Here is a 57,416-nt window from a genome sequence, read left to right on the forward strand (position 1 = left end):
AACACCGAACGCACCGCAGCCCTGACAGACTTCCTGCACACCTACAACCACCACCGCTGCCACACCGCACTCGGCGGCAAGCCACCCATCAGCCGTGTGAACAACGCTGCGGGTCAATACACCTAGGGCGTCTGGCCGGGTTCTTGTTGTGGACGACAACAAGGTCATCCGGCAGCTGATCAGGGTCAATCTCGAGCTGGAGGGCTTCGAGGTCGTGACCGCGGCCGATGGTGCCGAGTGTCTGGAAGTCGTCCATCAGGTGCGGCCCGACGTCGTCACGCTGGACGTGGTCATGCCCCGGCTGGACGGGGTGAAGACCGCCGCCCGGCTGCGTTCCGATCCGCGTACGCGGGATCTGCCCATCGCCATGGTCAGCGCCTGTACGCAGTTCGAGGTCGACGCCGGCTTCGACGCGGGGGTCGACGCCTTTCTGTCCAAGCCCTTCGAGCCCGCCGAGCTGGTCGCGCTCGTACGGCAGTTGGTCGAGCGGAAGGCTCTTGGGGGCGGGGAGCCGTTCCGTGAGGTGTTCGGTGTGGCGAGGGAGCGGGAGTCGCCCGCGCAGGCCGGGCCGCCGGGGGACAGGGTCACCGGCTGACCGGGGGACCGGGTGCGCGGGCGCGGTACTCCACGGGACTTTCCGTCCACATCCCGGGATCAGCCTCAAACTTGTTCGCGTACCCACCCCCCTCCTCCCCTACGCTTGACCCGTGACCCCCGTAGAGCTCTCCCGCACCGTGCTGCACGCGGTGCGTCGCGCCGTCGACGCGGGTGAGCTCGGTGTGACCGTCCCGGCGCGGGCCGTGGTCACTCCGCCGGGGCCCGGAGGGTGCGGCGACTACGCCACCACCATCGCCCTCCAGCTCGCCCGGCCGGCCGGGCAGCCACCCCGCCGCGTCGCCGAGGTGCTGCGGCCCTACCTCGTCGAGGCCGACGGCATCTCCGACGTCGTCCTCACCGGGCCGGGATTCCTCAACATCAGCCTCCACGGCACCGCGCCCGCCGCCCTCCTCGAGGAGATCCTCCGGCGCGGCTCCCGGTACGGGTACGCGGAGGAGTCGGACGGACGGATCGTGCAGCTGCACTGTCCGCATGACCTGCGTGCGGTCGTCGTCGCGGAAGCCGCCGCGCGCATCCTGCGCTCCCAGGGCGCTCTCGTGCGCACCACCGCCGAGGCCTTCGACCCGGAGTGGACCGCCGCCCTCGGCGTGCGCGTCGACGCGATCGGGCCGCCGGCGCCCGTGGAGCCACGCGTCACCCTCCGCCCCGTCCCCGCCCCCGGCGATCCGGACCCCCTCCGCCTCGGTCGCGACGCCGCCCGCTGGGCCCTGCTCCACCCCGCCCCCCACGACCGGCCCCGGACCGGCGACGAGCACCTCGTCCAGCGTGAGAGCAACCCCCTCTTCCGGGTGCGGTACGCCCACGCCCGCACCCGCGCCCTCTCCCGCAACGCCGCCGACCTGCGCTTCGCGGCCGCCCCCGGCCCCGTCACCGGCGTCCAGGAGCTGCTCGCCGCCCTCGCCGACCAGCCCCGCGTCCTCGCCGCCGCCGCGGCGCACCGCGCCCCCGACCGACTCGCCCGGCACCTCGTCACCGTCGCCGATGCCGCGCTGCCCTTCCTGCCCACCGTGCTGCCGCGCGGCGCGGAGAAACCCTCGGCCGCCCACCGCGCCCGGCTGGCCCTCGCCGAAGCCGTCGGGGCGGTGCTGGCCGGCGGCCTGACCCTCCTCGGCATCGACGCACCCGACCATCTCTGAGAGAGCACAAGACGCCATGAGCCGTTCCGCCCACCCCGCCGGGCCCCGTCACGCCGACGTCCTCCCCGAGGGGCACTACTCCGCGCCGCCCGCCGACCTCAACGCCCTCGACCCCAAGGTCTGGGCCCAGACCGTCGACCGGAACGCGGACGGCGTCGTCACCGTCGGCGGGATCGCCGTCACGCAGCTCGCCGAGGAGTACGGCACCCCCGCCTACGTCCTCGACGAGGCCGACTTCCGGGCCCGGGCGCGGGCCTGGCGTACCGCCTTCGGCGCCGACGCCGACGTCTTCTACGCGGGCAAGGCCTTCCTGTCGCGCGCCGTCGTGCGGTGGCTGGACGAGGAAGGGCTGAACCTGGACGTGTGCTCGGGGGGCGAGCTCGCCACCGCCCTCTCCGCCGGGATGCCCGCCGACCGCATCGCCTTCCACGGCAACAACAAGTCGCCCCAGGAGATCGAGCGCGCCGTCCGCGCCGGGGTCGGGCGGATCGTGCTCGACTCCTTCCAGGAGATCGTCCGCGTCGCCCACATCGCCGAGTCCCTCGGCAGGCGGCAGCGCGTGCAGATCCGTATCACCGTCGGGGTCGAGGCCCACACGCACGAGTTCATCGCCACCGCCCACGAGGACCAGAAGTTCGGGATTCCGCTCGCCGGCGGGCAGGCGGCGGAAGCCGTGCGGCGTGCGCTGCGGCTCGACGGCCTCGAGCTGATCGGCATCCACTCCCACATCGGGTCGCAGATCTTCGACATGTCGGGCTTCGAGGTCGCCGCCCACCGGGTCGTCGGGCTGCTGAAGGACATCCGCGACGAGCACGGCGTCGAGCTGCCCGAGATCGACCTGGGCGGCGGGCTCGGGATCGCCTACACCAGCGACGACGACCCCCGTGAGCCGCACGAGATCGCCAAGGCGCTGACCGAGATCGTCACGCGGGAGTGCGAGTCCGCGCGGCTGCGCACGCCTCGCATCTCCGTGGAGCCGGGACGTGCCATCGTCGGGCCCACCGCCTTCACACTCTACGAGGTCGGCACCGTCAAGCCGCTGGAAGGGCTGCGTACGTACGTCTCCGTCGACGGCGGCATGTCGGACAACATCCGCACCGCGCTGTACGACGCCGAGTACAGCGTCGCTCTCGTCTCGCGTGCCTCCGACGCCGAGTCCATGCTCGTGCGCGTCGTCGGCAAGCACTGCGAGAGCGGCGACATCGTGGTGCGGGACGCCTTCCTGCCGGGCGACCTGGCACCCGGCGACCTGATCGCCGTACCCGCGACCGGGGCGTACTGCCGGTCCATGGCCAGCAACTACAACCACGTCCTGCGTCCGCCCGTCGTCGCCGTACGGGACGGTCAGGCGCGGGTCATCGTCCGGCGGGAGACCGAGGAGGACCTGCTGCGCCTCGACGTCGGCTGAGGTCGAGGTCGAGGTGAGGTCGAGGTCGAGGTGAGGTCGAGGGGCGCGAGGATGAGGACGAGGCCCGGTGGCGGCCCGCTGCGGGGGCGCAAGATCTTTCGTCTTCCGCCCCTGCGAAAATGAAATAAACGTCTCACGATCCGGACGAAAGGCAGAAAATCCCGTCCGGTGCGTGAGACTGGACCAACCGTAGACGGTATGAGGAAACGAGGTCGGATGATGCGTACGCGTCCGCTGAAGGTGGCGCTGCTGGGCTGTGGAGTGGTCGGCTCAGAGGTGGCGCGCATCATGACGACGCACGCCGACGACCTCGCCGCCCGGATCGGGGCCCCCGTGGAGCTCGCGGGCGTCGCCGTACGGCGGCCCGACAAGGTGCGCGAGGGCATCGACCCCGCCCTCGTCACCACCGACGCCACCGCCCTGGTCAAACGCGGGGACATCGACGTCGTGGTCGAGGTCATCGGCGGCATCGAGCCCGCCCGGACCCTCATCACCACCGCCTTCGAGCACGGCGCCTCCGTCGTCTCCGCCAACAAGGCCCTCCTCGCCCAGGACGGCGCCGCGCTGCACGCCGCGGCGGACGCGAACGGGAAGGACCTCTACTACGAGGCCGCCGTCGCCGGTGCCATCCCGCTGATCCGGCCGCTGCGCGAGTCCCTCGCCGGCGACAAGGTCAACCGGGTGCTCGGCATCGTCAACGGGACGACGAACTTCATCCTCGACGCCATGGACACGACCGGTGCCGGGTATCAGGAGGCGCTCGACGAGGCCACCGCCCTCGGGTACGCGGAAGCCGACCCGACCGCGGACGTCGAGGGCTTCGACGCCGCCGCCAAGGCCGCCATCCTCGCCGGCATCGCCTTCCACACGCGCGTGCGCCTCGACGACGTGCACCGCGAGGGCATGACCGAGGTCACCGCCGCCGACTTCGCCTCCGCCAAGGAGATGGGCTGCACCATCAAGCTGCTCGCCATCTGCGAGCGGGCCGCGGACGGGGCGTCGGTCACCGCGCGCGTGCACCCGGCGATGATTCCGCTCAGCCACCCGCTGGCCAATGTGCGCGGCGCCTACAACGCCGTCTTCGTCGAGTCGGACGCGGCCGGACAGCTCATGTTCTACGGGCCCGGCGCCGGCGGTTCGCCGACCGCGTCCGCCGTGCTCGGCGACCTCGTCGCCGTCTGCCGCAACCGGATCGGCGGCGCGACGGGACCCGGCGAGTCCGCGTACGCCGCACTGCCCGTCTCACCGATGGGCGACGTCGTCACGCGCTACCACATCAGTCTCGACGTCGCCGACAAACCGGGCGTGCTCGCCCAGGTCGCGACCGTGTTCGCCGAGCACGGTGTCTCCATCGACACCGTCCGGCAGTCCGGCAAGGACGGCGAGGCCTCTCTCGTCGTCGTCACCCACCGTGCGTCCGACGCCGCCCTCGGCGGTACGGTCGAGGCGCTGCGCAAGCTCGACACCGTGCGGGGTGTCGCCAGCATCATGCGGGTTGAAGGAGAGTAACGAGCAATGACCCACCAGTGGCGCGGAATCATCGAGGAGTACCGGGACAGGTTGCCGGTCTCCGACAGCACGCCCGTCGTGACGCTCCGTGAGGGCGGCACGCCGCTCGTGCCCGCGCAGGTGCTCTCCGAGCGCACGGGCTGCGAGGTCCACCTCAAGGTGGAGGGTGCGAACCCGACCGGGTCCTTCAAGGACCGCGGCATGACCATGGCCATCAGCAAGGCCAAGGAGGAGGGCGCGCAGGCCGTCATCTGCGCGTCCACCGGCAACACGTCGGCCTCCGCCGCCGCGTACGGCGTGCGGGCCGGGATGGTCTCCGCCGTCCTCGTGCCGCAGGGCAAGATCGCGCTCGGCAAGATGGGCCAGGCCCTCGTGCACGGCGCGAAGATCCTGCAGGTCGACGGCAACTTCGACGACTGCCTCACGCTCGCCCGCGCGCTGAGCGACAACTACCCGGTGGCGCTGGTCAATTCGGTCAATCCGGTGCGTATAGAGGGGCAGAAGACGGCCGCCTTCGAGATCGTGGACATGCTCGGCGACGCCCCCGACATCCACGTCCTGCCGGTCGGCAACGCGGGCAACATCACCGCGTACTGGAAGGGGTACAAGGAGTACGCCGCCGACGGGGTCAGCACGAAGACGCCCCGCATGTGGGGGTTCCAGGCCTCCGGCAGTGCTCCGATCGTGCGCGGCGAGGTCGTCAAGGACCCGTCGACCATCGCCACCGCCATCCGCATCGGCAACCCCGCCTCGTGGGACTTCGCGCTCGCCGCGCGGGACGAGTCCGGCGGTGCCATCGACGAGGTGACGGACCGTGAGATCCTGCGCGCCTACCGGCTGTTGGCCTCTCAGGAGGGTGTCTTCGTCGAGCCCGCCTCCGCCGCGTCGGTGGCCGGTCTGCTGAAGGCGGCCGAGCAGGGCAAGGTCGACCCGGGGCAGAAGATCGTGTGCACCGTCACCGGCAACGGGCTGAAGGACCCGGACTGGGCCGTCGCCGGAGCCCCGCAGCCGGTCACCGTGCCGGTCGACGCGGCGACGGCGGCCGAGCGCCTCGGCCTGGTCTGAGGACCTGGTCCGAGCACCCGGTCCGAGCGCCCGATCCGGCGCCCGGTCTCAGCGCCTCGTCCGGAACGCGCCCAGCGTAAGAGGGCGTAAGCGACGCCCGGCCGGGAAAGTCACTGAACGGGGGGTGCACAGGGGGCTTACGACACGCATCGTGCGCCTCCTGTGCGCCCTATGTCGCCACAGAACCTTCCTTCGATAGGCTGTACCGAACCCGCCCGCCGCATATGCCGCGGTGCCGCGCCGTCTCCGCGGTCGGGAACGCGGCCGGCAGCGGTCGGCCGTTGGGCAGGCAGCGGCGAGCCCAAGGGTTCCGTACGTCATCGGATGTCATTCGACAGTCAAGTCACGCAGCTCAAGGAGAGTCATCAAGCGATGGCCGGTCCAGCGTTCCGCGCCGCCGCCGTCAGGGTGCGCGTCCCCGCCACCAGCGCCAACCTCGGCCCGGGCTTCGACGCCCTCGGCCTCGCGCTGGGGTTGTACGACGACGTGGTCGTCCGGGTGGCCGACTCCGGGCTGCACATCGACATCGCGGGGGAGGGCAGCGAGACGCTGCCCCGCGACGAGAAGCACCTGCTCGTACGCTCCCTGCGCACCGCCTTCGACCTCCTCGGCGGACAGCCGCGCGGCCTGGAGATCGTCTGCGCCAACCGCATCCCGCACGGCCGCGGGCTCGGCTCCTCCTCCGCCGCCATCTGCGCCGGCATCCTCGCCGCGCGCGCGGTGACCATAGGCGGCGAGGCCCGCCTCGACGAGGCCGCGCTGCTCGACCTCGCCACCGAGATCGAGGGCCACCCCGACAACGTGGCGGCCTGTCTGCTGGGCGGCTTCACCCTGTCCTGGATGGAGGCCGGTGCCGCCCGGGCGATCAGGATGGAGCCCGCCGATTCCATCGTTCCGGTGGTTTTCGTGCCCGGAAAGCCGGTACTGACCCAGACCGCGCGCGGCCTCCTCCCGCGCACCGTCCCGCACGTCGACGCCGCCGCCAACGCCGGCCGGGCCGCGCTGCTCGTCGAGGCCCTGACCAGGCGCCCCGAGCTGCTGCTGCCGGCCACCGAGGACCGTCTGCACCAGGAGTACCGCGCGCCGGCCATGCCGGAGAGCGCGACGCTGGTGGAGCGGCTGCGCGCCGACGGGGTCCCCGCGGTGATCTCCGGCGCGGGGCCCACGGTGATGGCACTGGCCGACGCCGACACGGCCGACAAGGTCGAGGCGCTGGCCGGCACGGACTGGGCGGCCAACCGGCTGAGCCTGGACCAGCACGGTGCGAGCGTGCTGCCTCTGGCGACCGCCAGTGACATTTAGACGCGGGCGGTTGCCGGATTTCGAGAGGGGGAATGTTTGTTGGATCCGGTAGTGTTAATCTCAAGTCTGCACCCGACCCCACCATGGCGAGGTGCCTCGTGTCCCCGTCCGGGACAGACATTCTTCCGGGAGCTCCCCAAGCCGCATTGTGTGCTGGATGCCGTACGTGATCAGTACGGCCTACACGGACACTGAGCGGTCCACCGGGCACGCTCCGGAACCGGTGCGACCAGGCCGCGTGACACAGACACTGGGTGCCGCGGTCAGGGGAAGCGCCATCACCAGATATCTCTTCCGCCGTTCAGGCGGACCACCGCCCCGGCACGGTTCGCACAGCAAGGACCGAAGCCGGACAGCACAACCGGTCGCCGAGCCAGACAGGCCGACGTCCGCTCCAGGGAAGGACCCTTCGTGAGCGACACCACCGATCTGATGGGCGCACGTGTCGAGGAGACCGCTGCCGCGCCCGCCACGGACGCCTCCGCGCCTGCCACCGGTGCCGGCTCCCGGCGGCGCCGTGGTACCGGCCTCGAGGGCATGGTGCTGGCCGAGCTGCAGCAGGTCGCATCCGGCCTCGGCATCAGGGGCACCGCGCGTATGCGCAAGAGCCAGCTGATCGAGGTCATCAAGGAGGCGCAGGCCGCGGGGGGCGCCCCCGCCAAGGCCGCGCCCGCCGCCGCGGACGCCGCCGGTGAGACCAAGCCCAAGCGCCGCAGCACCTCCCGGGCCCGTACGGGCGACGAGGCCCCCGCCGAGAAGGCGGAGAAGGCCGCGAAGGCCGACAAGAAGGCCGACAAGGCCACCGCCCAGCAGCAGATCGAGATCCCCGGCCAGCCGTCCGCCAAGGTCTCCCCCTCGGCCGACCAGGCCGGTGCTCCCGGTGAGGACGCCCCCTCCGAGCGCCGTCGTCGCCGGGCCACCGCCGACGCGGGCAGCCCGTCCGGCGCCACGGAGACGGTGGCCGTCGAGACCCGCGGCGAGCCGAAGACCGAGTCGTCGGCGGCGTCGGCGCAGCAGGGCCAGGGCGACGCCCGCTCCGACGGCGAGGGTGGCGAGGGCCGCCGTCGCGACCGCCGTGACCGCGGCGACCGCGACCGTGACCGCGGTGACCGTGACCGCGGCGACCGCGGACGTGACCGCGACCGCCGGGGCAAGGGCGACGACCAGGGCCAGGGCGGCGGTCAGCAGCGCCAGCAGCAGGGCGGCGGACGCCAGGACCGTCAGCAGCAGGACGACGGCTACGACGACGAGGCCGGTGGCCGCCGGGGCCGCCGCGGTCGCTACCGTGACCGCCGGGGCCGTCGCGGGCGCGACGAGATCCAGGAGCCGCAGATCAACGAGGACGACGTCCTCATCCCGGTCGCCGGCATCCTCGACATCCTCGACAACTACGCGTTCATCCGGACCTCCGGCTACCTGCCCGGCCCCAACGACGTGTACGTCTCCCTCGCCCAGGTCCGCAAGAACGGCCTGCGCAAGGGCGACCACGTCACCGGTGCCGTGCGCCAGCCCAAGGAGGGCGAGCGCCGCGAGAAGTTCAACGCCCTGGTGCGTCTGGACTCCGTCAACGGCATGGCGCCCGAACACGGCCGCGGACGGCCGGAGTTCAACAAGCTGACGCCGCTGTACCCGCAGGACCGCCTCCGTCTGGAGACGGACCCCGGCGTCCTCACCACCCGCATCATCGACCTCGTCGCGCCCATCGGTAAGGGTCAGCGCGGTCTGATCGTGGCCCCGCCGAAGACCGGCAAGACCATGATCATGCAGGCGATCGCCAACGCGATCACGCACAACAACCCCGAGTGCCACCTGATGGTCGTCCTGGTCGACGAGCGTCCGGAAGAGGTCACCGACATGCAGCGGTCGGTGAAGGGCGAGGTCATCTCCTCGACCTTCGACCGCCCGGCCGAGGACCACACCACGGTCGCCGAGCTGGCCATCGAGCGCGCCAAGCGCCTGGTGGAGCTGGGTCACGACGTGGTCGTCCTGCTCGACTCGATCACGCGTCTGGGCCGTGCGTACAACCTCGCCGCCCCGGCCTCCGGCCGCATCCTGTCCGGTGGTGTCGACTCGACCGCCCTGTACCCGCCGAAGCGCTTCTTCGGTGCGGCCCGCAACATCGAGGACGGCGGCTCGCTGACCATCCTCGCCACCGCCCTGGTGGACACCGGGTCCCGCATGGACGAGGTCATCTTCGAGGAGTTCAAGGGCACCGGCAACGCGGAGCTCAAGCTTGACCGGAAGCTCGCCGACAAGCGCATCTTCCCGGCGGTGGACGTCGACGCGTCCGGCACCCGCAAGGAGGAGATCCTGCTCGGCAGCGAGGAGCTCGCCGTGACCTGGAAGCTGCGCCGGGTGCTGCACGCCCTCGACCAGCAGCAGGCGATCGAGCTGCTCCTCGACAAGATGAAGCAGACCAAGTCGAACGTCGAGTTCCTGATGCAGATCCAGAAGACGACCCCGACGCCCGGCAACGGCGACTGAGCCGCTGCCGGCCCGCGCCGGCGCCGTCAGAAGGCAGAAGTCCCGCTTCGTCACGCAGGTGACGGGGCGGGACTTCTGCCTTGTAAGATCAGCGCACCGCAGTGGGGGGGAACGTATTTTCGGATACGCCCACGGGGCGATCAGCGCTGCCTTCACGGCCCGTGTCCGCCGGCTCTTCTCTCCTGCCTGCCTCTACAGCGACAGGAGACCTGAGTGACATCTACTCCGCGAAGAGCCCACCTGGCGCTTCCCGCGGCTGCCGCCGCACTCGCCCTGTCGGGCGCGGTCCTCGCGGCCGCCCCCGCCCAGGCGTCCGGCGAAACCCCCGTCCCGCCCCGGCCGGCCGTCACCGAGCCGCCCGCGGCCTCCCAGGCCGAGCTGCTGCAGCGGATCCAGCGTGCGGAGGCCGCGCTCGAGGGCGACACCGCCGCCGCTCCCGGGGCACAGCCCGAGGCCACCCCGAGCGCCGCGGCCCCGTCCCGCACCGTCGACCCGAAGATCATCGGCGGTAGGGACGCGAGCCTCGCCGAGGCGCCCTGGATGGTGCAGCTGCACTACTCCGACGACAAGGGCACCAAGGACACCTCCGACGACGAGGGTTACTTCTGCGGCGGCACCCTGGTGGCCCCCGCGAAGGTCCTGACCGCCGCGCACTGCGTGTACGGCCTGGACTGGAAGGCGAACGGCGTCGTCCTCGCCGGCACGGCCCAGCTGCCGGACGGCGGCGACCTGCACGGTGGCCGGGTCGCCGGAGTGTGGCGCCAGTGGGTCAACCCCACGTACAAGCCGAGGGCGATCGCGGGCGGCGACCTCGCGGTGCTGACGCTGACCGAGGCACTGCCGTACAAAACGCTGCAGCCGGCGACGAGCAGCGACACCGCCTCGTACGCGAACGGCACCCCGGCGACGGTGTACGGCTGGGGGCGCACCAGCTCCACCAGCCAGGACATCTCGCCGACGCTGAGGAAGGCGACCGTGCCGATGCGGTCGGACTCCGCCTGCACCGCGTACTGGGGCTCCGACTTCGTGGCCGGTCAGATGGCCTGCGCCGGCAACCCGGCCTCCGGCCAGGACGCCGGCACGGTCTCCCCGTGCAACGGCGACTCCGGCGGCCCGCTCGTGGTCAACGGCCGGATCGCCGGCGTGGTGTCCTGGGGCGTCACGGACTGCGTCGCCTCCGGCGCCCTGGGCGTCTACGCCAAGACCCGCTCCTACGCCGGCGAGGTCAACGCGCGCATCGACGATGCCGACCTCGACTTCGACGGCCAGGCGGACCTCTTCGTCCGCACGCTCCGCGGCGAGGCCTTCGAGTACCACTCCCTCGGGAACCGGTGGCCCCACCTGGCCGACCGCCTTGCGCGCGGCGACTGGAGCGGGCGGAGCCTGGTGCGTCAGGCCGACCTGAACCGCGACTTCGACCAGGACTACCTGTACCGCACCCCGGACGGTGTTCTGCACTTCGCTGTCAACGGGGACGACCGCGAGCCGATCCGCGTCGGCGACGGCTGGAACGTGATGAAGGACATCCGCGTTCCCGGCGACCTCTCCGGTGACGCCCTGCCCGACCTGGTCGCCCAGGACAAGGACGGCGTCCTGTGGCTCTACCCCGGCCAGGGCAACGGGCTGTTCGACACCCCTGTCCGGATCGGCGGCGGCTGGGCCGCGTACACGATCACCGGCAAGGGCGACTACGACCGCGACGGCAAGCCCGACCTGCTGGCGCGGGACGGCTCCGGCGTCCTGTGGCTGTACCCCGGCACGGGGAAGGCCTCCCCGGCGTTCGGCGCCCGGATCAGGGTCGGCGGCGGCTGGGAGGTGTACAACGCCTTCGCCACCGCCGGTGACATCACCGGCGACGGCAGGTCCGACCTGCTGGCCAGGGACATCTCCGGCGTGCTGTGGCTGTACAAGGGCACCGGCACGGGCTCGGCGCCGTTCGCCGCCCGGGTCAGGATCGGCAGCGGCTGGAGGGCCTTCGACATCCTCGGCTGACCCCGGCGGCCCCGCCGCGGGCCGTGATCAGGGCCGCCCCCGTCCGGGGGCGGCCCTTCTCGCGTTCTTCACGTTGCGACCTTCGCCACACGGGCCGGTCCCGCGGCCGGCCCCGAGCGCCGGGGAGGGTGATCGCGGATCCCCAGGTCAGCGACGCGGTTCGGCACCCGCCCAGCACGCTCCGTGACCGTCGGCCCACCCGGTCGGCACAGACCGTTGTGCAACCCTGTCCCGAGTTCCGCCGTCTCACCCACGGAGGGACGATGGTGAGGTACCGGCGGAAACCCGTCGGAGCCGACCACCCCGACCCTGAGCGCAGGGGGTAACCGACCGGACGAACACCGAGGAGCACATGTCCGCCGAGAGCACGCCGGATCCCGTCATACCCGGCCCCGGGGAGCCCCGTCCGCCCGGCCCCCGTCACCGGGGCAGGGGGCGTCGACGCAAGCCCCGCGCCAAGGGGCGCAGGGCGCTGCTGGTGACGGCCTGGACCGCCGCGGGCGTCGTGGTCCTCGGCGGCACCGGCGCCGGGGTCCTGTACCTCAAGCTCAACGGCAACCTCGAGAGCGTCGACATCGACCAGGCCCTCGGCACCGACCGGCCCGAGAAGGCCGACAACGGCTCCCAGAACATCCTGGTCCTCGGCTCGGACAGCCGCTCCGGCGGCAACGGGAAGCTCGGCGGCGGCACCGACGACGGCACCGCACGCTCCGACACGGCGATGATCGTGCACGTCCACGAGGGCCACAAGAAGGCCGACGTGGTCTCCGTCCCCCGCGACACCCTCATCGACCGCCCCGAGTGCACCGACACCGACGGCGCCGAGCACCCCGCCGCCGACGGCGTGATGTTCAACTCCGCCTACTCCACCGGCGGCGCCGCCTGCGCGGTGAAGACCGTCGAGTCGATCAGCGGGCTGCGCATGGACCACTACCTGGAGGTCGACTTCAGCGGCTTCCAGAACCTCATCGACGACCTCGGCGGTGTCGCGGTCACCACCACCGAGGACATCAAGGACCCCGACAGCCACCTCGACCTCCCCGCCGGCACCCACCGGCTCGACGGCGAGCAGGCCCTCGGCCTGGTCCGCACCCGGCACGGCGTCGGCGACGGCTCCGACCTCGGCCGCATCCAGCTCCAGCAGGCGTTCGTCAAGGCCCTGGTCGACCAGGTCAAGGACATCGGCCTGCTCGGCAACCCCAAGAAGCTCTACGACATCGCCGACACCGCCACCAGGACGGTGACCACCGACTCCGACCTGGGCTCGGTGAACTCCCTGATGTCCTTCGCGACCGGTCTGAAGGGCATCGGCCCGGGCAACATGCACATGGTCACCATGCCGGTCGTCTACGACCCCGCGAACGCCAACCGGGTCCTGCTGGAGAAGGCCAAGGCCGATCAGGTGTGGACGGCCCTGAAGAACGACGGGCCCATCCCGGAGAGTGCCACCGAGGGAACGGCCACCGGTGAGGCCAAGGACGTCGTGAACGCCGCTCAGGGCCTGCCCGACTGACCCTGGGGGCGCGGGGCTGTGACAGGTGCGGCTCCGCCGCGCGGGCGCGGGCGGCCCCCACCGGCCCGCGGGGAATAGACGGCCCTCGCCCCCGGTTTTGGGGGATGGCGCCAGTCCTGGCAGACTGGACCGTCGGCCCCGGTTCACGCCCCCGCATCCCGCGGCGGCGACCCGGCGCCCTCCCGAACCTAGGAGACACCTTGAAGCGCGACATCCACCCCGAGTACGTCGAGACCCAGGTCAGCTGCACCTGTGGCGCGTCGTTCACGACCCGCAGCACCATCGACAGCGGCACCATCCGCGCCGAGGTCTGCTCCGAGTGCCACCCGTTCTACACGGGCAAGCAGAAGATCCTCGACACCGGTGGCCGCGTGGCCCGCTTCGAGGCCCGCTTCGGCAAGGCTGCCGCCGGCTCCAAGAAGTAGCGAGCCACCGATCGCCGGTCCACGGCCGCGCCCCCAGCCGGGGGAGCGCCGGGACCGGCGTTTTTGGTCGCCCGCCTTCCCCTTCCCCAGCAGTAGCAGGAGCCCAAGATGTTCGAGGCCGTCGAGGAACTCGTCGCCGAGCACGCCGACCTGGAGACCAGGCTCGCCGACCCGTCGGTCCACTCCGACCAGGCCAACGCGCGCAAGCTGAACAAGCGGTACGCCGAGCTGACCCCGATCGTCGCCACGTACCGCTCCTGGAAGCAGACGGGCGACGACATCGAGACCGCGCGCGAGCTGGCCGCGGACGACCCGGACTTCGCCGCCGAGGTCAAGGTGCTGGACAAGCAGCGCGACGAGCTCACCGAGAAGCTCCGCCTGCTGCTCGTCCCGCGCGACCCCAGCGACGACAAGGACGTCATCCTGGAGATCAAGGCGGGCGCGGGCGGCGACGAGTCGGCGCTCTTCGCCGGCGACCTGCTGCGCATGTACCTGCGCTACGCCGAGCGGGTCGGCTGGAAGACCGAGATCATCGACTCCACCGAGTCCGAGCTCGGCGGCTACAAGGACGTCCAGGTCGCCGTGAAGACCAAGGGCGGCCAGGGCGCCACCGAGCCGGGACAGGGCGTCTGGGCGCGGCTGAAGTACGAGGGCGGGGTGCACCGCGTGCAGCGGGTGCCCGCGACCGAGTCCCAGGGCCGCATCCACACCTCCGCGGCCGGCGTGCTCGTCACGCCCGAGGCCGAGGAGATCGACGTCGAGATCAACCCCAACGACCTGCGCATCGACGTCTACCGGTCCTCCGGCCCCGGCGGCCAGTCCGTCAACACGACCGACTCCGCCGTGCGCATCACGCACCTCCCCACCGGAGTCGTCGCCTCCTGCCAGAACGAGAAGAGCCAGCTGCAGAACAAGGAGCAGGCGATGCGTATCCTGCGCTCCAGGCTGCTCGCGGCGGCGCAGGAGGAGGCGGAGAAGGAGGCCGCGGACGCCCGGCGCAGCCAGGTCCGCACCGTGGACCGCTCCGAGAAGATCCGTACGTACAACTTCCCGGAGAACCGCATCTCGGACCACCGCGTCGGCTTCAAGGCGTACAACCTGGACCAGGTCCTGGACGGTGACCTCGACTCGGTGATCCAGGCCTGCGTCGACGCGGACTCGGCGGCCAAGCTGGCCGCCGCGTAAGCACCGCCGCACCACCCGCACCGGACCCCAGCTCAGCCCCGGAGGACCAGCGTGAACCTGCTGCTCGCGGAGGTGGCCCAGGCCACCCAGCGGCTGGCCGACGCCGGCGTGCCCTCGCCGCGCACCGACGCGGAGGAGCTCGCCGCGTACCTGCACGGCGTCAAGCGGGGCGAGCTGCACACCGTGCCCGACGCGGACTTCGACGCCCGGTACTGGGAGGTCGTCGCCCGCCGGGAGGCGCGCGAGCCGCTCCAGCACATCACCGGCCGCGCCTACTTCCGCTACCTGGAGCTCCAGGTCGGCCCCGGCGTGTTCGTGCCCCGCCCCGAGACCGAGTCCGTCGTCGGCTGGGCCATAGACGCCGTGCGCGCCATGGACGTCGTCGAGCCGTGCATCGTGGACCTGTGCACCGGCTCGGGCGCCATCGCGCTCGCGCTCGCCCAGGAGGTGCCGCGCTCGCGCGTGTACGCCGTGGAGCTGTCCGAGGACGCCCTGGTGTGGACGCGGAAGAACATGGAGGGATCCAGGGTCGAACTGCGTCAGGGCGACGCCCTGACGGCCTTCCCGGACCTCGACGGACAGGTCGACCTGGTGGTCTCCAACCCGCCGTACATCCCGCTCACCGAGTGGGAGTACGTCGCCCCCGAGGCCCGCGACCACGATCCCCAGATGGCCCTGTTCTCCGGTGAGGACGGCCTCGACCTCATCCGCGGCCTGGAACGCACCGCGCACCGGCTGCTGCGCCCCGGCGGGGTCGTCGTCATCGAGCACGCCGACACCCAGGGCGGCCAGGTGCCGTGGATCTTCACCGAGGAGCGGGGCTGGGCCGACGCGGCCGACCACCCCGACCTCAACAACCGCCCCCGGTTCGCGACCGCCCGCAAGGCGCTGCCGTGAGCACCGCCCCGACTTCAACCCCGCAGTACGTGTACGAGGAGGCCCGCTAAATGGCTCGGCGATACGACACCAACGACGCGACCGACCGTGTGACCGGTCTGCGCGAGGCCGCCTCCGCCGTGCGCCGTGGCGAGCTCGTGGTGCTGCCGACGGACACCGTGTACGGCATCGGCGCCGACGCCTTCACCGGGGAGGCCGTCGCCGACCTGCTGGACGCCAAGGGCCGTGGCCGCAACATGCCCACGCCCGTCCTCATCGGCTCCCCGAACACCCTGCACGGCCTGGTCACCGACTTCTCCGAGCAGGCCTGGGAGCTGGTCGACGCCTTCTGGCCGGGCGCGCTGACGCTGGTCGCCAAGCACCAGCCGTCCCTGCAGTGGGACCTCGGCGACACCCGCGGCACGGTCGCCGTCCGCATGCCGCTGCACCCCGTCGCCATCGAGCTGCTCACCGAGGTCGGCCCCATGGCCGTCTCCTCCGCCAACCTGACCGGCCACCCGGCGCCGGAGGACTGCGACGCCGCCCAGCAGATGCTCGGCGACTCCGTCTCCGTCTACCTCGACGGCGGCCCCACCCCCGGCAACGTCCCGTCGTCCATCGTCGACGTCACGCGCGAGGTGCCCGTGCTGCTGCGCGCGGGCGCGTTGTCGGCCGAGGAACTGCGCAAGGTGGTACCCGACCTCGAGGTGGCGAATTGACGGCCCCTGAGACGGGGCGTGGCATAGGCAGCGAGGAACGCGCCGCGGAGATCACGACGACGTTCGGCTTTCCGCGCGACAGCTTCCGCATCCTCCACGTCAGCACCGGCAACGTCTGCCGCTCGCCCATCACCGAGCGGCTGACCCGGCATTTCGTGACGGAGCGGCTCGGCGTCCTGGGCGGCGGCCTCATCGTGGAGAGCGCCGGCACCTGGGGTCACGAGGGCGCGCCGATGGAGGCGAACGCCGAGACGGTCCTCGCGGAGTTCGGCGCGGACACGGCCGGCTTCACCGGGCGCGAGCTCCTCGACGAGCACGTCATCCGCGCCGACCTGGTCCTGACGGCGACCCGGGACCACCGCGCCCAGGTCATCTCCATGGGCCACTCGGCGGGCCTGCGCACCTTCACCCTCAAGGAGTTCACCCGCCTGGTGAACGCGATCGACCCCGCGACGCTGCCGTCCCTGGACGAGGGCGTGGTCGCGCGGGCGCGTGCGCTGGTGCGTGCGGCGGCGGCTCTACGCGGGTGGCTGCTGGCGCCCACGGCGGAGGCGGACGAGGTGTACGACCCGTACGGCGCGCCGCTGACGTTCTTCCGGTCGATCGGGGACGAGATACACCAGGCGCTGGATCCGGTGGTGACCGCGCTCACGGGGGTCGCGGCGCGGACGTAGGCGCGCCGCCGCGGGCACCCGTCCCGCCGGCCCGCGGTGCCGGGCGCCCTCCGGGCGGGCGTCGGCCGGACGCAGCAACGCCGGGCGCCCCGCGGCCCCCGGGCCTACATTGGTCGTACGTCACCGTCGACGCACGCCCGGAGCGCACCATGTCGGTCACCCACGCCCTCGCGGCCGATGACAGGGGTCTCGATGTACTGCTGCGGCAGGACCCCGAGCTGGCCGAGATCCTGCTCGCCGAGCGCCGACGGCAGTCGACGACGCTCCAGCTGATCGCCGCCGAGAACTTCACGTCGCCGGCCGTGCTGGCCGCGCTCGGCTCCCCGCTCGCCAACAAGTACGCCGAGGGCTACCCGGGCGCCCGGCACCACGGCGGGTGCGAGATCGTCGACGTCGCCGAGCGGCTCGCCGTGGAGCGGGCCCGGGCGCTGTTCGGCGCCGAGCACGCGAACGTCCAGTCGCACTCCGGCTCCTCCGCCGTGCTGGCCGCCTACGCCGCGCTGCTGTGGCCCGGCGACACCGTCCTCGCGCTCGGCCTGCCCCACGGCGGTCACCTCACCCACGGCTCACCCGCCAACTTCTCCGGCCGCTGGTTCCACTTCGTCGGCTACGGCGTGGACGCGGAGACCGGGCTCGTCGACTACGACCAGGTGCGCACCCTGGCCCGTACGCACCGGCCCAAGGCGATCGTCTGCGGCTCGATCGCCTACCCCCGCCACCTCGACTACGCCTACTTCCGCGAGGTCGCCGACGAGGTCGGCGCCTACCTCATCGCGGACGCCGCCCACCCGATGGGGCTGGTCGCGGGGGGAGCGGCGCCCAGCCCGGTGCCGTACGCGGACATCGTCTGCGCCACCACGCACAAGGTGCTGCGCGGCCCCCGCGGCGGCATGATCCTGTGCGGGAGCGAACTGGCCGAGCGGGTCGACCGGGCCGTCTTCCCGTTCACACAGGGCGGCGCCCAGATGCACACCATCGCCGCCAAGGCGGTCGCCTTCGGCGAGGCGGCGGCCCCGGCCTTCTCCGCGTACGCCCACCAGGTCGTCGCCAACGCCCGGACGCTGGCCGCCCAGTTGGCCGCCGAGGGCATGGCCGTCACCACCGGTGGCACCGACACCCACCTGCTCACCGTCGACCCCGCCCCGCTGGGCGTCGACGGCAGGACCGCACGGGGCCGGCTCACGGCGGCCGGGATCGTCCTGGACTGCTGCGCGCTGCCGCACGGCGACTCCCGCGGACTGCGCCTGGGCACGGCGGCCCTCACCACCCAGGGCATGGGGGAGCGGGAGATGCGGGCGGTGGGCACGCTGCTCGCGGCGGTGCTCAGGGGGGAGGCGGACACCGCCGCGGCGCGGGCCGACGTACGGGATCTGGTGAGGGAATTCCCACCGTATCCGGGCTGAGGCGGGGGAGGGGCACACGCGTGCACAGCCACACGTGCAACCATCGTCGCTACCCGGAAGTCCCCAACCATATGCGCGCATCGCTAGGCTGTGGGGCTGGGAATGGCCAGCGAGACCTGTGGGGAAGCCCGTGCGTGAATACCTGCTGACGCTCTGCATCACGGCCGCGGTGACGTATCTGCTGACAGGGCCGGTACGGAAGTTCGCGATCGTGGCGGGGGCGATGCCGGAGATCCGGGCACGTGACGTGCACCGGGAGCCCACTCCGCGGCTCGGCGGGATCGCGATGTTCTTCGGGCTGTGCGCGGGTCTGCTGGTCGCCGACCACCTCACCAACCTCAGTGAGGTCTTCGAGAAGTCCAACGAACCGCGGGCCCTGCTCTCCGGGGCCGCCCTGATCTGGCTGATCGGCGTCCTGGACGACAAGTTCGAGATCGACGCCCTGATCAAGCTCGGCGGACAGATGATCGCCGCCGGCGTGATGGTGGTGCAGGGCCTGACCATCCTGTGGATCCCCGTCCCGGGCGTTGGCAACGTGGCGCTGACCCAGTGGCAGGGCACCCTGCTGACGGTGGCGCTGGTCGTCATCACCATCAACGCGGTCAACTTCGTGGACGGCCTCGACGGGCTAGCGGCCGGCACGGTGTGCATCGCGGCGGCGGCGTTCTTCATGTACGCCTACCGGATCTGGTACTCGTACGGCATCGAGGCCGCCGCGCCCGCCTCGCTGTTCGCCGCCATCCTCATGGGCATGTGCCTGGGCTTCCTCCCGCACAACATGCACCCCGCCCGCATCTTCATGGGCGACTCCGGCTCGATGCTGATCGGCCTGGTGCTGGCGGCCGGCGCGATCTCCGTGACCGGGCAGGTCGACCCGGACGCGATGCGGCTGTTCTCCGGTTCGGAGCGCAACACCGTGCACCAGATGGTGCCCGTCTACATCCCGCTGCTGATGCCGCTGACCATCATCGCCATCCCGGCCGCCGACCTGATCCTGGCCATCGTGCGGCGCACCTGGCGCGGGCAGTCGCCGTTCGCCGCGGACCGGGGGCACCTGCACCACCGGCTGCTGGAGATCGGGCACTCGCACAGCCGCGCGGTGCTGATCATGTACTTCTTCTCGGCGCTGATCGCCTTCGGCGCGCTCGCCTTCTCGGTGAACGCCGCCTCCATGTGGATCGTCCTGGGCGTCGTCTTCCTCAGCGCGATCGGCCTGGTCCTGCTCCTGCTGCCGCGCTTCAAGCCGCGCGCCCCGCGCTGGGCGGAGCGGTTCGTGCCGCCCCGCTACCGGCGTCGCCGGGCCGCGTCCGCGGCAGCCGCCGCCGCGGAGGAGGGCGGGTCCGGGCCCGCGGAGGTCACGACCGAGCCCGACGACCGCGTTCCGGTCGCCGTGGGCGTCTCGGGCGTCAACGGAGCCACCGCCATCGGCCCCCGTTCGCGCGCAAGGTAAGAATCTGACGAGAGCATTGCCAACTCGTGGGGGAATAAAGTGCCCCATTACCAGACAAATGGGTGCGGTAATTGCACAGACGCGCACTGTCACACTCATGTGTGACAGCAAGCACACCCACAGGTAAAGACCTCATCAAATAGTTTGTGATACGGTTCACGAGAACCCCCGGGTAGAGCCTGAAGGCCGCAGTGCGACGGTCTCTTGGGCGTGAGGACTCCGTTCGGCCCGGGACTACGCTCGTCCATGACGACACCCTGCCCCCTGTGAAAAGCGGAGTTGCCGCCATGCCGTCCAATGACGTCCGGATCCTGCTTCAGGCTGCCGTGCCCACGGCTGCCGTCGGCGCTGTTGCCGCCGTCGTCAGCGCCGTGGTCGTCGGCGGCAAGGGGGCGGTCGGAGCCGTCGTCGCGACCGTGGTGGCGATGCTCTTCATGGGGATCGGTCTCTACGTCCTGCAGCGCATCGCCAAATCGCTTCCGCACCTCTTCCAGGCGATGGGCCTGATGCTCTACGTGGCACAGATCCTGCTGCTGTTCGTCTTCCTCACCGCGTTCAAGAACACGACGTTGTTCAACCCCCGGTCCTTCGCGATCACCTTGGTCGTCGTCACGCTCACGTGGATCGCCGCGCAGACGCGGGCGCACATGAAGGCCAAGATTCTCTACGTCGAGCCCGAGTCGTCGAGCGAGAAGCCCAAGAAGACGGGCCGCTCGTTGTGAGGGGTAGGGCCGGGATAAAGAGGCATGTGAAGTCCTGCTATCGTCCGGTGCCAACTGCGGCATCGCGGGCGCGGGCATCCGAGCTGACGCCTGCTCCATCGCGAGGCGAGATGCCCCACAGCCGCCCCCACATCCGTAACACCAGTCCCGTGCCGAACAGCGGCCCCGCGCCGCGCCGACACAACGAGGTTGCCGTACCTATGCGTCACGCCGAAGGAGCCCGCGGTGAGTGCTGACCAGACCCAGCTCGCCTTTGACTGGAGCTGTCGGATCATGTCCGACAACGGGTGTGGCTTTCCGGCTCCGGGCCTGCACTCGTTCCTCTTCAAGCCGATCGCCACTGTGGGTGGGTTCGAGTTCAACAAGGTGATGCTGCTCGCGCTCATCACCACTGCCCTCGTCATCACCTTCTTCTACGCGGCCTTCGGCAAGGCGAAGGTGGTGCCGGGCAAGCTGCAGATGGTCGGGGAGGCGGGTTACGACTTCGTCCGCCGCGGCATCGTGTACGAGACCCTCGGGAAGAAGGAGGGCGAGAAGTACGTCCCCTTCATGGTTTCGCTGTTCTTCTTCATCTGGATCATGAACATCTGGTCCGTGATCCCGCTGGCCCAGTTCCCGGTCTCGTCGATCATCGCGTACCCCATGGTGCTCGCGGTGATCGTCTGGCTGATCTGGGTGTCGCTGACCTTCAAGCGGCACGGTTTCGTCGGCTTCTTCAAGAACGTCACCGGCTACGACAAGTCGCTGGGTGCGGTACTGCCGCTGGTCATGATCATCGAGTTCTTCTCGAACCTGCTGGTCCGGCCCTTCACTCACGCCGTGCGGCTCTTCGCCAACATGTTCGCCGGTCACCTGATGCTGGTGATGTTCACCGTCGCCTCCTGGTACCTGATGAACAGCTGGATGATTCCGGCGGCCGGTGTCTCCTTCGTCATGACCATGGTCATGATCCTGTTCGAACTTTTCGTGCAGGCCGTCCAGGCATACGTCTTCGTGCTGCTGGCCTGCTCGTACATCCAGGGCGCGCTCGCCGAGCACCACTGAGCGACACTCAGCCCCGCACCCCCATGAACGTCCGGTGGCCAACCCCCGCCGGTCCTTGAAAGAGAAGGAAGATTCAGCATGGCTGCCCTTGAGACCCTCGCCGCCGTCGAAGGCAACATCGGTTCCATCGGCTACGGCCTCGCCGCCATCGGTCCCGGCGTCGGCGTCGGCATCATCTTCGGTAACGGCACCCAGGCGCTCGCCCGCCAGCCCGAGGCCGCCGGCCTGATCCGTGCCAACCAGATCCTCGGCTTCGCCTTCTGTGAGGCGCTTGCCCTCATCGGCATCGTCATGCCGTTCGTCTACGGATGATCGGACCTTGACGAGCCAACCTTTCAACGAAAGGCACTGATGTGATCGCCAACCTGGTACAGCTGGCGGCCGAGGAGGAGCAGAACCCGCTCATTCCTCCGGGTCCCGAGCTGCTCGTCGGCACCATCGCCTTCGCCATCGTCTTCTTCGTCTTCTGGAAGAAGCTGCTTCCGAACATCAACAAGGTTCTGGAAGAGCGTCGCGAAGCCATCGAGGGCGGTATCGAGAAGGCCGAGGCCGCGCAGACCGAGGCCCAGAGCGTCCTTGAGCAGTACAAGGCTCAGCTCGCCGAGGCCCGGCACGAGGCCGCGCGCCTGCGCCAGGAGGCGCAGGAGCAGGGCGCCACGCTCATCGCCGAGATGCGCGCGGAAGGCCAGCGGCAGCGTGAGGAGATCATCGCCGCCGGTCACGCCCAGATCCAGGCCGACCGCAAGGCCGCCGCGTCCGCGCTGCGCCAGGACGTCGGCAAGCTGGCCACCGACCTGGCCGGCAAGCTCGTCGGCGAGTCCCTCGAGGACCACGCCCGCCAGAGCCGCGTCATCGACCGCTTCCTGGACGAGCTGGACGACAAGGCGACGAAGGCAGAGGCGACCCGATGAACGGAGCGAGCCGCGAGGCCCTGGCCGCCGCACGCGAGCGTCTCGACGCGCTGACGGACTCCACGTCCGTGGACGCCGGCTCGCTCGCCGACGAGCTGGCCGCCGTCACCGCGCTGCTCCACCGCGAGGTGTCGCTGCGTCGGGTCCTGACCGACCCGGCGCAGGCCGGCGAGGCCAAGGCCGAGCTCGCCCAGCGTCTCCTCGGCACCCAGATCAGCGGCCCCGCCGCCGACCTGGTGTCCGGCATGGTGCGTTCCCGCTGGTCGCAGTCCCGCGACCTGGTGGACGCGCTGGAGGAGCTGGCGAGCACCGCCGACCTCACCGCCGCGCAGAAGCAGGGCCGGCTCGACAACGTCGAGGACGAGCTGTTCCGGTTCGGCCGGATCGTCTCCTCGAACACCGAGCTGCGCGCCGCGCTGACCAACCGTTCGGCCACCACCGCGGCCAAGGGCGAGCTGCTGCGCAGCCTGCTCGGCGGCCGGGCGGAGCGGACCACCGAGCGTCTGGTGACGCGCCTTGTCACCGCGCCGCGGGGACGTAGCCTGGAGTCGGGACTCGAATCCCTGTCCAAGCTCGCCGCCGACCGGCGGGACCGGATGGTCGCCGTCGTCACCTCGGCGGTGCCGCTGAGCGACACGCAGAAGCAGCGCCTCGGCGCGGCCCTCGCGAAGGTCTACGGCCGTCCGATGCACCTCAACCTCGATGTGGACCCCGAGGTCCTCGGCGGGATCCGGGTGCAGATCGGCGACGAGGTCATCAACGGCTCCATCGCGGACCGCCTGGAGGACGCCGGCCGCCGACTGGCGAGCTGACGCTCCCGCGCGACAACAGCACCACAAGCAGTAGCAGTACGTACTTACGACGGCCCTGGTTGGGCCGTGCAGAGGATTCACCTCTTATTGGGGGGAGTCCCGACTCGTGGAATACCCCCCAAGTGAAACTTCGGGCCCAACAAGGAGAGCAGGGAACTCAGATGGCGGAGCTCACGATCCGGCCGGAGGAGATCCGGGACGCGCTGGAGAACTTCGTCCAGTCGTACAAGCCGGACGCGGCCTCGCGCGAGGAGGTCGGTACGGTCACCCTTGCCGGCGACGGCATCGCGAAGGTCGAGGGTCTTCCCTCGGCCATGGCCAACGAACTGCTGAAGTTCGAGGACGGCACCCTCGGCCTCGCCCTCAACCTCGAGGAGCGCGAGATCGGTTGCGTCGTCCTCGGTGAGTTCAGCGGCATCGAGGAGGGCCAGCCGGTCACCCGCACCGGCGAGGTCCTGTCGGTCGCCGTGGGCGAGGGCTACCTCGGCCGCGTCGTCGACCCCCTCGGCAACCCGATCGACGGCCTCGGCGAGATCGAGACCAGCGGTCGCCGCGCCCTCGAGCTGCAGGCCCCCACGGTCATGCAGCGCAAGTCGGTGCACGAGCCGATGGAGACGGGCTACAAGGCCGTCGACGCCATGACCCCGATCGGCCGCGGTCAGCGCCAGCTGATCATCGGCGACCGCCAGACCGGCAAGACCGCCCTGGCCGTCGACACGATCATCAACCAGCGCGACAACTGGCGCACCGGCGACCCGAACAAGCAGGTCCGCTGCATCTACGTCGCCATCGGCCAGAAGGGCTCCACCATCGCGTCGGTCCGCCGCGCGCTGGAGGAGAACGGCGCGCTGGAGTACACGACCATCGTGGCCGCCCCGGCGTCCGACCCGGCCGGCTACAAGTACCTGGCGCCGTACACCGGCTCGGCCATCGGCCAGCAGTGGATGTACGAGGGCAAGCACGTCCTGATCATCTTCGACGACCTGTCGAAGCAGGCCGACGCCTACCGCGCCGTGTCGCTGCTGCTGCGCCGCCCGCCGGGCCGCGAGGCCTACCCGGGTGACGTCTTCTACCTGCACTCCCGTCTGCTGGAGCGCTGCGCGAAGCTCTCCGACGCCGAGGGTGCCGGTTCGATGACGGGTCTGCCGATCGTCGAGACCAAGGCCAACGACGTCTCGGCGTTCATCCCGACCAACGTCATCTCCATCACCGACGGCCAGTGCTTCCTGGAGTCCGACCTGTTCAACGCCGGCCAGCGTCCGGCCCTGAACGTCGGTATCTCGGTCTCCCGCGTCGGTGGCTCCGCCCAGCACAAGGCCATGAAGCAGGTCTCCGGCCGACTGCGCGTGGACCTCGCCCAGTTCCGTGAGCTGGAGGCGTTCGCCGCCTTCGGTTCCGACCTGGACGCCGCGTCGAAGGCGCAGCTGGAGCGCGGTCAGCGCATGGTCGAGCTGCTGAAGCAGGACCAGTACCAGCCGATGTCCACCGAGGACCAGGTCGTCTCCGTCTGGGCCGGCACCACCGGCAAGATGGACGAGGTGCCGGTCGCCGACATCCGCCGCTTCGAGAAGGAGCTGCTGGAGTACCTGCACCGCCAGGAGCAGGGCCTCATGACCTCCATCCGCGAGGGCGGCAAGATGTCCGACGACACTCTGCAGGCGGTCGCCGAGGCCATCACGGCGTTCAAGAAGCAGTTCGAGACCTCGGACGGCAAGCTGCTCGGCGAGGACGCCCCGTCCACCGCCAAGTGACGTAAGGAAGGGACCTGACTCATGGGAGCCCAGCTCCGGGTCTACAAGCGTCGCATCCGATCCGTCACCGCGACCAAGAAGATCACCAAGGCGATGGAGATGATCGCCGCCTCGCGTGTCGTCAAGGCGCAGCGCAAGGTGGCGGCCTCCACGCCGTACGCGCAGGAACTGACCCGCGCGGTCACGGCGGTCGGCACCGGGTCGAACACGAAGCACCCGCTGACCACGGAGGCGGACAACCCGACCCGTGCCGCGGTCCTGCTCCTCACGAGCGACCGCGGCCTGGCCGGCGCCTTCAACTCCAACGCCATCAAGGCGGCGGAGCAGCTGACCGAGCGCCTCGAGCGCGACGGCAAGCAGGTCGACACGTACATCGTCGGCCGGCGCGGTCTCGCCCACTACAACTTCCGCGAGCGCAAGGTCGCGGAGTCGTTCACGGGCTTCACCGACGAGCCGACGTACGCGGACGCCAAGAAGGTCGCGGCGCCGCTGATCGAGGCCATCGAGCAGGCGACGGCGGAGGGCGGCGTGGACGAGCTCCACATCGTCTACACCGAGTTCGTCTCGATGATGACGCAGACGGCGATCGACTCCCGGCTGCTTCCGCTGCGCCTCGAAGAGGTCGCGCAGGAGTCGGGCGCGAAGGACGAGATCCTTCCGCTGTACGACTTCGAGCCGTCGGCGGAGGACGTCCTCGACGCCCTGCTGCCGCGCTACGTCGAGAGCCGCATCTACAACGCGCTGCTGCAGTCGGCCGCTTCCAAGCACGCCGCCACGCGGCGCGCGATGAAGTCGGCCACCGACAACGCGGGCGAGCTGATCAACACGCTCTCCCGTCTTGCCAACGCGGCCCGCCAGGCCGAAATCACCCAGGAAATCAGCGAGATCGTCGGTGGCGCGAGCGCACTGGCCGACGCGACCGCGGGGAGTGACAACTAATGACCACCACTGTTGAGCCGACCGCTGCGTCGGGCGTGGCCACCGGCCGCGTCGCGCGGGTCATCGGCCCGGTCGTCGACGTGGAGTTCCCCGTCGACGCGATGCCGGAGATCTACAACGCCCTCCACGTCGAGGTCGCCGACCCGGCGCAGGCGGGCGAACTCAAGACGCTGACCCTGGAGGTCGCCCAGCACCTGGGTGACGGCCTGGTCCGCACCATCTCCATGCAGCCCACCGACGGTCTGGTCCGCCAGGCCCCGGTCACCGACACGGGCTCGGCCATCTCCGTGCCCGTCGGCGACTTCACCAAGGGCAAGGTGTTCAACACCCTCGGTGAGGTGCTGAACGTCGACGAGCAGTACACCGGTGAGCGCTGGCCGATCCACCGCAAGGCGCCCAACTTCGACGAGCTCGAGTCGAAGACCGAGATGTTCGAGACCGGCGTCAAGGTCATCGACCTGCTGACCCCGTACGTCAAGGGCGGCAAGATCGGTCTGTTCGGCGGCGCCGGCGTCGGCAAGACGGTGCTCATCCAGGAGATGATCTACCGCGTCGCCAACAACCACGACGGTGTCTCCGTGTTCGCCGGTGTCGGTGAGCGCACCCGTGAGGGCAACGACCTCATCGACGAGATGAGCGAGTCCGGCGTCATCGACAAGACCGCGCTGGTCTTCGGTCAGATGGACGAGCCGCCGGGCACCCGTCTGCGCGTCGCGCTGGCCGGCCTGACCATGGCCGAGTACTTCCGTGACGTCCAGAAGCAGGACGTGCTGTTCTTCATCGACAACATCTTCCGCTTCACCCAGGCGGGTTCCGAGGTGTCGACCCTGCTCGGCCGTATGCCCTCCGCGGTGGGCTACCAGCCGAACCTGGCCGACGAGATGGGTCTCCTCCAGGAGCGCATCACCTCGACCCGTGGTCACTCGATCACCTCGATGCAGGCGATCTACGTCCCCGCGGACGACCTGACCGACCCGGCCCCGGCCACCACCTTCGCCCACCTCGACGCGACGACGGTTCTCTCCCGTCCGATCTCGGAGAAGGGCATCTACCCGGCCGTGGACCCGCTGGACTCGACGTCCCGCATCCTCGACCCGCGGTACATCGCGGCGGACCACTACCAGGCCGCGATGCGCGTGAAGAACATCCTGCAGAAGTACAAGGACCTGCAGGACATCATCGCGATCCTCGGTATCGACGAGCTCGGCGAGGAGGACAAGCTCGTCGTCCACCGTGCCCGTCGCGTGGAGCGCTTCCTGTCCCAGAACACCCACGTCGCCAAGCAGTTCACCGGCGTGGACGGTTCGGACGTGCCGCTGGACGAGTCGATCGCCGCGTTCAACGCGATCTGCGACGGCGAGTACGACCACTTCCCGGAGCAGGCGTTCTTCATGTGCGGTGGCATCGAGGACCTGAAGAAGAACGCGAAGGAGCTCGGCGTCTCCTGAGCCTCGTGCTCACGGTGAGCCCACGGCTCACACCGGAGGGGGCGGGCACGTCCCGCCCCCTCCGTCACGCCCCTTAGACTTGTAACCAACACCCGGCTCTCCCGCCGGGTGGTGACCCGAGGAGCCACCTTGGCTGCTGAGCTGCACGTCGCGCTGGTCGCGGCCGACCGAGAGGTCTGGTCCGGCGAGGCCACCCTGGTCGTCGCGCGCACCACGTCCGGCGACATCGGCGTCATGCCCGGTCACCAGCCGCTGCTCGGTGTGCTGGAGTCGGGCCCGGTGACCATTCGTACGAGTGACGGTGGGACGGTCGTCGCCGCGGTGCACGGCGGATTCGTCTCGTTCGCCGACAACAAGTTGTCCCTGCTGGCCGAGATCGCCGAGCTGTCGGACGAGATCGACGTCCAGCGCGCGGAGCGGGAGCTCGAGCGCGCGAAGGCGGAGGGCGACGCCCACGCCGAGCGTCGCGCGGACGTCCGACTGCGCGCGGCGGCGGGGCGCTGACCCACGGCGCTGTGCTATGACGTCACTCAGCCGCGGCTGGGACCGGAGCGATCCGGACCCGGCCGCGGCTGAGGCAGATCCGGGTGTTTTTTCCGTACCGTTACCTAGGAGACGAGGAGGTCGGTGTCGATGGTCCTCGCTCTGACTGTGTGCGGAATCGCCGTCGCCCTGGTGGTGGTCGGGCTCTTCGTCTTCGGCCTGCGCCGCCGGCTGATCCAGCGCTCGGGCGGCACCTTCGACTGCTCCCTGCGCTGGGACGCCCCCAAGGACGGCGAGCCCGGCGGCAAGGGCTGGGCCTACGGCGTGGCCCGCTACAACGGCGACCGGGTCGAGTGGTACCGCGTCTTCTCGTACTCTCCCCGCCCGCGGCGCGTCCTGGAGCGCTCGGCGATCGAGGTGGCCGGCCGCCGTCTCCCGGACGGGGAGGAGGAGCTGGCGTTGCTCTCCGACGCCGTCGTCCTGGCCTGTCTGCACCAGGGCACCCGGCTCGAACTGGCGATGAGCGAGGACGCGCTGACCGGATTCCTCGCGTGGCTCGAGGCAGCCCCACCCGGACAGCGAGTGAATGTGGCGTAGCCACATTCACTCGCTGGGTGGGGGAGCGTCAGTGTTGCTTGACGGCTGTTACCTCAGACCGCTGTCGATGGCGCTCACCAGCTCGCCGTTCGCGGTGTCACCGCTGAACTCCCAGAAGAAGGCGCCGCCCAGGCCCTGCTGCTCGGCCCAGTCCATCTTCGACTTGATGGTGGCCGGGGTGTCGTAGGACCACCAGTTGGTGCCGCAGTGGGCGTACGCGGTGCCGGCGATGGTGCCGGTGGCCGGGCAGCTGTTCTTGAGGACCTTGTAGTCCTCGATGCCCGTCTCGTACGTACCGGCCGCCGGTCCGGTCGCGGTGCCGCCGGGCGCCGCCTGCGTGACGCCGGTCCAGCCGCGGCCGTAGAAGCCGATGCCGAGGAGCAGCTTGTCGGCCGGCACGCCCGTCGCCTTGAACTTCGCGATCGCCTCGGCGGAGTTGAAGCCCTGCTGCGGGATGCCGTCGTACGAGGTCAGCGGCGAGTGCGGAGCGGTCGGACCGTTCTTCGCCCAGGCGCCGAAGAAGTCGTACGTCATCACGTTGTACCAGTCGATGTACGGCGCGGCGGCGCCGTAGTCGGCCGCTTCGATCTTGCCGCCGTCGGAGGCGTCGGCGGTGGTGGCCGCGGTGACCAGGTCGTTGCCGAACTCGGCGCGCATGGCCTTCATCATGGAGCTGAACGCGTTCTTGGTGCTCGTCGTGTCACAGCTCAGACCGCAGGCGTTCGGGTACTCCCAGTCCAGGTCGATGCCGTCGAAGACGTCGGCCCAGCGCGGGTCCTCGACCAGGTCGTGACAGGACTTCGCGAAGGCGGCCGGGTTCTTCACGGCGTCGGGGAAGCCGCCGGACCAGGTCCAGCCGCCGAAGGACCAGATGACCTTGATGTGCGGGTACTTGGCCTTCAGCTTGCGGAGCTGGTTGAAGCTGCCGCGCAGCGGCTGGTCCCAGGTGTCGGCGACGCCGTCGACGGACTGGTCGGCGGTGTACGCCTTGTCGTAGTCGGCGTAGGCGTCACCGATGGTGCACTTGCCGCCCTGGACGTTGCCGAAGGCGTAGTTGATGTGCGTGATCTTCTCGGCGGAGCCGGAGGTGACCAGGTTCTTGACGTGGTAGTTGCGCCCGTAGACGCCCCAGTTGGTGAAGTAGCCCAGCTTGACCTCGTCGCCGCCCGGGTTGCCGCCGTCGCCGCCGCCGGTGGTGCGGACCTTGACGGAGCCGCTGGCCGGGCCGGTCTGGTCGGCGGTGTCGCGGGCCTGGACGCTGTACGAGTAGTCGGTGCCGGCGGTCAGGCCGGTGTTGGTGTACGTGGTGCCGGTCACCGTGGCGACCTTGGCGCCGTCGCGCAGGACGTCGTAGTTCTTGACGCCCTTGTCGTCGGTGGCCGCCGCCCAGGACAGCTTCACCGAGGTGTCGGTGACGTCCGAGGCGGTGGGCGTACCGGGAGCGGACGGGGCCGCGTCGCCGGGCTGGGAGTCGCCGTCGCAGCTGCCGCCGTTGAGCTTGCAGTTGGAGGGTGAGCCGGGGCCGCTGCCGTTGAAGCCGAAGGAGACCGAGGCGCCGGGGGCGAGCGTCCCGTTCCAGCCGACGTTCTTGGCGGTCCAGTGGTCGCCGGAGTTGGTGACCGTGGCGTCCCAGGCGGAGGTGACCTTGGTGCCGGTGGGGAAGTCCCACTCGACGGTCCAGGAGTTGATGGTGGTGGTACCGGTGTTCTTCACCGTCCAGTTGCCGCCGAAGCCCGTGCCCCAGTCCGAGGTCTTGGCGAAGGTGGCCGTCGCGGTCGTGGCCGCCTGGGCCGGACTCGCGAGGCCGACCAGACCGGCCAGCGGGAGCGACAGGGTCGCGAGAAGTGCCGCGGCTCTGTGTCTGAAGCGCATGCTGCGCCTCCTTATGTGGGGTTGTCGGCGCGGGCCGACTGAGCCATCGGCCCGCAGTGCGGCGAGAATAGAAAGGTCTGGACCATAGGTCAATAGGTCTGGACCAGTGGCCCGACGGCCCCGCTAGATCCCCAACTCCTGAGCCAGCACCGCCGCTTGCACCCGGCTGCGCAGCCCCAGCTTCCCCAACAGGCGGCTGACGTGCGTCTTCACCGTGGCCTCGGCCATGTCCAGCCGCACGGCGATCGCGGCGTTGGACAGCCCCTCGCCGAGACAGGAAAGGACCTCGCGCTCGCGCCGCGTCAGGTCTCCCAGTACCGCCGGATCGGCGGCCGACTCCCGCACCGGCTTGGCGGCGAACTCGGCGATCAGCCGCCGGGTGACGGCCGGGGCGACGATCCCCTCGCCGGCCGCCACCGTGCGCACGGCGGTGATCAGGTCCTTCGCCTCCGTGTTCTTCAGCAGGAACCCGGCGGCGCCCGCCCGCAGCGCTCCGAAGACGTACTCGTCCAGGTCGAAGGTGGTCAGCACCAGCACGTCGGCCAGCTGCTCGGCGACCACCCGCCGGGTCGCCGACACCCCGTCCAGGCGGGGCATCTGCACGTCCATCAGCACCAGGTCCGGGCGCAACCGCCGGGCCAGCTCCACCGCCTGCTCGCCGTCCGCCGCCTCCCCGACCACCTCGATGTCCGGCGCACTGCCCAGGATCAGCACCAGCCCGGCGCGGACGGCGGACTGGTCCTCGGCGACGAGGACGCGGATCATGGGAGTTCTCCTTCGGTCAGGGGCAGCGTGGCGCGCACGGCCCAGATCTTGTCGGCGGCCGAGGCGGGATCCGCCACCGGACCGGCCTCGAACGTCCCGTGCAGCAGCGCGGCCCGCTCCCGCATGCCGACCAGCCCGGCGCCGGAGCCGGGCGCACGCGGCGTGTCCGGGCCACCGTAGGGACTGGTCACCCGGACGCGCAGGACACCGTCGCGCCGGGCGAGCTCCACCCGGACCGTCCCCTTCGCCGCGTGCTTGAGCGCGTTCGTCAGCGACTCCTGCACGATCCGGTACGCGGCCAGCTCGACCGGCGCGGGCAGGCCCTCGCCGGGCGCCGCCTCCAGGGTGACGTCGAGCCCGTTGGCGCGGGCGCCGTCGACCAGCGCGCCGAGGCCTTCGAGGGTGGGGGCGGCGGCCGGCTCGGTGTCCTCACCGCTCTCCCGCAGGATGCCGATGAGGCGGCGCATCTCGGCCAGTCCCTCGACGCTGTTCTCCCGGATGACACCGAGCGCCCGCCGGGTGGTGGCCGCGTCGTCCAGGGAGAGCGCGGCCGTGGAGTGGATGGCGATCGCGGAGAGGTGGTTGGCGACCATGTCGTGCAACTCGCGGGCCACCCGGGACCGTTCCGCGGTCACCGCCTGGACCCGGTCCATCTCGGCCAGCAGCGCGGTCTGCTCGGCGCGCAGCAGGGCGGCGTCGGCGGTCTCGCGGTGGTTGCGCACGATCAGGCCGGTGGAGGCGGGCCCGAACGACACGACCCCGACGGCGACACCGATCAGCAGCGCCTCGGGCACCCGTAGCACCGCGAACGGCACCACCGTCCCGGCCACCGTGAGCAGCCCGGTGATCCACGGGATGCGGCGGGCCGAGGAGGGCGGGCCGTACAGCACGGCGGCGTACATCAGGTCGGTGTACATGATCAACGTGACCAGGCTGCCCTGCGTCAAGGTGTCCCCGGCCAGTGCGGCCGTGCCGATCAGCAGGCCGGTGCGCGGGGCGGCCCGGCGCAGCAGCTCGCAGCCCGCCATGACGGCGAGCGGGAGCAGCAGCGGCCAGCGGCCGTCGAACAGCACGATCGGCTCACCGCCGGGCCGCACCCCCAGGCCAATGCCCCACAGCAGCAGCCCGCCGAGCAGACCGGCCGACGCGGCGTACACGTCGAAGCGGCGCGGGCGGGGCAGTCGTGGGGCCATGCCACCATCCAACACGGCCCGCGCCCCGCTCGCCTGGTCCCGGGGACGGGTCCCGCGCTGCATCTTTCGATGTACCGCGGGTTCGTCACCGGCGACGACGATCCGGGCCGCCCGGCGGGAGAGCCTGGAAGGGCGATCGAGAGGAGCCAACCGTGATCGTCACCCTGATCATCGTCTGCGAGATCGGCTTCTGGGTACTGCTGGCGGCCGGGCTGTCCGTCCGGTACCTGCTGAAGATGCCGCGCGCGGGCATGGCACTGCTGCTGTGCGAACCGCTGCTGGAGGTCGTGCTGCTGGTCGCCACCGCGCTGGACCTGAAGAACGGCGCCGACCCGAGCTGGGAGCACGGCCTGGCGGCCCTGTACATCGGCTACACCGTGGGCCACGGCCACCGCACCGTCAAGTGGCTCGACGGCCACGCCGCCCACCGGCTGACCGGGGCGCCGAAACCGGCCGGCCCGCCGCGCTACGGCATGGCCCGGGCCTGGCACGAGGGCAAGGTGTGGTTCGGCACGCTGATCGGCGCCGCCGTGGCGACCGGGCTGCTCCAGCTCGCCATGTGGTACGTCGGCGACCCGAGCCGCACCGGCTCCCTGGAGAGCTGGCAGTACACGGCCTGGCGCGTCGCCGGCATCCACGGCCTGATCGCGCTGACGTACGCCATCAGGCTCAAGCAGCCGCCGTCGGGGACCCGGGTCACGTCCGGGGCGGAGAAGGAGAAGGAGAAGGAGAAGGAGATCACACGCCGATGAGGTACCGGTCGGAGCGCCACCTGTGGGAGGGCGGTGCCACCTTCGTGGCCGGCGTCGCCCTCTGGTTGTTCGCCGGGGGAGTGGAGGTCCCCGTCGTGGACCCGCCGAAGGTCGGCGTCGTGATGATGTGCGTCGGCGGCGCACAGACCGCGTGGGGCCTGTTCCGGTCGGCGCGCCGGGGGCCCTAGAAGGCTCATGAGGATCTCGGTGAGCCTTCTAGCGCTCCCCGCCCGGCACCCACAGCACGTCCCCGACCTCCTTGTTGGCCGTGCGGGCCAGGATGAACAGGAGGTCGGACAGACGGTTGAGGTAGGTCGCCGTCAGCGGGTTCATCGACTCGCCGTGCACCTCCAGCGCAGCCCACGTCGAGCGCTCGGCCCGCCGGACCACCGTGCACGCCTGGTGCAGCAGGGCCGCGCCGGGCGTGCCGCCGGGCAGGATGAAGGAGCGCAGCTTCTCCAGCTCGGCCAGGAAGCGGTCGCAGTCCGCCTCCAGCCTGTCGACGTAGAACTGCTCGACCCTGAGCGGCGGATACTGCGGGTTCTCCACCACCGGCGTCGACAGGTCCGCGCCCACGTCGAACAGGTCGTTCTGGACACGGACGAGGACCTTCACGACCTCCTCGGGCAGGCCGCCTAGGGCGATCGCCGTGCCGATCACCGCGTTCGCCTCGTTGGCGTCGGCGTACGCGGAGATCCTGAGGTCGGTCTTGGGGACCCGGCTCATGTCGCCGAGGGCGGTGGTACCCCGGTCGCCGGTCCGGGTGTAGATGCGCGTCAGGTTGACCATGAGGCCAGCGTAGTTACGCTCCGGCGGTCCGGAAGACGCGTGTGCCCACCGTCACGGCCAGCGCGGTGAAGGCGACGGCGACGAGGGCGCCGTACAGCATGTGCGCCGTCGCGTAGCTGCCGACGTAGGCGTCCCGTACCGCGTCGACCAGATAGCGGAACGGCATCAGGTGCGACAGCACGTCCAGCCAGCCCGGCCCCAGCGTCATGGGGAGCATCAGGCCGGACAGCAGCATCGACGGCATGGTGAGCGCGTTGACGGTCGGCCCGAACCCCTGCGGCGTAGGCAGCTTCATCGCCAGCGCGTACGACAGCGACGCCAGCGAGACCGTGAGCAGCGCGACGAACGCGAAGCCGATGAGCACGCCGGCCAGCGGCGCCCTGAGGCCCATCACCACGGCCGCCAGCACCAGCAGGACAGCCTGGAAGGCGAACACCGTGGCGTCCCGCAGCACCCGGCCCAGCAGCAGCGCGAGGCGGCTGACGGGGGTGACGCGCATGCGTTCGACCACGCCCTGGCTGTTCTCGATGATGATCGAGAAGCCCGCGAAGGAGGCGCCGAACAGCCCGAGTTGCAGCAGCAGACCGGGCACGAGCACCTGCCAGGAGCTGCCCTGTCCGCCGAGCGGCAGGTTGGTCAGGAGCGGGCCGAAGAAGAGCAGGTACAGCAGTGGCATCAGCACGCCGAAGAGCAGTGCGAAGCGTGAGCGCAGGGACTGGCGCAGATAGCGGGCGTAGATGAGGCCGGTGTCGTGGAGCAGCATCGGGGGGTCCTCGGGTCCTCGGAGTTCTATACGGCTACGGGGGCGGCGTCGGCCGGGGCGGCGCTGCGGCCGGTGATGGCCAGGAAGGTGTCCTGGAGCGGGGCGTCGATCGAGCCGCCGTACCTCAGCTTCAGGGCCCCCGGGGTGCCCTCGGCCGCCACCACGCCCCGGTCGACGACGACCAGGCGGTCGGAGAGCGCGTCGGCCTCGTCGAGGTAGTGGGTGGTCAGGAAGACCGTGGTGCCGTGCTCGTCGCGCAGCCGCCGCACCAGGTCCCACAGGTCGGCGCGGCTGCCCGGATCCAGGCCGGTCGTCGGCTCGTCCAGGAAGAGCACCGCCGGGCCGTGGGTGAGCGCCATCGCGATGTCCAGCCGGCGCCGTTGGCCCCCGGAGAGCGCACCGCACTTGAGGTCGAGCAGGTCGGTGAGGTCCAGGTCGCGGGCCAGCTCCTCGGCGCGCCCGGCCGCCCGTGCCTTGGACAGGCGGTACAGGCGGCCCTGGGTGACCAGCTCTTCCCGCACGGTGATCTGCGGGTCCACGCCGCCCGACTGGGCCACGTACCCGCACGCCCGGCGCACTCCGGCCGGGTCGGTCGCCAGGTCGTGACCGGCGACGGTCGCCGCGCCGCCGGTGGGGGCGAGCAGGGTGGTGAGCATCCGCAGGGTGGTGGTCTTGCCGGCGCCGTTGGGTCCCAGGAGGCCGAGGATCTCGCCCTCGCGGACGGCCAGGTCGATGCCGCGCACCGCCTCGACCGGGCCCTGCTTCGTCGCGAAGGTACGGGCCAGGCCGGCCGTACTGATGATTGCCATGCGCCCAGAAAAACAGAGACTCACAAAATTTGCAATGACTCCAAGTTTCAAAAGGCGCCAAGTTTCCAGAGGTACCAACTTTTCAGAGGCCCCAGCGAAGTTAGGATGCGGCCATGGCCGAAGGACTCAGGGAACGGAAGAAGCAGCAGACCCGGCAGTACATCTCGGATGTCGCCACGGGCCTGTTCCTGGAACGCGGCTTCGAGGCGGTGACGGTGGCGGAGGTCGCGGACGCCGCGAACGTCTCCGTCAACACCGTCTACAACTACTTCCCGGCCAAGGAGGACCTCTTCCTCGACCGCTCCAAGGGCGTGGTCGACCGGCTCTCCCGCTGGGTGCGCGGGCGGCACGACGGGGAGTCGGCGGCGGGGGCCGTGCTGCGGGAACTGCGCGAGGAGGTCGAGTCGGTCTCGCCGCGAGTCGGCCTCATGGACGGATACGCGCGCTTCATGGGGGTCATCCACTCCTCGCCCGCGCTGCGTTCCCGGCTCTGGGCGATCGGCCAGGAGGTGCAGGACAACCTGGAGCGCACCCTGCGCGAGGAGACCGGCGCCCCGGACGACGACCCCGTTCCCTCGCTGATGGCGGGACAGGTCGGCTGGCTGCACGGCACGGTGATGACGGCCATCGGCCGGCGCATGGTGGCCGGCGGAAAACCCGCCGAAGTCTCCCGCGAAATCCTCCTGCTGCTGGACGAGATGGAGGACCTGCTGAGCGAGAGGGTGCTCAACTACGCCGTCCGAGGCACGGACTGACGCCCGCGGGGCACCACTCCGTGTGATGTCCGTCATGTGAGACGTGACGCGCGTTACTAACCGGTCACACAGCGGCTCACGCCCGCTAATCTCCGCCCGAGAGGACAAAAACGGCCTGTATCAGGGGAGTCGCACAGTGGCACGGAAGCTTGCCGTCATCGGAGCCGGCCTCATGGGATCCGGCATCGCCCAGGTCTCCGCGCAGGCGGGCTGGGACGTCGTCCTGCGCGACGTGACCGACGAAGCGCTCCGGCGGGGGACCGACGGCATCAAGGCCTCGTACGACAAGTTCGTCGCCAAGGGCAGGCTCGCCGCCGACGACGCCGAGGCCGCCCTCACGCGCATCACCACGACCACCGACCTGGACGCCGCCGCCGACGCGGACGTCGTCGTCGAGGCCGTCTTCGAGAAGCTGGAAGTCAAGCACGAGATCTTCCGCGCGCTCGACAAGCTGGTGAAGGACGAGGCGATCCTCGCGTCCAACACCTCCGCCATCCCGATCACCAAGATCGCGGCCGTGACGGAGCGCCCCGAGCGCGTCGTCGGCACCCACTTCTTCTCGCCCGTCCCGATGATGCAGCTGTGCGAGCTGGTGCGCGGCTACAAGACCAGCGACGAAACCCTCGCCACCGCCCGGGAGTTCGCCGAGTCCACCGGCAAGACCTGCATCGTCGTCAACCGCGACGTCGCCGGTTTCGTGACCACCCGCCTCATCTCCGCCCTCGTCGTCGAGGCCGCGAAGCTGTACGAGTCGGGCGTCGCCACCGCCGAGGACATCGACCTCGCCTGCAAGCTGGGCTTCGGCCACGCCATGGGCCCGCTGGCCACCGCGGACCTGACCGGCGTCGACATCCTGCTGCACGCCACGGGCAACATCTACACCGAGTCCCAGGACGAGAAGTTCGCCCCGCCGGAGCTGATGCGCCGGATGGTGGACGCCGGTGACATCGGCCGTAAGAGCGGGCAGGGCTTCTACAAGCACTGAGATCGCATCAGCCCCGGGAAACGTCACACGCCGGGGTGAATTCGGTATCGGTTCGCTCACAGGCGGCAACCTCCGTCGGCTCCGGCCAGTCAGAGGGTGTCAGAGGGTGCGACACCTGTTGTCGCCGAGCGACCGCATCGACCGCATCGCAGAATCGAAGAGACGACGAAGACGCACGCCGGGGAGCGCATATGCACATCAGGGGCGACCACGTCGAGCTGGTCGTCGGGGGCCGCCTCGACGTCCGCAGCGCGGCGGACGCCCGTACGGTCCTGCACTCGGCCGTCGACGACGGAGTCGGCGACCTGGTGCTGGACCTGTCAGAACTGGACTCCTGGGACGCCACCGGACTCGGGGTGATCATGGGGGCCCACCGACGGGCCGGCCGCTGCGGCCGACGGCTGGTGCTGCGCGACGTACCACCGCAGATGCAGCGCCTGCTGGTGGCCACCCGGCTGCACCGGATCCTGGCCATCGAGGGCGGCCTCCGTGTGGAGAGCCTGCCCCGGGTGTGACGCCCGGGGGCGGTGCGGGCCGAAGGCGCCCGGGAGACCCGGACACCGCTCGGCGAAACGCCCGACGCACGCAATCCTCACGAGACCGTGACGTCTTGGACGGGTCGGTACCCCGGACTGTCGGAGATACTGAGCGAAGGTTTAGTGTCTGGCTGCCCGCACTCTTGAACCCACCGGCGGGCCCGGACCAGAAGCGACAGCGCGGTGTGCGGCAAGGCCGGGAGGGGTGGTCCCGACCGGGGACCCGGCACACGACGCTTTTGGGGGGCTTGAACCTATGGACCCGAACAACCGGGGGCCCGAGGAGTACGGCCACGACGACGCAGGCACCTCCCACTCGAGTGCGTTCGAGACCGGGGACGGCCGCACGTCGCGCCCGCGCCCGCCCAGGGACCCCCTCACACCCGACTTCGGACAGCACGCGCCCGCGCTGGCCCGCACGGTGCAACTCGTCTCCGGAGACTTCCTGCTGACCGTCAACCCCGTCGACGGCAGCGAGATCGAGATCTGCCCGCCCACCGAACGCCCCGAGCGGCCCGAGAAGCTCACCGCGGCCGAACGCGCCGAGGTGGGCCGTGCCGCCCGGCCGCCCGCCCCGCCGGGGCCGACCCGGACCGTGCTGGGACTGCTGGCCCGCGAGGACGTACGCGAACGCCTGGTGCGGCTGCTCGCCCGAGGCCGCTCCGTCCGCCTCACCGGCCCCGCCGGCTCCGGCCGCTCCAGCCTCCTCGACGTCGTCGCCGAGGACTGCGCGGGCCTCGCCCCCGACGGCGTCGTCCGCCTCAGCGGCTCCCACCGCACGGTCGACGACCTGCTCCACGACCTCTTCTACGCCGTCCACCGCGCGCCCCTCTACCGCCCGAAGCGCGACGAACTGCTCGCCCGGCTCCGGGAGGTCGGCGCCGTCGTCGTCCTGGACGACCTCGAGCTCGGCGGCACCGCCCTCGACGAACTGCTGGACGCCACCCCCGAGTGCGCCTTCCTCATCGGCACGACCCCGGAGGTGCCCGCCCCCTCCGCCGACTCGGCCGTCGAGGAGGTCTTCCTCACCGGCCTGGACCGCTCGGACGGCGTGAAGTTGCTGGAGCGCGCCGCCGGCCGGAACCTCACCGAGGAGGAGGCCAACTGGGCCGGCGACCTCTGGTTCGAGTCCGAGGGCCTGCCGCTGCGCTTCGTGCAGGCCGGTGCCCTGCTGCGCCGACGCGACCGGGAGCGGGCGGGCGCCGACGCCGTCGACGAGTTCGGCGTCTTCGCCGACGCCCGCCCGGCGAAGGACACGCCCTACGACGCCGCGGAGAGCGACGACGTACCCCTGCCGTCCGTCGGAGAGGCCGCCGCACCCGCGCCGCTGCTCGCCTCCGGGCTGAGCGACTCCGCCCGCACCACCCTGGAGTTCGCCGTCGCGCTCGGCGGCGAGGTGCCGCACCAGGCGCACCTGCCCGCCCTGATCGGTGACACCCACGCGGACGCCGCCCTCGGTGAACTGGCCGACTGCGGACTGATCTCGCAGGTCGGCTCCCGCTACCGGCTCGCCGCCGGGGTGCTCACCCAGCTGGAGAGCGCCGGATACGGCGACGGCGTACGGGAGCGGGCCCTGGCCGCCGCCCAGCACTACGCCTGGTGGGCCGGGCACCCCTCGGTCACCCCGGAGCGGGTCTGCGCCGAGGCCGACGCCGTGCTGGCCGCCCTCGCCGTGCTGGTGCCGACGACGACCCCGCCCGCGGACGACGCGTCCAGTCCCGCCGTCCAGCTCGCGCGCACCGCGGCACCCGCGTTCGCCGCCGGGCTGCACTGGAGCGCCTGGGAACGGGCGCTGCGCTCCGGTACCCAGGCCTCCCGGCTCGCCGGTGACGTCGCCGAACAGGCCTACTTCCACCACGAACTCGGCATCCTCGCCCTGTGCGAGGGACAGCTCGACCGGGCCCGCGCCGAGCTGGAGGCCTCCATCGGGCTGCGCGGCGCGCTGTCCGACAAGCGCGGCGCCGTAGCGGGCCGCCGTGCCCTCGCGCTGGTCACCGACCGGACCGGGAGTGCGCCGGGCCCGGGTGCCGGGCCGGGCGCGTTCGGTACCGCGGGTGCGGGTGCGGGTGCGGGTGCGGGTGCGGGTGCGGGTGCCGGTGCCGGTGCCGGATTCGGCGTGGTCGGCGTCGGACTCGGCCCGACCGCGGGGGAGGAGGTGCCCGACGCCCGCAACGAGGCGTCGGCGTCGCCGCCCGCAGGCGTACCCGCGCCCTTCCCGCCGCTCCAGCCGCCCCCGCAGTCGCCGACGCTCGTCACCCGCCGCGAGCCGTCCGAGAGCCCCTCCGGCACGGTGGGAGACCGCATCAAGGGCTTCGCGCGGCGCAACCTCGTGGCCGCCGGAGCCGGCGCGCTGCTCGTCGCCGTGCTCGGCACGGTGGTGACCCTCGGAGCCACGTCCGAGAACGACGCCGGCGATCCCTCCGATCAGGTCGGCGTCAACCCGTCGGCCAGCCAGGGCGTCGACGACGGCAGCCTGGGCGCCGACCGGCCCGAGGACGACAGCGAGGGCCCGGGCGACACCGCCGGGGCGACCGGCGGGCCGACCGACCCCGGCCAGGACGGCACCGTGGGCACGTCGGACGACCCGACGCCGACGGAGTCGGGCCGGCCGACGGCCACTGCGAGCAGTCCCGGCAGCAGCGCCGACCCCGACGACGACGAAAGCACGGACGACGGGGGTTCGCCGGGCGCGCCGAGCAAGTCCCCGACCTCGCCGACGACCAGGCCGACGTCGCCCAGGCCGACCGACACCGAGCCGAGCGGTCCCGGGAAGCCCACCGACACGGAGGAGCCCCCCAGCCCCACGCCCACCGGCACCGACACGCCTCCGCCGTCATCACCCGAGACGTCCGACACCGCCGGCGGCCCCGGTAGGTCCTCCGGCTCACCCGCGGGCACCACGACGGCCTCGCAGAGCGGCACCGCGACCGGCGGTACGGGGTCGCCGAGCGGTTCGGGGCCGACGGCGGGCCGGATCGTCTGACGCTCCCGGGGCAGCACAGGAGGGCCGGGTCCGCCGCACGGACCCGGCCCTCTCGTACGTGTCGTCCGTTCGGATCCCGTACCTGTCGTCCGGCTCAGAACAGCCGCAGCTTGTCGTCCTCGATCCCCCGCAGGGCGTTGTAGTCCAGCACCTGACAGCCGATGCCGCGGTCCGTGGCGAGCACGCGGGCCTGCGGCTTGATCTCCTGGGCGGCGAAGACGCCGCGCACCGGGGCGAGGTGGGGGTCGCGGTTCAGCAGCTCCAGGTAGCGCGTGAGCTGCTCCACGCCGTCGATCTCGCCGCGCCGCTTGATCTCGACGGCGACGGTCCGGCCCTCGGCGTCCCGGCACAGGATGTCGACCGGGCCGATGGCGGTCATGTACTCACGGCGGATGAGGGTGTAGCCCTCGCCCAGCGTCTCGATACGGTCGGCGAGCAGCTCCTGGAGGTGCGCTTCCACGCCGTCCTTGATCAGTCCGGGGTCCACGCCCAACTCGTGCGAGGAGTCGTGCAGGATCTCCTCCATCGTGATGATGAGTTTCTCACCCGCCTTGTTGACGACGGTCCAGACGCCCTCCTCCTCGCCCGTGCCCTCCTTCAGCGTGCAGGGGGGCGACATCCAGTTGAGGGGCTTGTAGGCCCGGTCGTCGGCGTGGATCGAGACGCTGCCGTCCGCCTTGACCAGGATCAGGCGGGGAGCCGAGGGGAGATGGGCGGTGAGCCGCCCGGCGTAGTCGACGGAGCAGCGGGCAATGACGAGACGCATGGTCGGCAACGCTACTCGACGCGCCCGGTCCGACGCGATTCGCCTCCACCCGGCGTGACCTCGCGGACCGTCCCACTTCTCCCATTGGCCCCATGATGCGCACTGGCCGATTGTGTTCCTACCGGATGGGGTCCATCTGGGCATTCTCCTGGTGCCGTCACGATCGGTTGCTTACGGTATTGAACGGGAGGTCGCGAAGCGTGTACGCAGCGTGTTCGACATCGCGCACTCCCTTAACTGTCCGGCAACCCCTGCTGGTCGGGGGTGCGAGAGGAGAACCCATGTCGCTCGACGTCTCACCGGCCCTACTCGAAAAGGCCGAGCGAGGCGAGGTCGACGAAGCAGAATTCGTCGACTGCGTCCGGACCTCCCTGCCCTACGCATGGGAGATGGTCAGCTCCCTGGTGGCCCAGCTGAAGGTCGACGGCGGAGCGTTCGCCGACAACCAGACGCCCCCGCCGGACGAGCAGGCGCGCGGTCAGCTGCTGCGTGCGCTCGCGAGTGACGCCATACGCGGTGCACTGCAGCGGCACTTCGGGGTGCGGCTGGCCTTCCAGAACTGCCACCGGGTGGCGGTGTTCCCGTTGGACTCCTCTGTCGACGAGACGCTGACCCGCTTCACCTCGGTGCGCAGCCAAGTGCTGAACCAGTCGCCTGAGTTCCGCGACTGCTGACGCGAATCGTCAGCTTGCCGCTCCGTACGCGGGAGGTGCAGTCTTGTACCGGAGCGGCAAGCTCCCCGGGCGAGCCCAAGGGGCTCGTTCGTCCGTCACCGGTCCGCTCAGCGGAGCTGGGGAAGTACCTCGGCGCCGAGCCGCCGCACGTTCTCCTCCGTCGCCGCGAGATCCCCGGACCCCTCGACGAGCAGGGCGAAACGGGAGATTCCGGTCCGCTCGCCGGTCGCCGCGAGCCGGTCCGCGCACAGCCGGGGCGGGCCCACCGGGTGCAGTCCGCAGAGCAGTTCGGTGTACGCGTACGGGTCGCGCATCTGCCGGGCGCGGCCGTCCACCGTGATGTGGGCGTCCAGGCCCTGCCGCAGCCAGCCCGGCATCGCCTTGAGCAGGCTCTCCGCCGCGTCCGTGCGCCGGTCCGCGATCTGGCAGACGCCGGCCGAGACATGGCCCGCGTCCCGGATCTGAGCCGACGGACGTCCGGCCGCGCGGGCGTGCCGCCGCCACAGGGCGACCATCTCGGCCTTCTCCTCGTCCCCGACGTGCATCCCGAGCAGCATCGGCAGCCCGCGCTCGGCCGCCGTGCGCACGCTCGACGGTGATGTGCAGGCCACGACGACCTCCGGGCCCGCGCCCTCCGTGAGGGACTCCGAGGGACGCGGGACGACGGGCACCTCGCGGAACCGGAACCGGTCTCCCGAGGCGCCGACGGCCGGTTCGCGCAGCCAGCGAAGCACCAGATCGAGTGAGTCCGGGAACCCCTTCTCGTACGCCTCCAGACCCGCGCCGAACACCTCCAGGTCGACCCACGGCCCGCCGCGGCCCACGCCCAGCGAGAACCGGCCGCCGCTCGTGACGTGCAGCAGCGCGGCCTGCTCACCGAGCGCCACGGGGTGGACGGTGGGCAGTACGCTGACCGCCGTGCCCACCCGGATGCGACGGGTGCGGCCCAGCAACAGCGCGGCCAGCGTCACGGCCGACGGACACGTGCCGTACGGCACGAAGTGGTGCTCGGCCAGCCAGACCGTGTCGAGCCCCGCCTCCTCGGCGACCTCGGCCGAACGGACCGCGCGGTGCAGTGCCTCGCCCTGGCCCTGGCCCGGGAACTGGGCGCCCAACACGAAACTTCCTACGCGCATTGCTTTCCTGCTTCCTCGGCTCCGACACGGAGCTCCCCCACCGGGCATAACCGTCTGACACGTGCCGAGGACACGGGCGGACGGGGGGATTGGCCGATTGTCTGGAGAATCGGCCGTCGTGGAGCGGGTCGCGGCGGCCCTCGAAGGGGGTTCCGTGCGGGCAGGTTGCGGTGGTTGGTGCCGTACGCGTACCCCGGTCCGTGCCGCGTAGGCTGGACGCGGCCCGTACTTCCCGTATAGCTCCGTGAGGTGTTCTGTGTCCCCGCGTCGCAACCGACCCAAGGGAGCCGGTTCGTCCGGCCGGAGCGTCGAGGACGACGGCTCCGGCCGCTACGGCGGCTGGCAGTCCTCGGAGAGCTGGCAGGGCGAGGACTGGAGCGTACGGCACGTGGCGGGGGCGAGCGCGCAGGGCAAGTCGTACCGCTGCCCGGGCTGCGACCAGCTCATTCCGGACGGCGTCCCGCACGTGGTGGCCTGGCCGGCGCACTCGGGTGTCGACGAGCGCCGGCACTGGCACAGGTCCTGCTGGAACGCCAAGGACCGCCGCACCACGCGGGTGCAGCGGTCCCGTAACGCGCCGAGGTTCTGAACGAAGCGGGTCAGACGTCCCGCTTCTGCAGCAGGGCGAAGGCGCCCGCGAGGACGACCGCCGTCACGCCGAGCACGATCCACAGCGGGTCCCAGCCGGACGGCCCCGACTCGGAGAGCGAGTTGGCGTAGAAGATGCTCAGCTGGTTCGGGATCGAGTACTCGAACAGGGCCTCCTGCACCTCCTTCAGCGACTCCGAGAACATGAACAGCGCGATCACCAGCGGGGCGAGCAGGACGCCGATCATGATGGTGATCGCGCCCGCCGAGTGCCGGATGACCGAGCCGACGGCCAGCGAGAGCAGCCCGAGCAGCGCGATGTACAGCGAGACGCCGACGGTGGCCTTCAGCCACTCCGCGCCGGTGGGGTCCACCGCACCGTTGTCCTCCAGCATGGCCACGTGCAGCATCGCGACGAGCGTCGCGGACACCAGGGTCACCACGAACGCCATCAGGAAGAACACGATCGCCTTCGCCGCCAGCACCCGGCTGCGGCTGGGGCAGGCGGTCATCGTCGTGCGGACCATGCCGGTGCCGTACTCCGACGCGGTGGTCAGCACGCCGAGCGTGATGACGCACATGCTGCCGAGCAGCAGACCGAAGAAACCGAGGCTCAGCGCGCTCTCGCCGGCCAGGTCGGAGGACGAGTTGGCCACCACCAGACCGGCCAGCAGTCCGATGCCGACGACCAGCAGGACGAACACGCCCAGCGTCCAGAGCGTCGAGCGCACCGACTTGATCTTCGTCCACTCGGAGGCGAGCGCGTGTCCGAGGTGGGCGCGCACCACCGGGATCGGCGAGGTGTAGGTGGGGTACGGCGAGCCGGGCGCCGCCTGCCACTCGGGTGCGGCCTGCGGCGTCGGGGGCTGGGGCGTGCTCATCGGGCGTCCTCGGGCTTGGTCGGGTCGGTGACGGGCGCGGGGGCGGGAGTGGGAGTGGGAAGCGGAGCGGGTGCGGGGGCGGCGCCGGGCGGCACGGGGGCCGGGCCGGGTGCCTGCGGCACCTGCTGCGCGTACGGGTTGGCGGTCCGGTCGCCCGGCATCGCGCCGGGTGCCGCCGGGGCGCCGTACGGTCCCGCCGGGGGCCGGCCCGGCGCGCCCTGCGGTGCCGGGAAGGGCCGGCCGTCCTGCTGGGGCGGCGGCGGTGCGTACCAGCCGGGCTGGCCCTGGCCGGGCACCGGCATCGGGGGCTGTACGCCGGGCGGCAGCGGCTGCTGGAGCCCGGCCTTCTGGTCGGTGGTCGACCGGTAGTCGACGGCGCCCTGCGTCATCCGCATGTACGCCTCCTCCAGCGAGGCCTGGTGCGGCGACAGCTCCCACAGCCGTACATCGCTGCCGTGCGCGATGTCGCTGATCCGGGGGAGCGCCAGCCCGGTCACCCGCAGCGCGCCGTCCTGCTCGGGCAGCACGTGCCCGCCCGCCTCGGTCAGCGCGGACGTCAGCTTCTCGCGCAGCTGCGGTTCGCCGTCCGGCGTCCGCACCCGCGCGAAGTCGGCGGAGTTGGCCGAGATGAAGTCCGTCACGCTCATGTCGGCGAGCAGCTGGCCGCGCCCGATGACGATCAGGTGGTCGGCGGTCAGCGCCATCTCGCTCATCAGGTGCGAGGAGACGAAGACGGTGCGGCCCTCCGCGGCCAGCGCCTTCATCAGGTTGCGCACCCAGTGGATGCCCTCGGGGTCGAGGCCGTTGACCGGCTCGTCGAACAGCAGTACCTGGGGGTCGCCGAGGAGGGCCGCGGCGATGCCCAGCCGCTGGCCCATGCCGAGGGAGAAGCCCTTCGAGCGCCGCTTGGCCACGTCCTGGAGGCCGACCACACCGAGCACCTCGTCCACGCGCCGGGCCGGGATGCCCGACAGCTGGGCCAGGCTCAGCAGGTGGCTGCGGGCGGACCGGCCGCCGTGCACCGCCTTGGCGTCGAGCAGCGCGCCGACCTGGCGGGGGGCGTTCGGCAGCTTGCGGTACGGGTGGCCGCCGATCGTCACATGCCCCGAGGTGGGGTTGTCCAGCCCGAGGATCATGCGCATCGTCGTCGACTTGCCCGAACCGTTGGGCCCGAGGAAGCCGGTGACGGCACCGGGCCGCACCCGGAAGGACAGGTTGTACACAGCGGTCTTGTCGCCGTAGCGCTTGGTCAGGCCGACAGCCTCGATCATGCTCCGCACCCATCGAAAGGTTCAGGACAGCAGGGCACACGCCCCCGTAAGGGTTAGGAGGATATCCAGGCGCTGACGGTTCCGTTCAAGCGCGTGCAAAATCCGTCAGCGGCCGAGAACTTCCCGGACCTGTCCGGTCTTCAGGCGTCCCGCCGCTTGAGCACCGCGTACCCGCCGACGAGCGCCGCGATCACCCACAGTGCCATGATCCCGAGACCGCCCCACGGGCCGTAGGGGACGTCGTCGTCGAGCGGCGCCACCACCTGCATGATCTTGCTGCCGGCCTGGTCGGGCAGGAACCGGCCGATCTTCTCCGTCGCCGGGACGTTGCCCAGGATGTTGGAGATCAGGAAGAAGAACGGCATCAGGATGCCCAGCGACAACATCGGCGAGCGCAGCATCGCGGCGACGCCCATCGAGAACATCGCGATGAGGGTCATGTACAGGCCGCCGCCGATGACCGCGCGCAGCACGCCCGGATCGCCGATCGACGCCTTGAGGTCGCCGAGCATCGCCTGCCCGAGGAAGAAGGCGGCGAAGCTGGTGACCACGCCCACGACCAGGGCGAGCGCCGTGGCCACCGCGACCTTGCTGAACAGGAAGGTGCCGCGCTGCGGCACGGCGGCCAGCGAGGTGCGGATCATGCCGGAGCTGTACTCGTTCGCCACCACCAGCACCCCGAACACGATCATCGCGAGCTGGCCGAGGCTCGTCCCGGCGAAGCTGACGAAGGTCGGGTCGAAGGTGAGCCGGTCCTGCTCGCTCATGTTGTCGAACTCGCTCTTCGACAGGGCGGAGATCAGCATGCCGAGGGCGATGGTGACGACCACGGCGAGGGACAGCGTCCACACGGTGGACGCGACCGACCGGATCTTGGTCCACTCGGACCGGACGACCTGTGCCGCCGTCATGCTCATCCCTTCCTCCAGTCGCTGCCCCACTGCTGTTGCGGCGGCTGTTGCTGCTGCTGAGGCACCGGTCCGGCGGGCGGCCCGTCGTGCGCGTGGTACTCCACCGACTCCGCGGTCAGCTGCATGAACGCCTCTTCCAGCGAGGCCCGCTGCGGACTCAGCTCGTGCAGCACGATCCGGTGCCGCGCCGCCAGCTCGCCGACGGTCTCGGACTTGTCGCCGTCCACTTCGAGGACCTCGGCGCCGGTCTCGACGACCGTGATCCCCGCGCCGCTCAGCACATCGAGCAACCGCTCGCGCTGCGGGGTGCGGATCCGGACGTAACTGCGCGAGTTCTCCGCGATGAACTCGGCCATCGAGGTGTCCGCCAGCAGCCTGCCCTGGCCGATGACCACCAGGTGATCCGCCGTCAGCGCCATCTCGCTCATCAGATGGGAGGAGACGAAGACCGTACGGCCCTGGGCGGCCAGCGACTTCATCAGATTGCGGATCCAGTGGATGCCCTCGGGGTCGAGGCCGTTGACCGGCTCGTCGAACATCAGGATCCGCGGGTCGCCGAGCAGCGCGCCGGCGATGCCGAGCCGCTGGCCCATGCCGAGGGAGAAGCCCTTGGCCTTCTTCTTCGCGACCGCCGTCAGGCCCACGGTGTCCAGCACCTCGTGCACCCGCCGCGACGGGATCCCGTTGGCCTGCGCCAGGCAGAGCAGATGGTGGTACGCGCTGCGTCCGCCGTGCACGGCCTTGGCGTCCAGCAGGGCGCCGATGTACGTCAGCGGGTCCTTGAGCTGCTCATAGTGCTTGCCGTCGATCCGGACGTCCCCGGCAGTGGGCCGGTCCAGGCCCAGCACCATCCGCATGGTGGTCGACTTGCCCGCGCCGTTGGGCCCGAGGAAGCCCGTGATGATGCCGGGTCTGACGGTGAAGGAGAGATTGTTGACCGCCATCTTCTCGCCGTACCGCTTGGTCAGCCCCTCGAGCTCGATCATGCCGACCACGCTAGAACGGGACGAAGCCCACTGCCACCCCGGTGACAGAAGGCTTCGTCCTTGTTCCGCACGGGTTCGGCCGGCGCACGCCCGGCGTCAGCGGGTCTGCTGGGCGGGGACCCCGCGGGAGACCGGCTCGTCCTCGGCCGGCGTACTCGTGGCGGCCACCGCGGCGCCCGTGAGGGTCGCCAGCATCTCGCGCACGTTGGTCAGCTGCGCGTTGATGGAGTCGCGGCGGTTGGTGAGGGCGGCGAGCTCGCGCTCCGATTCCGAACGGATCCGGTCGGCCTTGGCGTTGGCGTCGGCCACGATGTCCTCGGCCTGGCGCTGCGCCGTCTCGACGGTCTGGCGGGCGCGGCGCTCGGCGTCCGTGCGCAGCTTCTCCGCCTCCAGGCGGAGCTGCTCCGCGCGGTGCTCGATCTCCGCGAGACGCTTCTCGGCCTTGGCCTGACGGGACGCCAGGTCGCGCTCGGACTGCTCGCGGCGCTTGGCGAGGTTCGTCTCGAAGTCGGCGGCGGCCTGCGCGGCCTTGGCGCGGGTCTCCTCGAAGAGGGCGTCCGCCTCCTCACGCTTGGACTGCGCGTCCTTCTGAGCCTCCGAGCGCAGCTGCGAGGCGTCGCTCTTGGCCTTCTCGACGATCCGGACGCCCTCGTCCTCGGCCTTGGCCTTGCGCTCCGCGGCGTACGACTCCGCGTCGTTGCGCACCTGCTGGGCCGCCGACTCGGCGAGCTCGCGGTGCTGCTCGGCCGCGCGCCGGGCCTCCTCGCGCAGGTCCTTGGCCTCTTCCTCGGCGAGACGCAGGATCTTCTCGACCCGGGCACCGAGACCGGCGTACGACGGCTCGGCGTCGTTGACCTGGGCCTGGGCGTTCTGGGTTTCGAGGTGGAGCTCCTCGATGCGCTTTTCCAGAGCGGTGATGCGGGCGAGAGCACTGTCACGGTCGGAGACGAGCTTGGAGATGCGTTCGTCCACCTGAGCGCGGTCGTACCCACGCCGCACAAGCTCGAAGCCGTAGGGGGAAGTGTCGCTCATGGGGTTCCTGTCGAAAGAGACCGGGTGAGGTGATAGAGGGAATCCTAGGCGCCAATGCGGTGCGTCATCGAGCGGATGCACGTTTGATACGGAGAATGACACCTCTTTTGGGTGGCTGACCCCCGGACGGCTTGCCAGAGCTCTCGGCAAGGGGCCGGGCCGAACTCGGCCAAAGATCTCCAGGAGACACCGAACCCACCCCGAGCGCTAGCCGTCTGACGACTTACCACCCGAACGTGGGGCACCCACCGTGGCTCCCGCCTTGACCCCGCCGTCCTTGCCACCGGCCGGCGCCTCGAAGGACTCCAGCGCCTCCAGCACGTCCTGCACCCGGGAGATCTCGGCGTTGATGTCCTCGCGGCGCCGCACCAGGATCTCCAGCTCGCGCTTGCCCTCGTCGACCGTGCGCCGGGCCTCCCGGACCGCCTCGGCCTTGAGCTCCTCGGCCTCCCGGACCAGCGAGGCCTTCTTCGCCTCGGCCTCCTTCAGCAGCCCCTCGGCCTTCTTGACGGCGGCGATGCGCACCTTGCCGGCCTCGGAATTGGCCTCCGACACCAGCTCCTTGGCCTTCGCCTCCGCCTTGGCGAGCTGCTCCTCCGCGGCCTTGATCAGCGCGTCACAGCGGTCGCCGGCCGACTTCATCGTCTCGGCGGCCTCGCGGCGGGCCCGCTCGTGCAGCTCCTCGATCTCCACGGTGAGCCGCTCGCGCAGCTCCTCCGCGCGCTCCCTGATGGCGGTCGCGTCCCGGCGGGCGCCGACCAGCAGCTCGTCCGCGTCCGTACGGGCCTTCTCCACGCGGGTGTTGCCCTCGATCGTCGCCTGGGCGACGATCCGCTCGGCCTCCGCGCGGGCCGCGCCCACCATCGTGTCGGCCTGCGACTCGGCGTCCGCGGTGGCCTTCTGGGCCTGCTGCTGAGCCTCGGTGAGCAGCTTGTCGGCCTCGGCCGTGGTCTCCGTGATGAGCGTGTCGACCTGCTCGGCGGCCTCCGAGCGCCGCTTGTTGGCGTCCTGGCGGGCCTCGTCGAGGGTGCGCTCGGCCTCCTCGCGCGCGGCCGCGGTGACCCGCTCGGCCGCCGCCGCGGCCTCCTGGCGGACCCGCTCGGCCTCGGTGCGCGTCCGCTCGGCGTGCTGCTGCGCGGAGCCGACCGTATCGGCGGCCTCGGCCCGCAGCCGCTCAGCCTCCCCGGCGGCCTCCGAGAGCAGCTGCTCGGCCTGGGCGGCGGCCTCGGCCCGGACCCGCTCGGCCTCGGCGACCGTCTCCGTGCGCAGCCGCTCCGCCTCGTCGGCCGCCTCGGTGCGGACCCGCTCGGCCTCGTTCGCCGCCTCGGTGCGGACCCGCTCCGCCTCCGCGACCGTCTCCGTCCGGATCCGGTCGGTCTCGGCGGCCGTCTCGGTGGTGAGCCGCTCCGCCTCGGAGCGCGCCTCGGTGATCAGGGTGTCCGCCTGCGTCGCCGCGTCGGACCGGATGCGGTTGGCGTCCTCGCGGGCGTCCGCCCGGGTGCGCGACGCGGCCTGCTCCGCCTGGGCGATCGTGTCCGACGCCTCCGTGCGCACCCGCTGGGCGTGCTCGGACACGTCCGTCCGGATCCGCTCGGCCTCCGCGATCGCCTCGGACATCGTCCGCTCGGCCAGCGCCTTGGCGGCCTCGGACTCCTCCCGCGCCTCGCGCCGCAGCCGGCCGGCGTCCTCGCTCGCCCGCTCCCGCTCCGCGTAGGCGTCGGCGCGGACCCGGTCCGCCTCCTCCTCGGCCTCGCGCCGGGTGCGCTCCGCCGCGTGCTCGGCGGCGCTGCGCAGCCCGGTGATCTCCTCCTGGGCCTGCTCGTGCAGCCCGGCGACCGAGTCCCGTACCTGCTGCGCGTGCTGCTCGGCGGCCGACACCATCTCGGTCGCGCGCCGGTCGGCCTCCTCGACCAGCCGGACCGCCTCGGCCTGCGCCTCCTCCACGCGGTTGCGCGCCGAGGCCAGCAGTTCCTCGCTCTGCTCGCGGGCCCGCTCGCGCTCCTGGTCGGCCTCCTGGCGGGCGGAGCCGAGCAGCTCCTCGGCCTCGCGGCGGCGCCGGGCGGCCTCCTCCTGGGCGGCGGCCAGCGTCTCGGACGCCTCGGTGGCGATGCGCTCGGCGGCGGCCTGCGCCTCCGCCCGCACCCGGTCGGCGCTCTCCTGCGCCTCCGACTTCAGCCGCTCGGCCTCACCGGCGGCCTCCGAGCGCAGCCGTACGGCGACGGCCTCGCCCTCCGCGCGGGAGGCGGAGGCGTCCGCGGCGGCCTCGGTGCGCAGCCGCTCGGCCTCCGTCTCGGCCTGTTGCTGGAGCGTACGGATCCGCTCCGCGGCCTCGGTGCGCAGCCGCTCGCTCTCCTCGGCGGCCTCGCGGCGGATCCGCGTGCCCTCCTCACGGGCCTCGGCCAGCGCCTCCTCCGCGGCGGTACGGCGCTCCTCGGCCTCGGTGTGCAGCCGCGTCAGCTCCTCGGCGGCCTCCGTGCGACGGGCCTCGACGGCCCGCTCGGTCTCCTCGCGCAGCTCGCGGGCGGCCCGCTCGGCGTCCGCCTGGAGCTCCTCGGCGCGCTCGGCGGCCTCCGTACGGTGCCGCTCGGCCTCGGCGCGGGTGCGCTCCAGGGTCTCCTCGGCCTGCCGGCGCAGGGTCGTCGCCCGGTCGATGGCCTCGGTGCGGACCTTCTCGCTGTCCGCCGTCGCGGTCTGCCTGAGCTCGTCCGCGTCCGCCTTGGCCTTGGCGAGCAGTTCCTCGGCGGTCTTGGCCGCCTCCTCGATCTGCGCCACGGCCTCCTTGCGGGCCTCCGCGCGGATCTTCTCGCCCTCGGCGACCGCGTCGGCGCGCAGCTGCTCGGCCTCGCCCCGCAGCCGGCGCGCCTCCTCCTGGAGCTCGACCGTCTTGGCCCGGTACTCCTTGGTGTCGTCCTTCGCCGCGCCCTTGAGCTGCTCGGCGATGTCGTGCGCCTCGGCGCGCAGCCGGTCCGCCTCGGCCTCGGCCTCGGTGCGGATCCGCTCGGCCTCCTCGGTGGCCGCCTTCGTGGTCCGCTTGGCGTCCTCCGACGCCTTGTTCAGCACGTCCTCGGCGGTCTTGGCCGCCTTGGAGAGCTGGGTGGCCGACTCCTCGGCGGTGAGCGTACGGGCCTTCTCGACGGCCTCGGCGACGACCTTCTCGGCCTCGGCGCGGGCGTCCGCGACCAGCTGCTCGGCCTCGGACCTCGTCGACTCGGCGTCCTTCGTGGCCTCGCTGACCAGCCGGGCGACCTGCTCCTTGGCGGTGCGCGTGCGCTGCTCGTTGGCCGACTCGGCGCTCGCCAGGGCCTTGGCCGCGGACTCCTTGGCCTCGGCGACCAGCTTCTCGGCCTCGGTCTGCGCCTTGCGCAGCGCCTCCTCGGCCTCGGTCATGCGCTGCTCGGCGGCCCGGCTCAGCTCCTGGGCCTGACGGCGGGCGGACTCCGACTCGGTGGCCGTGGAGCTGCGCAGCTGCTCCGCGTGATCGGTGGCCTCCTGCGCCTGCGTGGAGGCGGCGTTCAGCAGCCGCTCGGCGTCGGTGCGGGCCCGGCGCAGGATCTGCTCGGCCTCGGCGCGGGCGGTCTCGGCGTCGCTCTGGAGCCGCTGCCGGGCCTCGGAGGTCAGCCGCTCGGCCTCCGCGCGGGCCGCGGCCATGGCCTGCTCGGCCTCGGCGCGGGACTCGTCGAGCAGCCGGCGGGCCTGCTGCTCGGTGCGGGCACGCAGCTGCTCCGCCCAGGCCACGTTCTCGTTGACGTGCGACTCGACGGTCCGGCGGCGCTCGGCCAGCTCCTGGTCCAGCTGCTGGCGCCGGGACACCGCCTCCTGGTGCAGCTCCGCCTGAAGCCGGGCGGCCTGCTCGGCGTGCTCCTGGAGGATGCGCTGGGTCTGCGCCCGGGCCTGGCTCAGCTCCCGCTCGGCGTCCGCGCGCAACTGTTCGGCCTGCGTCTGCGCGTTGCGCAGCAACTGCTCGGCCTGGTACCCGATGTCGCCGCCGTCGAAGGCGGGCCGGGACATGATGGTGCGCCGCGCCTCGTGCAACTTGGCGCGCAGCACCTCGACCTGGTAGCCGAGGTCCTCGGCGTGCTGGATCGCCTTTTCCCGCTCGGTCCTCAGCCGCTTCATCTCGGCCTCGAACCGAGAGAGGTGGTCGACGTCAGCCGCCGGCTCTCGCTCCTGGCTCTCGTAGCCCCGCACTGCGCGGTCCCATCCGTCCCCTGGTCGCAAATCCCTTAGAACGAGCTCCGTCCGTCCGCCGAACGGGGCCCCCGGGGAATGGTGTCAGATCAACGGCGGAGCACGGGCTGCCGCCCCGTCGCCCGCCCCCCGAAACACGACCCCGGCGATCCCGCCGCCGTCGACGACAGGACCGGGTCACCCTGGACTGAGCGGCGACCGCACCCAACCCTACCGGCCCCTTTGTACGCGGGTCAGGTCTCAGGTGTCCCAACGGCCGCCGAAGTGACCAGTTCTGTCAGTACGCCATGGCAGTCCTTGGGGTGCAGGAAGGTGATCCGCGACCCCATGGAACCGCGCCGGGGCTCGTCGTACAGGACGCGTACGCCCTTGCCCCGGACCTCCGCGGCGTCCGCGTCCACGTCCGGCGTACCGAACGCGATGTGGTGGACGCCCTCGCCGTTCTTCGCCAGCCACTTCCCGACCGCGGAGTCCTCGCGGGTCGGTTCGAGGAGCTGCAGGTAGGTGGCGCCGCCGTCGGACGTGTCATTGATCTTGAGCATGGCCTCACGCACCCCCTGTTCCTCGTTGACCTCGGTGTGGAACACCTCGAAGCCGTAGGTGGCACGGTAGAACTCGACGGTCGTGTCGAGGTCGCGGCAGGCGATTCCGATGTGGTCGATTCGCGTCAGCATGGATTCAGTGCAGCGCTCCGGAGGTGGTTACGCAACGTGCGCGCGATCACACCGACCGCCGGGTGACGGGCGGGATACCGCTCAGTACATTCAAGTAAACCCTCGTTCACTCCTGGGCCTGTGCGGGCCGGAAAAGGGGATCGCAGCTCATGTCTTCTGCAACGAACGGCACGACCTCCGTCATCGTCGCGGGTGCGCGCACCCCGATGGGGCGGCTGCTCGGCTCGCTGAAGTCCTTCTCCGGGGCCGACCTCGGCGGCTTCGCGATCAAGGCCGCCCTCGACCGTGCGGGGATCGGCGGCGACCAGGTCCAGTACGTGATCATGGGGCAGGTGCTCCAGGCCGGTGCCGGGCAGATCCCGGCCCGTCAGGCCGCCGTCAAGGCCGGCATCCCCATGAGCGTCCCGGCGCTCACGATCAACAAGGTGTGCCTGTCCGGCCTCGACGCCATCGCGCTCGCCGACCAGCTCATTCGCGCGGGTGAATTCGACGTGATCGTCGCCGGCGGTCAGGAGTCCATGACCAACGCCCCGCACCTGCTGCCGAAGTCCCGCGAGGGCTTCAAGTACGGCGCGGTCCAGATGATCGACGCCATGGCGTACGACGGTCTGACCGACTCCTTCGAGGGCATCGCCATGGGCGAGTCCACGGAGAAGCACAACACCCGCCTCGGCATCGCCCGCGAGGCCCAGGACGAGATCGCCGCCCTGTCCCACCAGCGGGCCGCGGCCGCCCAGAAGAACGGCGTCTTCGAGGCCGAGATCACCCCGGTCGAGATCCCGCAGCGCAAGGGCGACCCGGTGCTGTTCAGCAAGGACGAGGGCATCCGCGGCGACACCACCGCCGAGTCGCTCGGCAGGCTGCGTCCGGCCTTCTCCAAGGACGGCACGATCACCGCGGGCTCCTCCTCGCAGATCTCCGACGGCGCGGCGGCCGTGGTCGTCATGAGCAAGGCCAAGGCGCAGGGGCTGGGCCTGGAGTGGATCGCGGAGATCGGTGCGCACGGCAATGTGGCCGGGCCGGACAACTCTTTGCAGTCGCAGCCGTCGAACGCCATCCGGCACGCTCTGAAGAAGGAGGGGCTGGAGGTCGGCGACCTGGATCTGATCGAGATCAACGAGGCCTTCGCCGCCGTCGCGGTGCAGTCAATGAAGGATCTTGGCGTTTCCACCGAAAAGGTGAACGTCAACGGCGGCGCCATCGCCCTGGGTCACCCGATCGGCATGTCCGGCGCCCGGCTCGTGCTCCACCTGGCGCTGGAGCTGAAGCGGCGCGGCGGCGGGGTCGGCGCGGCGGCGCTGTGCGGTGGCGGCGGGCAGGGTGACGCGCTGATCGTGCGGGTACCCAAGGCCTGAGCCCGCGGTACGACTTCTCACCGAACGAGCCGAACGAAGCCGAACGGAGCTGTGATGCAGGACGTCTCCTCGCTGGTCGCCCAGGCCAGAGAAGGCCGGCCGCGGGCCGTGGCCCGGCTGATCTCCTTGGTGGAGGGGGCGTCCCCGCAGCTCAGGGAAGTCATGGCGGCCCTCGCGCCGCTGACCGGCGGGGCGTACGTGGTCGGTCTGACCGGCTCCCCGGGGGTCGGCAAGTCGACGTCCACCTCGGCGCTGGTGACGGCGTACCGCAAGCAGGGCAAGCGGGTCGGCGTCCTCGCCGTCGACCCGTCCTCCCCCTTCTCCGGCGGCGCCCTGCTCGGCGACCGCGTCCGCATGTCGGAGCACGCCTCCGACCCCGGCGTCTACATCCGCTCGATGGCGACCCGCGGCCACCTCGGCGGCCTCGCCTGGGCCGCGCCGCAGGCCATCCGGGTGCTGGACGCGGCCGGCTGCGACGTGATCCTCGTCGAGACGGTGGGCGTGGGGCAGTCGGAGGTCGAGATCGCCTCCCAGGCCGACACCTCCGTCGTCCTCCTCGCCCCGGGCATGGGCGACGGCATCCAGGCGGCCAAGGCCGGAATCCTGGAGATCGGCGACGTCTACGTCGTCAACAAGGCCGACCGGGACGGCGCCGACGCGACCGCCCGCGAGCTGAACCACATGCTGGGCCTCGGTGAGTCCCGCGGTCCCGGCGACTGGCGCCCGCCCATCGTCAAGACGGTCGCCGCACGCGGCGAGGGCGTGGACGAGGTCGTCGAGGCGCTGGAGAAGCACCGCGCGTGGATGGAGGAGCGGGACGTCCTCGCCGAACGCCGCCGGGCCCGCGCCGCCCGCGAGGTCGAGACCATCGCCGTCACCACCCTGCGCGAACGCATCGGCGACCTCCACGGCGACCGGCGCCTGGGCACGCTGGCGGAACGGATCGTGGCGGGCGACCTGGACCCGTACCGCGCGGCGGACGAACTGGTGGCGGGGCTGACGAACGGCTGACGCCGGCCGGTACCCGAACGACGCCGGCCGGTACCCCGAAAACCCGGTGCGGCCACCGGGCCGCGCTGGTACGTTGACCCGCGTGTTCCTCCTCTTGGCATAGGGCCCGCCCCGCACGCGACCGCCGCACCCGGCCGTCGCGCGCTTCGGCGTCCCCTTGCTGCCTCCGTTCTGAGGAACCCTTCGCGTGTCCACGCCCTCTCCGCGGCCCTCGTATGCCGCCGTCCTCCGTGTCCCCCATGCCCGCCGCACCTTCACGGCCGCCCTCGTCGGCCGGCTGTCGTACGGCACGGTCTCCCTTGCCCTGATGCTCTCCCTGACCCGGTCCACCGGGTCGTACGCCATGGCCGGCATCGTCATGGCGCTCTTCGGTGCCACCGGCGTCTTCCTGTCCCCCTACCGCGCGGCCCTGGTCGACCGGCACGGGCCGCGCAGGGCCCTGCTCCCCATGGCCCTGCTGTACGCCGCTCTGCTCTGCGTGCTCGCGGCGGCCTGCTGGCGCCCGGGCACACCCGCGGCCGTCCTCGCCGGGACCGCCGCGTTCGCGGGCGCCTGCACGCCCCCGCTCGGTCCCACGATGCGCGCGGTGTGGGCCGAACTACTGCCCGACCGGGCCATGGTGCAGCGCGCCTACAGCCTGGACGGCGTCGCCGAGGAACTGCTCTTCGTCTCCGGTCCGCTCCTGGTCGGCGTGGTGGTCGGCGTCGCTCCACCGGTCGTCGGCGTCGTGCTCAGCGCGCTGCTGGTGGCGGTGGGCACCTTCGCCTTCGTCACGTCACCGGCGGCGGGCGTGCTGCGTCCGGCGGGACGTGAGAAGGACGGCTCCGCACCGGCCGCCCGGGGTGGAGCGGGGCAGGGGCGGGCCCTGCTGCAACCCGTCGTCGTCGCCGCGGGCGTCGGCGTCTCGGTGAGCGCCGTCGACCTCCTCGTCGTCGCCTTCGCGGGAGAGCGCGGCCTCGGGGGCGGCACCGTCGCCTGGGTGCTCGCGGCACTGTCGGCGGGCAGCGCGGTCGGCGGTCTGCTGAACGGCGCCGTCGCCTGGAGCTCGTCCGCCCGCGCCCGGCTGCCGTTCCTCACGGCCGGCCTCGGCCTGTGCCTGGCCGCCGCGGGCCTCGCCCCCGGTGTCGGCACGCTGGTCGCGGCCGTCGCCTGCGCGGGGTTCTTCGTGGCGCCGGCGCTGACGACGGCGTACCTGATCGCCGACGAGAGCGCCGCGCCCGGCTTCCGGACCCGGGCGGGTGCCTGGTGCAACACGGCCGTGAACGCCGGGGGCTC

Annotated in this window: 52 protein-coding genes and 1 pseudogene (1 of these 53 running past the window's edge); 38 read left to right on the forward strand and 15 right to left on the reverse strand. The window is 71.4% G+C overall.

Features of this window, described 5'->3' with window-relative positions; all coding sequences use genetic code 11:
- The 27 genes and pseudogenes from RM812_RS26090 to RM812_RS26220 all read left to right on the forward strand — a co-directional run.
- Window positions 1-126, forward strand: a pseudogene (locus tag RM812_RS26090) (IS481 family transposase); the annotation flags it as partial.
- Window positions 127-148: 22 nt separating this feature from the next.
- Window positions 149-595 (forward strand): response regulator, encoded by a 447-nt coding sequence (locus RM812_RS26095; protein WP_311576687.1) that lies wholly within the window; start codon window positions 149-151, stop codon window positions 593-595.
- A 112-nt stretch (window positions 596-707) separates the two neighbouring features.
- Window positions 708-1,754, forward strand: a complete 1,047-nt coding sequence (nrtL, locus tag RM812_RS26100) for an ArgS-related anticodon-binding protein NrtL (RefSeq protein WP_311576690.1) — start codon at window positions 708-710, stop codon at window positions 1,752-1,754.
- A 16-nt stretch (window positions 1,755-1,770) separates the two neighbouring features.
- Window positions 1,771-3,162, forward strand: a complete 1,392-nt coding sequence (gene lysA / locus RM812_RS26105) for a diaminopimelate decarboxylase (RefSeq protein ID WP_311576693.1) — start codon at window positions 1,771-1,773, stop codon at window positions 3,160-3,162.
- 216 nt (window positions 3,163-3,378) lie between these two features.
- Entirely contained in the window at window positions 3,379-4,671 is a 1,293-nt protein-coding gene (locus RM812_RS26110; protein ID WP_311576696.1) for a homoserine dehydrogenase, read from the forward strand.
- 6 nt (window positions 4,672-4,677) lie between these two features.
- Window positions 4,678-5,736, forward strand: coding sequence for a threonine synthase (thrC, locus tag RM812_RS26115; RefSeq protein WP_311576699.1), 1,059 nt, complete (start codon window positions 4,678-4,680; stop codon window positions 5,734-5,736).
- 372 nt (window positions 5,737-6,108) lie between these two features.
- Window positions 6,109-7,038, forward strand: coding sequence for a homoserine kinase (thrB, locus tag RM812_RS26120; protein WP_311576702.1), 930 nt, complete (start codon window positions 6,109-6,111; stop codon window positions 7,036-7,038).
- A gap of 411 nt (window positions 7,039-7,449) precedes the next feature.
- Entirely contained in the window at window positions 7,450-9,522 is a 2,073-nt protein-coding gene (rho, locus tag RM812_RS26125) for a transcription termination factor Rho (RefSeq protein WP_311576705.1), read from the forward strand.
- A gap of 213 nt (window positions 9,523-9,735) precedes the next feature.
- Window positions 9,736-11,514: a trypsin-like serine protease gene (locus RM812_RS26130; protein WP_311576708.1), complete on the forward strand. Its 1,779-nt coding sequence runs from the start codon at window positions 9,736-9,738 to the stop codon at window positions 11,512-11,514.
- A gap of 352 nt (window positions 11,515-11,866) precedes the next feature.
- Window positions 11,867-13,027 carry an LCP family protein gene (locus RM812_RS26135; RefSeq protein ID WP_311576711.1) on the forward strand — a complete coding sequence of 387 codons (1,161 nt, stop codon included), beginning with the start codon at window positions 11,867-11,869 and terminating at the stop codon, window positions 13,025-13,027.
- 200 nt (window positions 13,028-13,227) lie between these two features.
- Complete coding sequence (gene rpmE, locus RM812_RS26140) at window positions 13,228-13,452, forward strand: 50S ribosomal protein L31 (protein ID WP_018571447.1); 225 nt, start codon at window positions 13,228-13,230, stop codon at window positions 13,450-13,452.
- Window positions 13,453-13,560: 108 nt separating this feature from the next.
- Window positions 13,561-14,637 carry a peptide chain release factor 1 gene (gene prfA, locus RM812_RS26145; RefSeq protein WP_311576722.1) on the forward strand — a complete coding sequence of 359 codons (1,077 nt, stop codon included), beginning with the start codon at window positions 13,561-13,563 and terminating at the stop codon, window positions 14,635-14,637.
- A 51-nt stretch (window positions 14,638-14,688) separates the two neighbouring features.
- On the forward strand, window positions 14,689-15,534 hold the full coding sequence (gene prmC / locus RM812_RS26150; RefSeq protein WP_311576724.1) for a peptide chain release factor N(5)-glutamine methyltransferase: 846 nt from the start codon (window positions 14,689-14,691) through the stop codon (window positions 15,532-15,534).
- 50 nt (window positions 15,535-15,584) lie between these two features.
- Complete coding sequence (locus tag RM812_RS26155; RefSeq protein ID WP_311576727.1) at window positions 15,585-16,232, forward strand: L-threonylcarbamoyladenylate synthase; 648 nt, start codon at window positions 15,585-15,587, stop codon at window positions 16,230-16,232.
- Window positions 16,229-16,906 (forward strand): arsenate reductase/protein-tyrosine-phosphatase family protein, encoded by a 678-nt coding sequence (locus RM812_RS26160; protein ID WP_311576730.1) that lies wholly within the window; start codon window positions 16,229-16,231, stop codon window positions 16,904-16,906. The genes RM812_RS26155 and RM812_RS26160 overlap by 4 nt, the downstream gene beginning before the upstream one ends.
- A 149-nt stretch (window positions 16,907-17,055) precedes the next feature.
- Window positions 17,056-18,309 carry a serine hydroxymethyltransferase gene (locus RM812_RS26165; RefSeq protein WP_311576733.1) on the forward strand — a complete coding sequence of 418 codons (1,254 nt, stop codon included), beginning with the start codon at window positions 17,056-17,058 and terminating at the stop codon, window positions 18,307-18,309.
- A 130-nt stretch (window positions 18,310-18,439) separates the two neighbouring features.
- Entirely contained in the window at window positions 18,440-19,759 is a 1,320-nt protein-coding gene (locus tag RM812_RS26170) for an MraY family glycosyltransferase (RefSeq protein ID WP_311576736.1), read from the forward strand.
- A gap of 287 nt (window positions 19,760-20,046) precedes the next feature.
- On the forward strand, window positions 20,047-20,481 hold the full coding sequence (locus RM812_RS26175) for a hypothetical protein (protein WP_311576739.1): 435 nt from the start codon (window positions 20,047-20,049) through the stop codon (window positions 20,479-20,481).
- A gap of 273 nt (window positions 20,482-20,754) precedes the next feature.
- Entirely contained in the window at window positions 20,755-21,525 is a 771-nt protein-coding gene (gene atpB / locus RM812_RS26180) for a F0F1 ATP synthase subunit A (RefSeq protein WP_311576970.1), read from the forward strand.
- A gap of 78 nt (window positions 21,526-21,603) precedes the next feature.
- On the forward strand, window positions 21,604-21,837 hold the full coding sequence (gene atpE / locus RM812_RS26185; protein ID WP_031485821.1) for an ATP synthase F0 subunit C: 234 nt from the start codon (window positions 21,604-21,606) through the stop codon (window positions 21,835-21,837).
- 41 nt (window positions 21,838-21,878) lie between these two features.
- A complete protein-coding gene (locus RM812_RS26190) occupies window positions 21,879-22,436 on the forward strand; it encodes a F0F1 ATP synthase subunit B (RefSeq protein WP_311576747.1) in 558 nt (185 codons plus the stop codon).
- The gene (locus RM812_RS26195; RefSeq protein ID WP_311576750.1) at window positions 22,433-23,248 is read left to right on the forward strand and encodes a F0F1 ATP synthase subunit delta; all 816 of its coding nucleotides are present in this window, start codon (window positions 22,433-22,435) and stop codon (window positions 23,246-23,248) included. The genes RM812_RS26190 and RM812_RS26195 overlap by 4 nt, the downstream gene beginning before the upstream one ends.
- 161 nt (window positions 23,249-23,409) lie before the next feature.
- A complete protein-coding gene (atpA, locus tag RM812_RS26200) occupies window positions 23,410-24,999 on the forward strand; it encodes a F0F1 ATP synthase subunit alpha (protein WP_311576752.1) in 1,590 nt (529 codons plus the stop codon).
- Window positions 25,000-25,020: 21 nt separating this feature from the next.
- A complete protein-coding gene (locus RM812_RS26205) occupies window positions 25,021-25,938 on the forward strand; it encodes a F0F1 ATP synthase subunit gamma (protein WP_311576756.1) in 918 nt (305 codons plus the stop codon).
- Window positions 25,938-27,386, forward strand: coding sequence for a F0F1 ATP synthase subunit beta (atpD, locus tag RM812_RS26210; RefSeq protein WP_311576760.1), 1,449 nt, complete (start codon window positions 25,938-25,940; stop codon window positions 27,384-27,386). Before RM812_RS26205 ends, atpD begins: the two co-directional genes overlap by 1 nt.
- 129 nt (window positions 27,387-27,515) lie before the next feature.
- Window positions 27,516-27,890, forward strand: a complete 375-nt coding sequence (locus RM812_RS26215; protein ID WP_311576764.1) for a F0F1 ATP synthase subunit epsilon — start codon at window positions 27,516-27,518, stop codon at window positions 27,888-27,890.
- Between the two features lie 129 nt (window positions 27,891-28,019).
- Window positions 28,020-28,466, forward strand: coding sequence for a DUF2550 domain-containing protein (locus RM812_RS26220; protein WP_311576767.1), 447 nt, complete (start codon window positions 28,020-28,022; stop codon window positions 28,464-28,466).
- A 48-nt stretch (window positions 28,467-28,514) separates the two neighbouring features.
- Here the strand turns inward: RM812_RS26220 and RM812_RS26225 are convergent, their stop codons facing one another.
- The 3 genes from RM812_RS26225 to RM812_RS26235 form a co-directional block, all read right to left on the reverse strand.
- Window positions 28,515-30,338, reverse strand: a complete 1,824-nt coding sequence (locus RM812_RS26225) for a glycoside hydrolase family 18 chitinase (RefSeq protein WP_311576770.1) — start codon at window positions 30,336-30,338, stop codon at window positions 28,515-28,517.
- 123 nt (window positions 30,339-30,461) lie between these two features.
- Window positions 30,462-31,103 (reverse strand): response regulator transcription factor, encoded by a 642-nt coding sequence (locus tag RM812_RS26230; RefSeq protein WP_311576773.1) that lies wholly within the window; start codon window positions 31,101-31,103, stop codon window positions 30,462-30,464.
- Window positions 31,100-32,296 (reverse strand): sensor histidine kinase, encoded by a 1,197-nt coding sequence (locus RM812_RS26235; protein WP_311576776.1) that lies wholly within the window; start codon window positions 32,294-32,296, stop codon window positions 31,100-31,102. The genes RM812_RS26230 and RM812_RS26235 overlap by 4 nt, the downstream gene beginning before the upstream one ends.
- A 152-nt stretch (window positions 32,297-32,448) precedes the next feature.
- Between RM812_RS26235 and RM812_RS26240 the strand changes: the two genes are divergently transcribed.
- Together RM812_RS26240 and RM812_RS26245 are read left to right on the forward strand one after the other, a co-directional pair.
- Entirely contained in the window at window positions 32,449-33,048 is a 600-nt protein-coding gene (locus RM812_RS26240) for a hypothetical protein (RefSeq protein ID WP_311576779.1), read from the forward strand.
- Window positions 33,045-33,236 carry a DUF5708 family protein gene (locus tag RM812_RS26245; protein ID WP_311576782.1) on the forward strand — a complete coding sequence of 64 codons (192 nt, stop codon included), beginning with the start codon at window positions 33,045-33,047 and terminating at the stop codon, window positions 33,234-33,236. Before RM812_RS26240 ends, RM812_RS26245 begins: the two co-directional genes overlap by 4 nt.
- Before the next feature lie 28 nt (window positions 33,237-33,264).
- On the opposite strand, the gene RM812_RS26250 is transcribed toward RM812_RS26245, so the two are convergent.
- The 3 genes from RM812_RS26250 to RM812_RS26260 are packed head-to-tail and all read right to left on the reverse strand — an operon-like array spanning window position 33,265 to window position 35,409.
- A complete protein-coding gene (locus RM812_RS26250) occupies window positions 33,265-33,837 on the reverse strand; it encodes a cob(I)yrinic acid a,c-diamide adenosyltransferase (RefSeq protein WP_311576785.1) in 573 nt (190 codons plus the stop codon).
- Window positions 33,838-33,850: 13 nt separating this feature from the next.
- On the reverse strand, window positions 33,851-34,600 hold the full coding sequence (locus tag RM812_RS26255) for an ABC transporter permease (protein WP_311576788.1): 750 nt from the start codon (window positions 34,598-34,600) through the stop codon (window positions 33,851-33,853).
- A gap of 26 nt (window positions 34,601-34,626) precedes the next feature.
- Window positions 34,627-35,409 (reverse strand): ABC transporter ATP-binding protein, encoded by a 783-nt coding sequence (locus RM812_RS26260; protein ID WP_311576791.1) that lies wholly within the window; start codon window positions 35,407-35,409, stop codon window positions 34,627-34,629.
- A gap of 113 nt (window positions 35,410-35,522) precedes the next feature.
- On the opposite strand from RM812_RS26260, the gene RM812_RS26265 reads away from it, so the two are divergent.
- The 4 genes from RM812_RS26265 (at window position 35,523) to RM812_RS26280 (ending at window position 40,668) form a co-directional block, all read left to right on the forward strand.
- Complete coding sequence (locus tag RM812_RS26265) at window positions 35,523-36,164, forward strand: TetR/AcrR family transcriptional regulator (protein WP_311576794.1); 642 nt, start codon at window positions 35,523-35,525, stop codon at window positions 36,162-36,164.
- 136 nt (window positions 36,165-36,300) lie between these two features.
- A complete protein-coding gene (locus tag RM812_RS26270) occupies window positions 36,301-37,149 on the forward strand; it encodes a 3-hydroxyacyl-CoA dehydrogenase family protein (RefSeq protein WP_311576797.1) in 849 nt (282 codons plus the stop codon).
- A gap of 191 nt (window positions 37,150-37,340) precedes the next feature.
- Window positions 37,341-37,664 (forward strand): STAS domain-containing protein, encoded by a 324-nt coding sequence (locus RM812_RS26275; protein WP_311576800.1) that lies wholly within the window; start codon window positions 37,341-37,343, stop codon window positions 37,662-37,664.
- Window positions 37,665-37,941: 277 nt separating this feature from the next.
- Window positions 37,942-40,668, forward strand: coding sequence for an ATP-binding protein (locus tag RM812_RS26280; RefSeq protein ID WP_311576803.1), 2,727 nt, complete (start codon window positions 37,942-37,944; stop codon window positions 40,666-40,668).
- Window positions 40,669-40,762: 94 nt separating this feature from the next.
- Here the strand turns inward: RM812_RS26280 and nucS are convergent, their stop codons facing one another.
- Complete coding sequence (gene nucS / locus RM812_RS26285; protein WP_210902104.1) at window positions 40,763-41,434, reverse strand: endonuclease NucS; 672 nt, start codon at window positions 41,432-41,434, stop codon at window positions 40,763-40,765.
- 281 nt (window positions 41,435-41,715) lie between these two features.
- On the opposite strand from nucS, the gene RM812_RS26290 reads away from it, so the two are divergent.
- Entirely contained in the window at window positions 41,716-42,108 is a 393-nt protein-coding gene (locus RM812_RS26290) for an SCO5389 family protein (protein ID WP_311576812.1), read from the forward strand.
- Between the two features lie 107 nt (window positions 42,109-42,215).
- Here RM812_RS26290 and RM812_RS26295 read toward each other — a convergent pair whose 3' ends face one another.
- Window positions 42,216-43,244 (reverse strand): LLM class flavin-dependent oxidoreductase, encoded by a 1,029-nt coding sequence (locus RM812_RS26295; RefSeq protein WP_311576815.1) that lies wholly within the window; start codon window positions 43,242-43,244, stop codon window positions 42,216-42,218.
- Window positions 43,245-43,500: 256 nt separating this feature from the next.
- Between RM812_RS26295 and RM812_RS26300 the strand changes: the two genes are divergently transcribed.
- Window positions 43,501-43,833: an ATP/GTP-binding protein gene (locus RM812_RS26300; RefSeq protein WP_311576818.1), complete on the forward strand. Its 333-nt coding sequence runs from the start codon at window positions 43,501-43,503 to the stop codon at window positions 43,831-43,833.
- 10 nt (window positions 43,834-43,843) lie between these two features.
- Here RM812_RS26300 and RM812_RS26305 read toward each other — a convergent pair whose 3' ends face one another.
- The 7 genes from RM812_RS26305 to mce form a co-directional block, all read right to left on the reverse strand.
- The gene (locus tag RM812_RS26305; protein ID WP_311576821.1) at window positions 43,844-44,713 is read right to left on the reverse strand and encodes an ABC transporter permease subunit; all 870 of its coding nucleotides are present in this window, start codon (window positions 44,711-44,713) and stop codon (window positions 43,844-43,846) included.
- Window positions 44,710-45,984 carry an ABC transporter ATP-binding protein gene (locus RM812_RS26310; RefSeq protein ID WP_311576824.1) on the reverse strand — a complete coding sequence of 425 codons (1,275 nt, stop codon included), beginning with the start codon at window positions 45,982-45,984 and terminating at the stop codon, window positions 44,710-44,712. The genes RM812_RS26305 and RM812_RS26310 overlap by 4 nt, the downstream gene beginning before the upstream one ends.
- A gap of 140 nt (window positions 45,985-46,124) precedes the next feature.
- A complete protein-coding gene (locus tag RM812_RS26315) occupies window positions 46,125-46,895 on the reverse strand; it encodes an ABC transporter permease (RefSeq protein WP_311576827.1) in 771 nt (256 codons plus the stop codon).
- A 2-nt stretch (window positions 46,896-46,897) separates the two neighbouring features.
- On the reverse strand, window positions 46,898-47,881 hold the full coding sequence (locus RM812_RS26320; RefSeq protein ID WP_311576830.1) for an ABC transporter ATP-binding protein: 984 nt from the start codon (window positions 47,879-47,881) through the stop codon (window positions 46,898-46,900).
- Between the two features lie 96 nt (window positions 47,882-47,977).
- Complete coding sequence (locus tag RM812_RS26325) at window positions 47,978-48,913, reverse strand: coiled-coil domain-containing protein (protein WP_311576833.1); 936 nt, start codon at window positions 48,911-48,913, stop codon at window positions 47,978-47,980.
- Window positions 48,914-49,120: 207 nt separating this feature from the next.
- Window positions 49,121-53,101, reverse strand: a complete 3,981-nt coding sequence (scy, locus tag RM812_RS26330) for a polarized growth protein Scy (protein ID WP_311576836.1) — start codon at window positions 53,099-53,101, stop codon at window positions 49,121-49,123.
- 233 nt (window positions 53,102-53,334) lie between these two features.
- Window positions 53,335-53,775 (reverse strand): methylmalonyl-CoA epimerase, encoded by a 441-nt coding sequence (mce, locus tag RM812_RS26335; protein WP_311576840.1) that lies wholly within the window; start codon window positions 53,773-53,775, stop codon window positions 53,335-53,337.
- Window positions 53,776-53,924: 149 nt separating this feature from the next.
- On the opposite strand from mce, the gene RM812_RS26340 reads away from it, so the two are divergent.
- The 3 genes from RM812_RS26340 to RM812_RS26350 all read left to right on the forward strand — a co-directional run.
- Window positions 53,925-55,130, forward strand: a complete 1,206-nt coding sequence (locus RM812_RS26340; RefSeq protein WP_311576843.1) for an acetyl-CoA C-acetyltransferase — start codon at window positions 53,925-53,927, stop codon at window positions 55,128-55,130.
- Window positions 55,131-55,184: 54 nt separating this feature from the next.
- Window positions 55,185-56,141: a methylmalonyl Co-A mutase-associated GTPase MeaB gene (gene meaB / locus RM812_RS26345; RefSeq protein ID WP_311576846.1), complete on the forward strand. Its 957-nt coding sequence runs from the start codon at window positions 55,185-55,187 to the stop codon at window positions 56,139-56,141.
- A gap of 187 nt (window positions 56,142-56,328) precedes the next feature.
- On the forward strand, window positions 56,329-57,416 hold the 5' portion of the coding sequence (locus RM812_RS26350) for an MFS transporter (RefSeq protein WP_311576849.1). Its footprint extends 208 nt past the window's final position; the window shows 1,088 of its 1,296 coding nt (coding positions 1-1,088); the start codon lies at window positions 56,329-56,331; its stop codon lies off the right edge, out of view.

The organism is Streptomyces lancefieldiae (assembly GCF_031845825.1).
Taxonomy (GTDB): Bacteria; Actinomycetota; Actinomycetes; order Streptomycetales; family Streptomycetaceae; genus Streptomyces; species Streptomyces lancefieldiae.

Bases quoted from the DNA above. Each gene is read 5' to 3' on its own strand.
- lysA (WP_311576693.1), top strand. From the start codon at position 1,771: ATGAGCCGTTCCGCCCACCCCGCCGGGCCCCGTCACGCCGACGTCCTC.
- RM812_RS26110 (WP_311576696.1), top strand. From the start codon at position 3,379: ATGATGCGTACGCGTCCGCTGAAGGTGGCGCTGCTGGGCTGTGGAGTG.
- thrC (WP_311576699.1), top strand. From the start codon at position 4,678: ATGACCCACCAGTGGCGCGGAATCATCGAGGAGTACCGGGACAGGTTG.
- thrB (WP_311576702.1), top strand. From the start codon at position 6,109: ATGGCCGGTCCAGCGTTCCGCGCCGCCGCCGTCAGGGTGCGCGTCCCC.
- RM812_RS26135 (WP_311576711.1), top strand. From the start codon at position 11,867: ATGTCCGCCGAGAGCACGCCGGATCCCGTCATACCCGGCCCCGGGGAG.
- prfA (WP_311576722.1), top strand. From the start codon at position 13,561: ATGTTCGAGGCCGTCGAGGAACTCGTCGCCGAGCACGCCGACCTGGAG.
- RM812_RS26155 (WP_311576727.1), top strand. From the start codon at position 15,585: ATGGCTCGGCGATACGACACCAACGACGCGACCGACCGTGTGACCGGT.
- RM812_RS26165 (WP_311576733.1), top strand. From the start codon at position 17,056: ATGTCGGTCACCCACGCCCTCGCGGCCGATGACAGGGGTCTCGATGTA.
- RM812_RS26175 (WP_311576739.1), top strand. From the start codon at position 20,047: ATGCCGTCCAATGACGTCCGGATCCTGCTTCAGGCTGCCGTGCCCACG.
- atpB (WP_311576970.1), top strand. From the start codon at position 20,755: ATGTCCGACAACGGGTGTGGCTTTCCGGCTCCGGGCCTGCACTCGTTC.
- atpE (WP_031485821.1), top strand. From the start codon at position 21,604: ATGGCTGCCCTTGAGACCCTCGCCGCCGTCGAAGGCAACATCGGTTCC.
- RM812_RS26195 (WP_311576750.1), top strand. From the start codon at position 22,433: ATGAACGGAGCGAGCCGCGAGGCCCTGGCCGCCGCACGCGAGCGTCTC.
- atpA (WP_311576752.1), top strand. From the start codon at position 23,410: ATGGCGGAGCTCACGATCCGGCCGGAGGAGATCCGGGACGCGCTGGAG.
- RM812_RS26205 (WP_311576756.1), top strand. From the start codon at position 25,021: ATGGGAGCCCAGCTCCGGGTCTACAAGCGTCGCATCCGATCCGTCACC.
- atpD (WP_311576760.1), top strand. From the start codon at position 25,938: ATGACCACCACTGTTGAGCCGACCGCTGCGTCGGGCGTGGCCACCGGC.
- RM812_RS26220 (WP_311576767.1), top strand. From the start codon at position 28,020: ATGGTCCTCGCTCTGACTGTGTGCGGAATCGCCGTCGCCCTGGTGGTG.
- RM812_RS26225 (WP_311576770.1), bottom strand. From the start codon at position 30,338: ATGCGCTTCAGACACAGAGCCGCGGCACTTCTCGCGACCCTGTCGCTC.
- RM812_RS26230 (WP_311576773.1), bottom strand. From the start codon at position 31,103: ATGATCCGCGTCCTCGTCGCCGAGGACCAGTCCGCCGTCCGCGCCGGG.
- RM812_RS26235 (WP_311576776.1), bottom strand. From the start codon at position 32,296: ATGGCCCCACGACTGCCCCGCCCGCGCCGCTTCGACGTGTACGCCGCG.
- RM812_RS26245 (WP_311576782.1), top strand. From the start codon at position 33,045: ATGAGGTACCGGTCGGAGCGCCACCTGTGGGAGGGCGGTGCCACCTTC.
- RM812_RS26250 (WP_311576785.1), bottom strand. From the start codon at position 33,837: ATGGTCAACCTGACGCGCATCTACACCCGGACCGGCGACCGGGGTACC.
- RM812_RS26255 (WP_311576788.1), bottom strand. From the start codon at position 34,600: ATGCTGCTCCACGACACCGGCCTCATCTACGCCCGCTATCTGCGCCAG.
- RM812_RS26260 (WP_311576791.1), bottom strand. From the start codon at position 35,409: ATGGCAATCATCAGTACGGCCGGCCTGGCCCGTACCTTCGCGACGAAG.
- RM812_RS26265 (WP_311576794.1), top strand. From the start codon at position 35,523: ATGGCCGAAGGACTCAGGGAACGGAAGAAGCAGCAGACCCGGCAGTAC.
- RM812_RS26275 (WP_311576800.1), top strand. From the start codon at position 37,341: ATGCACATCAGGGGCGACCACGTCGAGCTGGTCGTCGGGGGCCGCCTC.
- RM812_RS26280 (WP_311576803.1), top strand. From the start codon at position 37,942: ATGGACCCGAACAACCGGGGGCCCGAGGAGTACGGCCACGACGACGCA.
- nucS (WP_210902104.1), bottom strand. From the start codon at position 41,434: ATGCGTCTCGTCATTGCCCGCTGCTCCGTCGACTACGCCGGGCGGCTC.
- RM812_RS26290 (WP_311576812.1), top strand. From the start codon at position 41,716: ATGTCGCTCGACGTCTCACCGGCCCTACTCGAAAAGGCCGAGCGAGGC.
- RM812_RS26295 (WP_311576815.1), bottom strand. From the start codon at position 43,244: ATGCGCGTAGGAAGTTTCGTGTTGGGCGCCCAGTTCCCGGGCCAGGGC.
- RM812_RS26305 (WP_311576821.1), bottom strand. From the start codon at position 44,713: ATGAGCACGCCCCAGCCCCCGACGCCGCAGGCCGCACCCGAGTGGCAG.
- RM812_RS26310 (WP_311576824.1), bottom strand. From the start codon at position 45,984: ATGATCGAGGCTGTCGGCCTGACCAAGCGCTACGGCGACAAGACCGCT.
- RM812_RS26315 (WP_311576827.1), bottom strand. From the start codon at position 46,895: ATGACGGCGGCACAGGTCGTCCGGTCCGAGTGGACCAAGATCCGGTCG.
- RM812_RS26320 (WP_311576830.1), bottom strand. From the start codon at position 47,881: ATGATCGAGCTCGAGGGGCTGACCAAGCGGTACGGCGAGAAGATGGCG.
- RM812_RS26325 (WP_311576833.1), bottom strand. From the start codon at position 48,913: ATGAGCGACACTTCCCCCTACGGCTTCGAGCTTGTGCGGCGTGGGTAC.
- mce (WP_311576840.1), bottom strand. From the start codon at position 53,775: ATGCTGACGCGAATCGACCACATCGGAATCGCCTGCCGCGACCTCGAC.
- RM812_RS26340 (WP_311576843.1), top strand. From the start codon at position 53,925: ATGTCTTCTGCAACGAACGGCACGACCTCCGTCATCGTCGCGGGTGCG.
- meaB (WP_311576846.1), top strand. From the start codon at position 55,185: ATGCAGGACGTCTCCTCGCTGGTCGCCCAGGCCAGAGAAGGCCGGCCG.